At 54.1% G+C, this 57,671-nt stretch carries 50 protein-coding genes and 6 pseudogenes (2 of these 56 cut by a window edge); 30 read left to right on the top strand and 26 right to left on the bottom strand.

What is annotated here, in order from left to right:
- Positions 1–532, bottom strand: a protein-coding gene (locus Electrica_RS26175) for an IS1 family transposase (protein ID WP_223429336.1) whose coding sequence is annotated in 2 segments (ribosomal slippage) — positions 1–283 and positions 283–532 — 699 coding nt in all (it extends 166 nt beyond the left edge of the window). Because the reading frame shifts where the segments join, the coding sequence is not laid out codon by codon here.
- Positions 533–588: 56 nt separating this feature from the next.
- On the opposite strand from Electrica_RS26175, the pseudogene Electrica_RS26170 reads away from it, so the two are divergent.
- From Electrica_RS26170 to Electrica_RS26160, 3 pseudogenes are all read left to right on the top strand, one after another.
- A pseudogene (locus Electrica_RS26170) lies at positions 589–1,491 on the top strand (L-serine ammonia-lyase, iron-sulfur-dependent, subunit alpha); the annotation flags it as partial.
- 81 nt (positions 1,492–1,572) lie between these two features.
- A pseudogene (locus Electrica_RS26165) lies at positions 1,573–2,091 on the top strand (PLP-dependent transferase); the annotation flags it as partial.
- Positions 2,092–2,147: 56 nt separating this feature from the next.
- Positions 2,148–2,758, top strand: a pseudogene (locus Electrica_RS26160) (IS1 family transposase); the annotation flags it as partial.
- A gap of 45 nt (positions 2,759–2,803) precedes the next feature.
- On the opposite strand, the gene Electrica_RS26150 reads toward Electrica_RS26160, so the two are convergent.
- The gene (locus tag Electrica_RS26150; RefSeq protein ID WP_001067855.1) at positions 2,804–3,508 is read right to left on the bottom strand and encodes an IS6-like element IS26 family transposase; all 705 of its coding nucleotides are present in this window, start codon (positions 3,506–3,508) and stop codon (positions 2,804–2,806) included.
- A 24-nt stretch (positions 3,509–3,532) separates the two neighbouring features.
- Between Electrica_RS26150 and Electrica_RS26145 the strand changes: the two genes are divergently transcribed.
- The 7 genes from Electrica_RS26145 to Electrica_RS26110 all read left to right on the top strand — a co-directional run bounded on the left by Electrica_RS26145 (position 3,533) and on the right by Electrica_RS26110 (position 12,265).
- Positions 3,533–6,511, top strand: coding sequence for a Tn3 family transposase (locus tag Electrica_RS26145; protein ID WP_065366010.1), 2,979 nt, complete (start codon positions 3,533–3,535; stop codon positions 6,509–6,511).
- Positions 6,512–6,695: 184 nt separating this feature from the next.
- Positions 6,696–7,718, top strand: coding sequence for an IS110 family RNA-guided transposase (locus Electrica_RS26140; protein WP_001572362.1), 1,023 nt, complete (start codon positions 6,696–6,698; stop codon positions 7,716–7,718).
- A 1,046-nt stretch (positions 7,719–8,764) separates the two neighbouring features.
- Positions 8,765–9,094 carry a type II toxin-antitoxin system RelE/ParE family toxin gene (locus Electrica_RS26130; protein ID WP_000493286.1) on the top strand — a complete coding sequence of 110 codons (330 nt, stop codon included), beginning with the start codon at positions 8,765–8,767 and terminating at the stop codon, positions 9,092–9,094.
- A complete protein-coding gene (locus Electrica_RS26125) occupies positions 9,075–9,356 on the top strand; it encodes a helix-turn-helix domain-containing protein (protein WP_000780222.1) in 282 nt (93 codons plus the stop codon). Before Electrica_RS26130 ends, Electrica_RS26125 begins: the two co-directional genes overlap by 20 nt.
- 277 nt (positions 9,357–9,633) lie before the next feature.
- The gene (locus Electrica_RS26120) at positions 9,634–10,614 is read left to right on the top strand and encodes an IS5-like element ISKpn26 family transposase (protein WP_016947617.1); all 981 of its coding nucleotides are present in this window, start codon (positions 9,634–9,636) and stop codon (positions 10,612–10,614) included.
- Between the two features lie 119 nt (positions 10,615–10,733).
- The gene (locus Electrica_RS26115; protein ID WP_004118358.1) at positions 10,734–11,438 is read left to right on the top strand and encodes an IS6-like element IS26 family transposase; all 705 of its coding nucleotides are present in this window, start codon (positions 10,734–10,736) and stop codon (positions 11,436–11,438) included.
- A 326-nt stretch (positions 11,439–11,764) separates the two neighbouring features.
- Positions 11,765–12,265 (top strand): non-heme ferritin-like protein, encoded by a 501-nt coding sequence (locus Electrica_RS26110; protein WP_001752509.1) that lies wholly within the window; start codon positions 11,765–11,767, stop codon positions 12,263–12,265.
- A 320-nt stretch (positions 12,266–12,585) separates the two neighbouring features.
- Here Electrica_RS26110 and Electrica_RS26105 read toward each other — a convergent pair whose 3' ends face one another.
- The 9 genes and pseudogenes from Electrica_RS26105 to merT form a co-directional block, all read right to left on the bottom strand.
- The gene (locus tag Electrica_RS26105) at positions 12,586–13,290 is read right to left on the bottom strand and encodes an IS6-like element IS26 family transposase (RefSeq protein WP_001067855.1); all 705 of its coding nucleotides are present in this window, start codon (positions 13,288–13,290) and stop codon (positions 12,586–12,588) included.
- Between the two features lie 84 nt (positions 13,291–13,374).
- Positions 13,375–13,932, bottom strand: a complete 558-nt coding sequence (locus Electrica_RS26100; protein ID WP_001162010.1) for a recombinase family protein — start codon at positions 13,930–13,932, stop codon at positions 13,375–13,377.
- Between the two features lie 129 nt (positions 13,933–14,061).
- Positions 14,062–14,289: pseudogene (locus Electrica_RS26095) on the bottom strand (DUF3330 domain-containing protein); the annotation flags it as partial.
- A 50-nt stretch (positions 14,290–14,339) separates the two neighbouring features.
- The gene (gene merE, locus Electrica_RS26085) at positions 14,340–14,576 is read right to left on the bottom strand and encodes a broad-spectrum mercury transporter MerE (protein ID WP_001087807.1); all 237 of its coding nucleotides are present in this window, start codon (positions 14,574–14,576) and stop codon (positions 14,340–14,342) included.
- Positions 14,573–14,938, bottom strand: coding sequence for a mercury resistance co-regulator MerD (gene merD, locus Electrica_RS26080; RefSeq protein WP_001277466.1), 366 nt, complete (start codon positions 14,936–14,938; stop codon positions 14,573–14,575). Before merD ends, merE begins: the two co-directional genes overlap by 4 nt.
- 17 nt (positions 14,939–14,955) lie before the next feature.
- Positions 14,956–16,641: a mercury(II) reductase gene (gene merA / locus Electrica_RS26075; RefSeq protein ID WP_000209296.1), complete on the bottom strand. Its 1,686-nt coding sequence runs from the start codon at positions 16,639–16,641 to the stop codon at positions 14,956–14,958.
- Positions 16,642–16,679: 38 nt separating this feature from the next.
- A complete protein-coding gene (merC, locus tag Electrica_RS26070; RefSeq protein WP_000522996.1) occupies positions 16,680–17,105 on the bottom strand; it encodes an organomercurial transporter MerC in 426 nt (141 codons plus the stop codon).
- A 27-nt stretch (positions 17,106–17,132) separates the two neighbouring features.
- Positions 17,133–17,408, bottom strand: a complete 276-nt coding sequence (gene merP, locus Electrica_RS26065; RefSeq protein WP_000732275.1) for a mercury resistance system periplasmic binding protein MerP — start codon at positions 17,406–17,408, stop codon at positions 17,133–17,135.
- Positions 17,409–17,423: 15 nt separating this feature from the next.
- Positions 17,424–17,819, bottom strand: coding sequence for a mercuric ion transporter MerT (gene merT, locus Electrica_RS26060; RefSeq protein WP_001294653.1), 396 nt, complete (start codon positions 17,817–17,819; stop codon positions 17,424–17,426).
- 71 nt (positions 17,820–17,890) lie between these two features.
- Between merT and merR the strand changes: the two genes are divergently transcribed.
- Positions 17,891–18,346, top strand: coding sequence for an Hg(II)-responsive transcriptional regulator (gene merR, locus Electrica_RS26055; RefSeq protein ID WP_001166628.1), 456 nt, complete (start codon positions 17,891–17,893; stop codon positions 18,344–18,346).
- Positions 18,347–18,394: 48 nt separating this feature from the next.
- Entirely contained in the window at positions 18,395–18,970 is a 576-nt protein-coding gene (gene pagP, locus Electrica_RS26050; RefSeq protein WP_045270086.1) for a lipid IV(A) palmitoyltransferase PagP, read from the top strand.
- A 7-nt stretch (positions 18,971–18,977) separates the two neighbouring features.
- On the opposite strand, the gene Electrica_RS26045 is transcribed toward pagP, so the two are convergent.
- The 3 genes from Electrica_RS26045 to Electrica_RS26035 form a co-directional block, all read right to left on the bottom strand.
- A complete protein-coding gene (locus Electrica_RS26045; protein WP_024196075.1) occupies positions 18,978–19,901 on the bottom strand; it encodes an acyltransferase in 924 nt (307 codons plus the stop codon).
- 192 nt (positions 19,902–20,093) lie between these two features.
- Complete coding sequence (locus Electrica_RS26040) at positions 20,094–23,150, bottom strand: efflux RND transporter permease subunit (RefSeq protein ID WP_045270087.1); 3,057 nt, start codon at positions 23,148–23,150, stop codon at positions 20,094–20,096.
- Positions 23,150–24,235 carry an efflux RND transporter periplasmic adaptor subunit gene (locus tag Electrica_RS26035; RefSeq protein ID WP_016241530.1) on the bottom strand — a complete coding sequence of 362 codons (1,086 nt, stop codon included), beginning with the start codon at positions 24,233–24,235 and terminating at the stop codon, positions 23,150–23,152. The genes Electrica_RS26040 and Electrica_RS26035 overlap by 1 nt, the downstream gene beginning before the upstream one ends.
- Before the next feature lie 524 nt (positions 24,236–24,759).
- Between Electrica_RS26035 and Electrica_RS26030 the strand changes: the two genes are divergently transcribed.
- Positions 24,760–25,191, top strand: a complete 432-nt coding sequence (locus Electrica_RS26030; RefSeq protein ID WP_016241528.1) for a universal stress protein — start codon at positions 24,760–24,762, stop codon at positions 25,189–25,191.
- A 50-nt stretch (positions 25,192–25,241) separates the two neighbouring features.
- Entirely contained in the window at positions 25,242–27,929 is a 2,688-nt protein-coding gene (locus Electrica_RS26025; protein WP_016241527.1) for a cation-transporting P-type ATPase, read from the top strand.
- Positions 27,930–28,096: 167 nt separating this feature from the next.
- On the opposite strand, the gene Electrica_RS26020 is transcribed toward Electrica_RS26025, so the two are convergent.
- Positions 28,097–28,246, bottom strand: a complete 150-nt coding sequence (locus Electrica_RS26020; protein ID WP_176564481.1) for a hypothetical protein — start codon at positions 28,244–28,246, stop codon at positions 28,097–28,099.
- Between the two features lie 72 nt (positions 28,247–28,318).
- Positions 28,319–28,924 (bottom strand): recombinase family protein, encoded by a 606-nt coding sequence (locus Electrica_RS26015; RefSeq protein WP_000509966.1) that lies wholly within the window; start codon positions 28,922–28,924, stop codon positions 28,319–28,321.
- 94 nt (positions 28,925–29,018) lie between these two features.
- Between Electrica_RS26015 and Electrica_RS26010 the strand changes: the two genes are divergently transcribed.
- The gene (locus Electrica_RS26010) at positions 29,019–31,916 is read left to right on the top strand and encodes a Tn3-like element Tn5403 family transposase (RefSeq protein WP_023307208.1); all 2,898 of its coding nucleotides are present in this window, start codon (positions 29,019–29,021) and stop codon (positions 31,914–31,916) included.
- Between the two features lie 529 nt (positions 31,917–32,445).
- On the opposite strand, the gene Electrica_RS26005 is transcribed toward Electrica_RS26010, so the two are convergent.
- A complete protein-coding gene (locus tag Electrica_RS26005) occupies positions 32,446–32,646 on the bottom strand; it encodes a hypothetical protein (RefSeq protein ID WP_022631502.1) in 201 nt (66 codons plus the stop codon).
- Positions 32,647–32,946: 300 nt separating this feature from the next.
- Positions 32,947–33,915, bottom strand: a complete 969-nt coding sequence (locus tag Electrica_RS26000) for an IS5-like element IS903B family transposase (protein ID WP_004099053.1) — start codon at positions 33,913–33,915, stop codon at positions 32,947–32,949.
- A 26-nt stretch (positions 33,916–33,941) separates the two neighbouring features.
- On the opposite strand from Electrica_RS26000, the pseudogene Electrica_RS25995 reads away from it, so the two are divergent.
- From Electrica_RS25995 to Electrica_RS25970, 6 genes and pseudogenes are all read left to right on the top strand, one after another.
- Positions 33,942–34,253 (top strand): annotated as a pseudogene (locus Electrica_RS25995) (GlgC family sugar phosphate nucleotidyltransferase); the annotation flags it as partial.
- Positions 34,254–34,342: 89 nt separating this feature from the next.
- Complete coding sequence (glgA, locus tag Electrica_RS25990) at positions 34,343–35,776, top strand: glycogen synthase GlgA (protein WP_004197677.1); 1,434 nt, start codon at positions 34,343–34,345, stop codon at positions 35,774–35,776.
- Between the two features lie 18 nt (positions 35,777–35,794).
- On the top strand, positions 35,795–38,242 hold the full coding sequence (gene glgP, locus Electrica_RS25985) for a glycogen phosphorylase (protein WP_094543334.1): 2,448 nt from the start codon (positions 35,795–35,797) through the stop codon (positions 38,240–38,242).
- Positions 38,243–38,355: 113 nt separating this feature from the next.
- Entirely contained in the window at positions 38,356–39,999 is a 1,644-nt protein-coding gene (pgm, locus tag Electrica_RS25980; protein WP_004197675.1) for a phosphoglucomutase (alpha-D-glucose-1,6-bisphosphate-dependent), read from the top strand.
- Positions 40,000–40,123: 124 nt separating this feature from the next.
- Positions 40,124–40,690 (top strand): LuxR C-terminal-related transcriptional regulator, encoded by a 567-nt coding sequence (locus tag Electrica_RS25975; protein ID WP_004197678.1) that lies wholly within the window; start codon positions 40,124–40,126, stop codon positions 40,688–40,690.
- Between the two features lie 334 nt (positions 40,691–41,024).
- Positions 41,025–41,303, top strand: a complete 279-nt coding sequence (locus Electrica_RS25970) for a hypothetical protein (protein ID WP_004197671.1) — start codon at positions 41,025–41,027, stop codon at positions 41,301–41,303.
- A gap of 239 nt (positions 41,304–41,542) precedes the next feature.
- On the opposite strand, the pseudogene Electrica_RS25960 reads toward Electrica_RS25970, so the two are convergent.
- Positions 41,543–42,604, bottom strand: a pseudogene (locus Electrica_RS25960) (ISNCY family transposase); the annotation flags it as partial.
- 397 nt (positions 42,605–43,001) lie between these two features.
- Between Electrica_RS25960 and arsR the strand changes: the two are divergent.
- The 5 genes from arsR to arsC are packed head-to-tail and all read left to right on the top strand — an operon-like array spanning position 43,002 to position 47,310.
- Positions 43,002–43,355, top strand: coding sequence for an As(III)-sensing metalloregulatory transcriptional repressor ArsR (gene arsR, locus Electrica_RS25955; RefSeq protein WP_001114073.1), 354 nt, complete (start codon positions 43,002–43,004; stop codon positions 43,353–43,355).
- Positions 43,356–43,402: 47 nt separating this feature from the next.
- On the top strand, positions 43,403–43,765 hold the full coding sequence (gene arsD / locus Electrica_RS25950; protein WP_000783215.1) for an arsenite efflux transporter metallochaperone ArsD: 363 nt from the start codon (positions 43,403–43,405) through the stop codon (positions 43,763–43,765).
- Between the two features lie 17 nt (positions 43,766–43,782).
- Positions 43,783–45,534, top strand: coding sequence for an arsenite efflux transporter ATPase subunit ArsA (gene arsA, locus Electrica_RS25945; RefSeq protein ID WP_001556710.1), 1,752 nt, complete (start codon positions 43,783–43,785; stop codon positions 45,532–45,534).
- Positions 45,535–45,582: 48 nt separating this feature from the next.
- Positions 45,583–46,872: an arsenite efflux transporter membrane subunit ArsB gene (gene arsB, locus Electrica_RS25940; protein WP_000922630.1), complete on the top strand. Its 1,290-nt coding sequence runs from the start codon at positions 45,583–45,585 to the stop codon at positions 46,870–46,872.
- A 12-nt stretch (positions 46,873–46,884) separates the two neighbouring features.
- On the top strand, positions 46,885–47,310 hold the full coding sequence (arsC, locus tag Electrica_RS25935; RefSeq protein WP_000065758.1) for a glutaredoxin-dependent arsenate reductase: 426 nt from the start codon (positions 46,885–46,887) through the stop codon (positions 47,308–47,310).
- Positions 47,311–47,340: 30 nt separating this feature from the next.
- Here arsC and Electrica_RS25930 read toward each other — a convergent pair whose 3' ends face one another.
- Entirely contained in the window at positions 47,341–47,715 is a 375-nt protein-coding gene (locus Electrica_RS25930; RefSeq protein ID WP_000110555.1) for an ArsA-related P-loop ATPase, read from the bottom strand.
- A gap of 38 nt (positions 47,716–47,753) precedes the next feature.
- Positions 47,754–48,326: a recombinase family protein gene (locus tag Electrica_RS25925; protein WP_001556711.1), complete on the bottom strand. Its 573-nt coding sequence runs from the start codon at positions 48,324–48,326 to the stop codon at positions 47,754–47,756.
- A gap of 163 nt (positions 48,327–48,489) precedes the next feature.
- Here Electrica_RS25925 and Electrica_RS25920 point away from each other — a divergent pair, with 163 nt between their 5' ends.
- Entirely contained in the window at positions 48,490–51,498 is a 3,009-nt protein-coding gene (locus Electrica_RS25920) for a Tn3 family transposase (protein ID WP_012817690.1), read from the top strand.
- Positions 51,499–51,561: 63 nt separating this feature from the next.
- Here the strand turns inward: Electrica_RS25920 and Electrica_RS25915 are convergent, their stop codons facing one another.
- From Electrica_RS25915 to Electrica_RS25895, 5 genes are all read right to left on the bottom strand, one after another.
- On the bottom strand, positions 51,562–52,530 hold the full coding sequence (locus tag Electrica_RS25915; RefSeq protein ID WP_045269763.1) for a magnesium and cobalt transport protein CorA: 969 nt from the start codon (positions 52,528–52,530) through the stop codon (positions 51,562–51,564).
- A complete protein-coding gene (locus Electrica_RS25910; RefSeq protein ID WP_004099038.1) occupies positions 52,527–53,231 on the bottom strand; it encodes a glutathione S-transferase N-terminal domain-containing protein in 705 nt (234 codons plus the stop codon). Before Electrica_RS25910 ends, Electrica_RS25915 begins: the two co-directional genes overlap by 4 nt.
- A gap of 132 nt (positions 53,232–53,363) precedes the next feature.
- Positions 53,364–53,903 (bottom strand): peptide-methionine (S)-S-oxide reductase MsrA, encoded by a 540-nt coding sequence (gene msrA, locus Electrica_RS25905; protein ID WP_004099036.1) that lies wholly within the window; start codon positions 53,901–53,903, stop codon positions 53,364–53,366.
- A gap of 1 nt (position 53,904) precedes the next feature.
- On the bottom strand, positions 53,905–54,348 hold the full coding sequence (gene msrB, locus Electrica_RS25900) for a peptide-methionine (R)-S-oxide reductase MsrB (RefSeq protein WP_004099035.1): 444 nt from the start codon (positions 54,346–54,348) through the stop codon (positions 53,905–53,907).
- Positions 54,349–54,493: 145 nt separating this feature from the next.
- A complete protein-coding gene (locus tag Electrica_RS25895; RefSeq protein WP_011191349.1) occupies positions 54,494–55,369 on the bottom strand; it encodes a LysR family transcriptional regulator in 876 nt (291 codons plus the stop codon).
- A 228-nt stretch (positions 55,370–55,597) separates the two neighbouring features.
- Between Electrica_RS25895 and Electrica_RS25890 the strand changes: the two genes are divergently transcribed.
- The 3 genes from Electrica_RS25890 to Electrica_RS25880 form a co-directional block, all read left to right on the top strand.
- Entirely contained in the window at positions 55,598–56,830 is a 1,233-nt protein-coding gene (locus Electrica_RS25890; protein WP_045269764.1) for a bifunctional alpha/beta hydrolase/OsmC family protein, read from the top strand.
- 107 nt (positions 56,831–56,937) lie between these two features.
- Positions 56,938–57,426: a peptide-methionine (S)-S-oxide reductase MsrA gene (gene msrA / locus Electrica_RS25885; protein ID WP_045269765.1), complete on the top strand. Its 489-nt coding sequence runs from the start codon at positions 56,938–56,940 to the stop codon at positions 57,424–57,426.
- A protein-coding gene (locus Electrica_RS25880; RefSeq protein ID WP_004357654.1) for a zinc-binding alcohol dehydrogenase family protein crosses the window boundary here: on the top strand, positions 57,426–57,671 show its 5' end (the start). The gene runs 780 nt beyond the window's last position; only the first 246 of its 1,026 coding nucleotides appear in the window; its start codon is at positions 57,426–57,428; its stop codon lies off the right edge, out of view. The genes msrA (Electrica_RS25885) and Electrica_RS25880 overlap by 1 nt, the downstream gene beginning before the upstream one ends.

Genomic DNA, 57,671 nt, shown 5'->3' with positions numbered 1-57,671 from the left:
TTTCCCTTCAGGCGGGATTCATACAGCGGCCAGCCATCCGTCATCCATACCACGACCTCAAAGGCCGACAGCAGGCTCAGAAGACGCTCCAGTGTGGCCAGAGTGCGTTCACCGAAGACGTGCGCCACAACCGTCCTCCGTATCCTGTCATACGCGTAAAACAGCCAGCGCTGACGTGATTTAGCACCGACGTAGCCCCACTGTTCGTCCATTTCCGCGCAGACGATGACGTCACTGCCCGGCTGTATGCGCGAGGTTACCGACTGCGGCCTGAGTTTTTTAAGTGACGTAAAATCGTGTTGAGGCCAACGCCCATAATGCGGGCGGTTGCCCGGCATCCAACGCCATTCATGGCCATATCAATGATTTTCTGGTGCGTACCGGGTTGAGAAGCGGTGTAAGTGAACTGCAGTTGCCATGTTTTACGGCAGTGAGAGCAGAGATAGCGCTGATGTCCGGCAGTGCTTTTGCCGTTACGCACCACCCCGTCAGTAGCTGAACAGGAGGGACAGCTGATAGAAACAGAAGCCACTGGAGCACCTCAAAAACACCATCATACACTAAATCAGTAAGTTGGCAGCATCACCCGATATTACGCTATATAGTCTTAGTGATCAGTGCCGGGTAGTGATTCAAGGTAGCCATACTAATGTCACTGAAGTTTATATTAATAATATAAAGCAAATATTAGTCCGAGACCTAATTGCCGCCAATGATAGTGGGGTACTACCCGAATTTTCCCTTAACGACGCATTTAAATTTGTAACCGATGTCGCCGCTAAAGACATCATGTTTATGCTGAAAAGTGCTGAGATTAATACCGCGCTTTCTGACGAGGGGCAAAGGAAGAACTATGGTTTGAACGTGAGTGGCGCGTTGTCGCAAGCCAGAAAAAATGGCTTTATCAGCACTGACTTACTGAGTCAAATGTTGATCAACACCACTGCGGCATCAGATGCCCGTATGGGCGGCGCACCCTTACCCGCGATGTCAAATTATGGCTCTGGTAATCAGGGGATTACCGTGACAATGCCGGTAGTGACACTTGCCCGACATCTTAATACAGATGATGAAACACTGGCCCGGGCATTAGCGTTGGCCCATCTAGCCGCAATCTCAATTCATATGCGTTATACCCGATTGTCTGCATTGTGTGCGGCGTCAACGGCAGCAATGGGGGCGGCGGCAGGTATGAGTTGGTTATTGACCCAAGATTTTCAAACTATCTCCTACGCGGTCAGTAATATGATCAGTGATATTAGTGGCATTATTTGCGATGGTGCATCAAATAGTTGTGCCATGAAAGTGTCTACCGCTACCGCCTGTGCATTTAAGTCGGTGTTGATGGCGCAACAAAATAGTGTTGCAGGGGAGCGTGATGGCATTGTTTCCTGCGATGTTGAAGGTTCTATCAATAATTTATGTAAATTAGTGTTATCGCCAATGAGGCAAACAGATAAAGAAATTATCAGTATAATGACACGTAAATAAATATTACGGTTTAACCGCGTGGCCTAACGTCATTATTAATAATGATCGGCGGGCTATCGTTAAAATTTAAAGGGACAAATAATGAGCAAATCAAAATCGATCGCGACTCTGGTTATCCATGCCGGAGATCAAGTTGACCGGGGCAATAATGCTATTTTTCCACCGATTACTACCGCCAGTTCCTTCATTCAGCCAAATTTAGGCGAAGAAGGGGAGTTTTGTTATTCCCGTTGCAGTAACCCGACAAGATATGCATATGAAACCGCCTTGGCTGAGTTGGAAGGAGGTATCTATGCTACGGCAACCGCTTCCGGTATGGCAGCAACTGCACTTATATTGGAATTGCTACCTAAGGATTCCCATGTATTAGTAATGAAAGGGGTCTATGGCGGTACTTATCGGTTGTTTGAACGTCTGCGTAAACAAACTTCAGGTACGACATTCAGTTATGTCGATCTTAATGATCTGGCGTCAGTAGAGCGCCATATTCAAGAGAATACAGGTCTAATCTGGATCGAAACGCCCACTAACCCACTGTTGGAATTAGTTGATATTGAAGCAGTATGCCAGGTTGCCAAAAGCAGGGGCATAATGAGCTGCGGGTGATGCTGCCAACTTACTGATTTAGTGTATGATGGTGTTTTTGAGGTGCTCCAGTGGCTTCTGTTTCTATCAGCTGTCCCTCCTGTTCAGCTACTGACGGGGTGGTGCGTAACGGCAAAAGCACCGCCGGACATCAGCGCTATCTCTGCTCTCACTGCCGTAAAACATGGCAACTGCAGTTCACTTACACCGCTTCTCAACCCGGTACGCACCAGAAAATCATTGATATGGCCATGAATGGCGTTGGATGCCGGGCAACCGCCCGCATTATGGGCGTTGGCCTCAACACGATTTTCCGCCATTTAAAAAACTCAGGCCGCAGTCGGTAACCTCGCGCATACAGCCGGGCAGTGACGTCATCGTCTGCGCGGAAATGGACGAACAGTGGGGATACGTCGGGGCTAAATCGCGCCAGCGCTGGCTGTTTTACGCGTATGACAGGCTCCGGAAGACGGTTGTGGCGCACGTATTCGGTGAACGCACTCTGGCCACACTGGAGCGTCTTCTGAGCCTGCTGTCGGCCTTTGAGGTCGTGGTATGGATGACGGATGGCTGGCCGCTGTATGAATCCCGCCTGAAGGGAAAGCTGCACGTTATCAGCAAGCGTTACACTCAGCGCATTGAGCGACATAACCTGAATCTGAGACAACATCTGGCGGCACTGTTGCAAAGTTAGCGATGAGGCAGCCTTTTGTCTTATTCAAAGGCCTTACATTTCAAAAACTCTGCTTACCAGGCGCATTTCGCCCAGGGGATCACCATAATAAAATGCTGAGGCCTGGCCTTTGCGTAGTGCACGCATCACCTCAATACCTTTGATGGTGGCGTAAGCCGTCTTCATGGATTTAAATCCCAGCGTGGCGCCGATTATCCGTTTCAGTTTGCCATGATCGCATTCAATCACGTTGTTCCGGTACTTAATCTGTCGGTGTTCAACGTCAGACGGGCACCGGCCTTCGCGTTTGAGCAGAGCAAGCGCGCGACCATAGGCGGGCGCTTTATCCGTGTTGATGAATCGCGGGATCTGCCACTTCTTCACGTTGTTGAGGATTTTACCCAGAAACCGGTATGCAGCTTTGCTGTTACGACGGGAGGAGAGATAAAAATCGACAGTGCGGCCCCGGCTGTCGACGGCCCGGTACAGATACGCCCAGCGGCCATTGACCTTCACGTAGGTTTCATCCATGTGCCACGGGCAAAGATCGGAAGGGTTACGCCAGTACCAGCGCAGCCGTTTTTCCATTTCAGGCGCATAACGCTGAACCCAGCGGTAAATCGTGGAGTGATCGACATTCACTCCGCGTTCAGCCAGCATCTCCTGCAGCTCACGGTAACTGATGCCGTATTTGCAGTACCAGCGTACGGCCCACAGAATGATGTCACGCTGAAAATGCCGGCCTTTGAATGGGTTCATGTGCAGCTCCATCAGCAAAAGGGGATGATAAGTTTATCACCACCGACTATTTGCAACAGTGCCGTTCAGCTGGCTCGGTATTTTCATCTGGATGAGCGTGACCTTGCTTTTATTAATCAGCGACGGGGAAAACATAACCGGCTGGGGATTGCACTTCAGCTGACTACGGCGCGCTTTCTGGGAACGTTTCTTCCTGATCCCCTTCAAATTCCCTCATTCATCCGTTTTTACATTGCGGCACAGTTGAACATCAGCCGACCAGAGATCCTTTCCCGGTATGCTGAAAGAGAAAATACCCGCTGGGAGCATCAGGGGCTTATCAAGCTCTATTATGATTATCATGATTTTGGTGATTTCCCCTGGACATTCAGACTGAAGCGTTTGCTCTATACTCGCGCCTGGCTCAGCAATGAGCGTCCAGGTCTGCTGTTTGATTTTGCTACCGCATGGTTGCTGCAAAATAAGATCCTGCTACCCGCAGCCTCGACTCTGACAAGGCTGATTGGCGAAGTACGCGAACGGGCAAGTCGACGATTATGGCGAAGGCTGGCTTTGTTGCCTGACAGCTGGCAGAAAACACAACTGGACGGTTTACTTGAAATACCTGAAGGGCAGCGTATATCGGTGCTGGAGGAGATGCGAAAAGGTCCTGTCACTATCAGTGGGCCGTCATTTACAGACGCCCTGGAGCGATATACCCGACTGCGTAGCATGGAGTTTTCCCGGTTGAATTTCTCCGGTCTGCCTGCCATCCAGCTGCGGAATTTGGCCCGTTATGCCGGAATGGCTTCGGTGAAATACATTTCAAGAATGCCTGACGAACGGCGACTGGCCGTGCTTACTGCGTTTGTGAAAGCACAGGAAATTTCGGCGCTTGACGAGGCCGTGGATGTGCTGGATATGCTTATTCTGGATATCACGCGTTCTGCAAAAAATATCGGGCAGAAAAAGCGGCTCAGGACCCTGAAAGATCTTGATCGTGCCCCGCTATTACTGGCACGGGCATGCACGTTATTACTTGATGAGAACACCGATGAAGCAGCTCTGCGGCAGGCTATTTTTCGCCGCATACCAAAGGACAAACTGGCTGAATCCGTCGGCAAGGTAAATGAGCTGGCGCGCCCGCAAGATACTCAGTTTCAGGATGAAATGGTGGAACAATATGGACGGGTGAAGCGTTTCCTGTCCGCGATGTTGCGTGACTTACACTTTCAGGCCGCCCCGGCCGGGGAGCTCACGTTGTCAGCAATCCATTATCTGGCCGAACTGAGTGGCTCAAAAAAGCGAATTCTCGACGATGCACCAGAGCAAATCATTTCCGGCCCATGGAAACGTCTGGTCTACGACAGAGATGGTAGGATTCTACGAGCGGGTTACTCGCTGTGTCTTCTCGAGCGCCTTCAAGATTCTTTGCGCCGTCGTGATCTCTGGCTGGAGAACAGTGATCGGTGGGGGGACCCGCGTCAAAAATTGCTTCAGGGAGCTGAATGGCAGGCACAACGCATCCCGGTATGTCGGGCGCTGGGTCATCCATCAGACGGAACTAAAGCAGCAGAACAACTGGCTACGCGGCTTGATGACACATGGAAATCAGTGGCTTCACGTTTTGCCTGCAACGCAGCGGTCAGCATAAGCAATGAAGGTAAGCATCCCTCACTGACGATTAGCAGTCTGGATAAACTGGATGAGCCACCGGCACTGATACAATTGAATCGTCGGGTAAGAGAATTGATCCCTCCGGTTGATCTGACGGAGCTGTTGCTTGAAATAGATGCCCGAACCGGTTTTACCCGCGAATTCAGCCACGTCAGTGAATCAGGTGCTCGGGCGCAGGATCTCCAGGTCAGTCTGTGCGCAACACTGCTGGCAGAAGCCTGCAATATAGGGCATGAACCCCTGATAAAGCATAATATTCCCGCGCTTACTCGCCATCGTCTGAGCTGGGTTAAACAAAATTATCTCAGGGCAGAAACGCTGGTCACCGCTAATGCACGGCTGGTTGATTTTCAGTCCACGCTGCCGCTCGCGGGGTACTGGGGAGGTGGTGAGGTTGCCTCCGCAGATGGTATGCGTTTTGTCACACCGGTTAAAACGGTTAATTCCGGACCAAATCGTAAATACTTTGGTTCAGGACGCGGTATCACCTGGTACAACTTCGTCTCCGATCAATACTCCGGTTTCCATGGCATTGTAGTTCCCGGGACGCTTCGTGATTCCATCTTTGTACTGGAAGGGCTTCTGGAGCAGCAGACCGGGCTGAATCCGGTAGAAATTATGACGGACACGGCAGGATCCAGCGATATCATTTTTGGCCTGTTCTGGTTACTGGGCTACCAGTTTTCCCCTCGTCTGGCCGATGCAGGCGGGGCGATATTCTGGCGGGCAGATAAAACGGCACATTATGGTGCCCTGAATGAGCTGGCCCGGGGATGTGTTGAACTGTCAAAAATAGAATCCCAATGGGATGAAATGATGCGAATGGCGGGCTCACTGAAGCTTGGGACCATCCATGCATCAGAGCTTATTCGTTCACTGTTGAGAAGTAGCCGACCATCTGGTCTGGCTCAGGCGATTATGGAAGTGGGCCGGGTCAACAAGACGTTGTATCTTCTCAACTATATCGATGATGAGGATTACCGGCGTCGGATCCTCACTCAGCTCAACCGGGGAGAAGGACGCCATGCAGTGGCTCGAGCCATTTGCTACGGACAACGTGGTGAGATTAGAAAACGCTACCGTGAAGGGCAGGAAGATCAACTCGGTGCTCTGGGTCTGGTGACCAATGCGGTTGTGCTGTGGAATACACTTTACATGCAGGAGGCGTTGTCACATCTTCGCAAATCGGGGGAAACACCTGAAGAGGAGCATCTGGCAAGATTATCGCCGCTGATACATGGCCATATAAATATGCTGGGACATTATACGTTTTCGTTACCGGAAGATATTCTGAAGGGCGAGTTAAGACCATTAAATTTGAATACAAACAATGAATTAACCTCTTAGCGTGGTTTTTTACATCATTGGACCTCGAACCCCACTACCGCCTTAGCTGGCGGGGATTCTGCACGTCTGCAATAAACCTCAGTACAAAAAACAGCCTTAACGAATGGAAGGGACTTCCCCTGGATATGCGCCTGATTAACTCTTGTGCAATCATGGGGTAAACATAGCCCCGGAGGGATTCGTTATGACCATCACGACTGTCGGTATCGATCTTGCTAAAAATGTGTTCGCTGTTCACTGCGTTGACCAACACGGTAAAACTGTTCTGGTTAAACCCAAAGTATCGCGTGCTGCCCTTCCTGAGCTGATTGCCAGTTTACCTCCCTGTGTTATCGGGATGGAGGCATGCTCCGGGGCTCACTACTGGGCAAGGTTGTTTCGGCAATATGGTCATGAACCACGGCTGATGGCTGCTAAATTTGTATCTCCTTACCGCATGGCCGGTAAATCAGGCAAAAATGATGCAGCTGATGCTCAGGCTATCTGTGAAGCAGTTCGTCGCCCGCATATGCGGTTTGTACCAGTGAAGGATGAGAGCCAGCAGGCGATGCAATGCCTACACCGTATCAGACAGGGTTTTATCGAAGAGAAAACAGCAACATATAACCGATTGAGAGGTTTGATATCGGAATTCGGTGTCATCGCCCCACAAAGTACAGATGCCCTGCGTCACATGGTTTCTGAGCAGAAGAGTTCTTTGCCACTTCAGGTTCAACAATGTGTTAATGACCTGCTGGAACACATTGATCGTATTGAAGATAATATTACTGAATATGACCGGATTTTGTCCCGCATGGCAAAAACAGATCACCGCAGCCAGCGATTGATGGAACTGAAAGGGATTGGTCCCACAACGGCCTGTGCGCTGGTCGCCAGTATCGGTAATGCACACGATTTTAAAAATGGGCGACAACTGGCAGCCTGGCTGGGACTAACGCCATCGCAGTACAGCAGTGGTGGGAAATCAAAGCTTGGCAGGATAACTAAAGCTGGCGATTCGTATCTGCGAACGCTACTGGTTCAGGGGGCTCGTTCGGTTCTGATTGGTGCCGAGAAAAGGACTGATTTATTCAGTCGTTGGGTCTGTTCACTGGTCGATCGCAGAGGATACTGGCGTGCCGTTGTAGCCATCGCCGCCAAAAACGCAAGGCTGTGCTGGGCATCATTGCATTACGGTGATGATTTCAGGCTGTACTCAGCCAGCTAAAGCACGAAACAAAATAACCATCTGACCTGCAATTCGTTGATGATAAAGGGTTAGACCCCGTGAGGCCTATCTGGCTATTGTACAGGATATACGTATCCGCTTAACGAACAAGAACCTCACGCGCGTCTTTCATCAGGGTCCGAATCGATGACGATTCATCATGGCCGTTTATAGTACCGCAGTCTCTCCCCTTTATTTTTACTGAAGAGCAGACAGAAACCATAAACACCGGCGTTGACACGCCGGGGAAGCCCTTATAGTACAATAATTTTCGAAATCCAACCCATCCCGCCTACAGGAATGACGGATTTTTCGGCGGTTCCGGCGTAGACCCACCACAACTGCTGTATAGCTTGTGGGTAAGTGATAATGAAGTGCAAACGAGATGGCGCAAATACTCTTTTGGTTTATCTTTTAATTACTTACGTATTAAAAGATAAACCAAAAAATAAAAGACATTGCTGTTATCCCCTTTAAAAAGTGGATAACCGAACAGCATCGGCGCGAGCGCCTCAAAAGTAGCTCCCCACGCTAAAGCGCGGGGCATTCAGAACGGAATCCCTCGATGGCTAACAGCTCGCCTGTTAGCCATCGAGGGATTGGACAAATCCGGCCACGCCGGATACGTCAGCAAATATCGCTGAAGAATTAGATTACACGCTCGTAAGCGGCTCTTACGACCCGCTAACGCGGAGATACGCCCCAACTGCGGCTTCGGCCTTGTTGTGACCACTCCGACCGCGCACAAAAGCCTCTGAGCCGCTTTTAGCGGAATATGGCTTTGCAGGGTGAAGGGATGGATAGGCGATCCCTTTCGATCCCTCACTGGTATCGGCGGCTAACCCTCGGTGCTACCTGTCATTTCATCCTGCCGCCTTACATGCGCTAACGCGCATAAATCCCCGTTCCTCAGTGGAACGAAAACTCACGCTAACAGGGTAGTGACCGGGTAGCCACGATAACTGCCAACAAAATTAGCTTATAGGTTAATTCTACCTTGTCTGAAATTAGCCTATAGGTTAATATTAATAGAAATGGGAGGTCACATGTTTAGCGTTGTTTATCACCCGGAAGCCAGGGAAGAAGCCACAGCATTACCCGTAAAAATCAGGGTGAAGTTTGACCGTCTCATCGGCAAACTGGAGTATGACGCCCGATTACTGCGGGAGCCGGACACGAAGCCCCTGGGCGATGGACTTTTTGAGATCCGCACGATGGGGACGGACATAGCCAGGGGAATCTGGGTATACCACAAAGGCAATACCATCATCATGCTCCGTGTTTTCATCAAGAAGTCACAGAAAACGCCAGCGAAAGAAATCGATCTCGCCAAAAAGCGGTTAGCGGAGGTACTTAATGAAACTGGTAAGCCATAAAGAACTGCATAACGAGTGGATGCAGGACGATGAATATCGCGCTGCATGGCAGGAAGAAGAACGTAAGGAAAAGCTCAGGGAGCTGCTTGCTGAATGGCGCAAGCATGACAACCTGACAAAAGCGCAGGTTGCTGAACGCATGGGGGTTACACCTCCGGTTATTTCTCGCCTGGAAAACAACATCACCAAAGCCAGCATCGACACACTGACCCGCTACGCTCACGCCTGCGGCATCAAGAAACCTGTCATTGCCCTGTACTGAATAGCCAGCCCTCCGGGGCTGGCCTTTTTGTTTCGGTCAGTCCCAAAATTTTGTTAAAGCAAGTTTAAAATGTCACCTGTTTCTCCAAAGTTGAAATGTCACTTCTAAGCCAATCTATTTATACATAATCTTTACATCTTTCCCCGGTGACAAAGTGCTAATTGGTCTGTAATGTTCAATGTGTGGCAGGCAAGCCGCCGGTGACTTAGGGAAGGTGCGAACAAGTTCCTGATATGAGATCATCATATTCATCCGGAGCGCATCCCAGAGGGACATCATGAGCCATCAACTCACCTTCGCCGATAGTGAATTCAGCACTAAGCGCCGTCAGACCCGAAAAGAGATTTTCCTCTCCCGCATGGAGCAGATTCTGCCATGGCAGAATATGACCGCTGTCATCGAGCCGTTTTATCCCAAGGCGGGCAATGGCCGACGGCCCTATCCGCTGGAGACCATGCTGCGTATTCACTGCATGCAGCATTGGTACAACCTGAGCGACGGTGCCATGGAAGATGCCCTGTACGAAATCGCCTCCATGCGCCTGTTTGCCCGATTATCCCTGGATAGCGCCCTGCCGGATCGCACCACCATCATGAATTTCCGCCACCTGCTCGAGCAGCATCAACTGGCCCGTCAATTGTTCAAGACCATCAATCGCTGGCTGGCCGAAGCAGGCGTCATGATGACCCAAGGCACTTTGGTGGATGCCACCATCATTGAGGCACCCAGCTCGACCAAGAACAATGAGCAGCAACGCGATCCGGAGATGCATCAGACCAAGAAAGGCAATCAGTGGCACTTTGGCATGAAGGCCCACATTGGTGTCGATGCCAAGAGTGGCCTGACCCACAGCCTGGTCACCACCGCGGCCAACGAGCATGACCTCAATCAGCTGGGTAATCTGCTTCATGGAGAGGAGCAATTTGTCTCAGCCGATGCCGGCTACCAAGGAGCGCCACAGCGCGAGGAGCTGGCCGAGGTGGATGTGGACTGGCTGATCGCCGAGCGTCCCGGCAGGGTAAAAACCTTGAAGCAGCATCCGCGCAAGAACAAAACGGCCATCAACATCGAATACATGAAAGCCAGCATCCGTGCCAGGGTGGAGCACCCGTTTCGCATCATCAAGCGGCAGTTCGGCTTCGTGAAAGCCAGATACAAGGGGCTGCTGAAAAACGATAACCAACTGGCGATGTTATTCACCCTGGCCAACCTGTTTCGGGTGGACCAAATGATACGTCAGTGGGAGAGATCTCAGTAAAAACCGGAAATAACGCCAGAAATGGTGGAAAAAATAGCCTAAATAGGCTGATTCGAGGCACTGTTGCAAATAGTCGGTGGTGATAAACTTATCATCCCCTTTTGCTGATGGAGCTGCACATGAACCCATTCAAAGGCCGGCATTTTCAGCGTGACATCATTCTGTGGGCCGTACGCTGGTACTGCAAATACGGCATCAGTTACCGTGAGCTGCAGGAGATGCTGGCTGAACGCGGAGTGAATGTCGATCACTCCACGATTTACCGCTGGGTTCAGCGTTATGCGCCTGAAATGGAAAAACGGCTGCGCTGGTACTGGCGTAACCCTTCCGATCTTTGCCCGTGGCACATGGATGAAACCTACGTGAAGGTCAATGGCCGCTGGGCGTATCTGTACCGGGCCGTCGACAGCCGGGGCCGCACTGTCGATTTTTATCTCTCCTCCCGTCGTAACAGCAAAGCTGCATACCGGTTTCTGGGTAAAATCCTCAACAACGTGAAGAAGTGGCAGATCCCGCGATTCATCAACACGGATAAAGCGCCCGCCTATGGTCGCGCGCTTGCTCTGCTCAAACGCGAAGGCCGGTGCCTGTCTGACGTTGAACACCGACAGATTAAGTACCGGAACAACGTGATTGAATGCGATCATGGCAAACTGAAACGGATAATCGGCGCCACGCTGGGATTTAAATCCATGAAGACGGCTTACGCCACCATCAAAGGTATTGAGGTGATGCGTGCACTACGCAAAGGCCAGGCCTCAGCATTTTATTATGGTGATCCCCTGGGCGAAATGCGCCTGGTAAGCAGAGTTTTTGAAATGTAAGGCCTTTGAATAAGACAAAAGGCTGCCTCATCGCTAACTTTGCAACAGTGCCCCTAATCGTGTTCAGCAGAATAGCCGGAGGAAGTTTCCTACTGTCGATAAGAAAGGATTGGCACAGGGAGTGTGAATATCGAAACACCATCACAGAATAATGCCAGATAGAAATGCGATAGTAGGGTTGGATATTTAAATAAGGAGCATCCCGACTTAAAATGAATATGACTGCGTAACCAGGCGCAATAAAAAAAGCGAAAGAATCGCTTTTATTCTGGTTGTTTTTTCGAAGAGTGACCGTTTTCTGAGATGACAAGAAATAAGGAAGTCCTATGATCGCTAGCGGAATAGTTCAAAAACTGAATGCGCAAATGAATCAGGAGTTTTATACCTCAAATTTGTATCTTCAGCTCAGCCAGAGGTGCAGCGAGAATAGCCTTAATGGCACCGCACTATTTTTGCGTCATCAGGCGCAAAATACGGTGACGCAAATGATGCGCATGTACGAATACATCAAACAGAGCGGCGCCACGCCGGTGTTACAGGAGCAACACGCCCGGTGCGGTGAATTTTCCACGCTGGAAGATCTGTTTGAGCAGACGGTAAGCGATTACCAGAAGCGCATTAATGCGCTGACCTCTTTGACGGAAGACGCCCAGGCAGCAAACGATAAGTCAGCGATTAACTTCCTGAAGCGATACAGAAAAGAGGAAATCGTGGACGGGACGCTGTTGCAAATCATTCTGGATGAAGTCCGCAGCGCTAAAAAAGCGGGCATCAACATGCAGCAAACCGACCACTATCTGGTTGGCGTGATCGATCGCTATCACTAAATCAATTTCGCAGTACGAGGAGGTTTTACGCCTCCTCAGAAAATCTGTTTTACATCAGAAACAGAGGTTTATGCCAGTGAACATTTGATACCCAACACGTCATAGTGATTTTTTAACTTAGCGTTTTTATATCGTGCCAAAAATGTCTCTGCTTGTGTCTTTATATTAAGGAAGGTGCGAATAAGCAGGTCATTTCTTCCCAAGCTGACTCGCTGATTAAAATTTCGCGGATCTGGGCCGATTTTTTTCCCGCAAACACATCGAATCAGGCACTGTTGCAAAGTTAGCGATGAGGCAGCCTTTTGTCTTATTCAAAGGCCTTACATTTCAAAAACTCTGCTTACCAGGCGCATTTCGCCCAGGGGATCACCATAATAAAATGCTGAGGCCTGGCCTTTGCGTAGTGCACGCATCACCTCAATACCTTTGATGGTGGCGTAAGCCGTCTTCATGGATTTAAATCCCAGCGTGGCGCCGATTATCCGTTTCAGTTTGCCATGATCGCATTCAATCACGTTGTTCCGGTACTTAATCTGTCGGTGTTCAACGTCAGACGGGCACCGGCCTTCGCGTTTGAGCAGAGCAAGCGCGCGACCATAGGCGGGCGCTTTATCCGTGTTGATGAATCGCGGGATCTGCCACTTCTTCACGTTGTTGAGGATTTTACCCAGAAACCGGTATGCAGCTTTGCTGTTACGACGGGAGGAGAGATAAAAATCGACAGTGCGGCCCCGGCTGTCGACGGCCCGGTACAGATACGCCCAGCGGCCATTGACCTTCACGTAGGTTTCATCCATGTGCCACGGGCAAAGATCGGAAGGGTTACGCCAGTACCAGCGCAGCCGTTTTTCCATTTCAGGCGCATAACGCTGAACCCAGCGGTAAATCGTGGAGTGATCGACATTCACTCCGCGTTCAGCCAGCATCTCCTGCAGCTCACGGTAACTGATGCCGTATTTGCAGTACCAGCGTACGGCCCACAGAATGATGTCACGCTGAAAATGCCGGCCTTTGAATGGGTTCATGTGCAGCTCCATCAGCAAAAGGGGATGATAAGTTTATCACCACCGACTATTTGCAACAGTGCCGGATTGAGCGGCGTGGCATGGTCAGTCTTCCCGCAGGTACTGGTACAAGGTTTCGCGGCTGATGCCGAAGTCACGGGCCACCAAGGTTTTCTGGTCGCCTGCCGCAACTCGCCGTTTCAACTCGGCAATTTGTTCGCTGTTCAGCGATTTCTTTCGTCCCCGGTAGGCCCCGCGCTGCTTAGCCAGCACGATTCCCTCGCGCTGACGTTCGCGGATCAGAGCGCGCTCGAACTCAGCAAAGGCTCCCATGACCGACAGCATCAGATTGGCCATCGGTGAGTCCTCGCCGGTGAACGTTAGCCCTTCTTTGACGAACTCCATGCGCACGCCCCGTTGTGTCAGCCCTTGGACGATGCGGCGCAGGTCATCAAGGTTGCGTGCCAACCTGTCCATGCTATGCACCACCACGGTGTCGCCCTCGCGGACGAAGGCCAGCAGCCTTTCAAGTTCGGGACGTTGTGTGTCCTTGCCTGAAGCCTTATCGGTGAATACCTTGCCGACTTCTATTTGTTCCAGTTGTCGATCAGGATTCTGGTCGAAGCTGCTGACGCGAACGTAGCCGATACGTTGACCTTGCAAGATGCCTCCAAAGGTAAAAATGTCAGGATGAAATCTATTACCCTTGGCTGAATGTGTCAATAAATATAAATTAATACCCTACTCTGACGTTGTTTGTGCTCAACATCTGACATCAGGTTAGGGTATGCCTCAATCTGACGGCTGCGAACCGCCAGGGACAGGTGCAATGTCAGATTCTGTCGCGGCCTTGGCGCGTGCCTGGAAGCGTTCATAGCAATCCAGCCCGCAGAAATGTTCGACGTATTCCGCGCCTTCCGGGGTGAAGGCGGCATCGAGCGGAATTTCTTTGCAGCATACGCAGCAGGTGGTGCAACTGGCAGTGTTCGGGGCGTTTGCGTTCATGGTGGTACTCCTCCAGATTGGTAGCGAAGCTCAAAGCTGCCCACTCTCGGCTGGCTGGGAAGCGGTCATGATCTTCCCTTGAAGGCCCGCAGCAGCCGCGTCACAGACAGGACAAACAAGCCGGTCAGCGTGAGGGCTGCAATACCCCAGTGCTCCCCGATGAACGCGCCGGCCGTCGTGCCGGCTAGCACAATGGCGAGAATCGGCAAATGGCAGGGACAGGTGAGCACGGCCAGCGCGCCCCACAAGTAGCCGGTGATCGGTTTGTGCGTCTCAGACGGCAAGTGCTCTGGGCTGTTCATGGCAGACTCTCCGCGTGCTGTGCCGGTTCGGTTGGCATGGCGGCCAGTTGCATTTCGAGGCTGGCCAGGGCCTCGCGCCGACGCTCGACGAGTTGCCGCAACACGGCAAGCTGCGCAGATGCACCGTCACCGTCCGCAGCATCCAGCGCCCGGCACAGCCGCGCCAGTGCGTCCAGGCCGATACCCGCTTCGAAGGCAGCCCGTACAAAGCGCAGCCGTTGCAACGCGGTGTCATCGAACAAGCCGTAGCCGCCCGTGGTGTACGCGACCGGCCGTAGCAATCCGCGCAGCAGGTAGTCGCGCACGATATGCACGCTCACCCCGGCATCAAGGGCCAGCCGGGACACTGTGTAGGCGCTCATTGAACACCTCCTTTTCCTCATCCGGCGCAGCACGAAAGCTGCTTCACGTCCTTGCTGAAGGTCTGCGCCGCGAGCTTCAGCCCTTCGACCATGGTCAGGTAGGGGAACAATTGGTCGGCCAGTTCCTGCACGGTCATACGGTTGCGAATGGCGAGCACCGCCGTCTGGATCAGTTCACCCGCTTCCGGGGCCACCGCTTGCACGCCGATGAGCCGTCCGCTACCTTCCTCGATGACCAGCTTGATGAAGCCGCGTGTGTCGAAGTTGGCAAGCGCACGCGGCACGTTATCCAGTGTTAGCAGGCGACTGTCGGTCTCGATCCCGTCGTGATGTGCTTCCGCCTCGCTGTAGCCCACGGTGGCGACCTGCGGGTCGGTGAACACCACGGCCGGCATTGCGGTCAGGTCCAGGGCCGCATCGCCGCCAGTCATGTTGATCGCCGCACGAGTGCCGGCCGCTGCCGCCACATAGACGAACTGCGGCTGGTCGGTGCAGTCGCCGGCCGCGTAGATGTTCGGGCTACTGGTGCGCATGCCCTTGTCGATGACGATGGCCCCCTGCGCATTGACGGCTACCCCCGCCGCTTCCAATGCCAGGCTGCGCGTGTTCGGTGTCCGGCCGGTGGCGACCAGCAGCTTGTCGGCGCGCAATTCACCGTGCGTGGTGGTCAGCACGAATTCACCGTCCATATGGGCGACCTGGCTGGCTTGCGTGTGCTCCAGCACCTCGATGCCCTCGGCACGGAAAGCGGCTGTCACCGCCTCGCCGATGGCCGGGTCTTCACGGAAGAACAAGGTATTGCGCGCCAGGGCCGTGACCTTGCTGCCCAGCCGGGCAAAGGCTTGCGCCAGCTCCAGCGCCACCACCGACGAGCCGATTACGGCAAGGCGTTCGGGAATGGTGTCGCTCGCCAGGGCCTCGGTGGAAGTCCAGTAGGGTGACTCTTTCAAGCCCGGAATCGGCGGGACCGCCGGGCTGGCACCCGTGGCGACCAGGCAGCGGTCGAACATCACGACGCGCTCGCCACCCTCGTTCAAACTAACGATAAGGCTCTGGTCGTCCTTGAAACGCGCTTCACCGTGCAGAACGGTGATGGCTGAATTGCCGTCCAGGATGCCTTCGTACTTGGCATGACGGAGTTCTTCGACACGGGCCTGCTGCTGGGCCAGCAGCCGCTCGCGCAAGATCGTCGGCGGTGTGGGTGGCATGCCGCCGTCGAATGGGCTTTCCCGGCGCAGATGGGCGATGTGGGCGGCGCGGATCATGATCTTGGACGGCACACAACCGACGTTGACGCAGGTGCCGCCGATGGTGCCGCGCTCAATCAGCGTGACCTGCGCGCCTTGCTCGACGGCCTTCAGTGCTGCCGCCATCGCGGCTCCACCGCTACCAATGACGACGACCTGCAACGGGCGTTCGTTGCCACTGGGCTTATCAGCGGCCCCTATCCAGCCGCGCATCTTGTCGAGCAGGCCGGCGCGGTTGTCCGTCGGTGGCGCATCGGCAAGCGTTGCCTCGTAGCCCAGTCCGGCCACGGCGGTAGTCAGCGCATCCGATGACGTGCCCGCCTCAATGGCGAGTTGCGCTGTGCCCTTCGGATAGGACACCAGCGCCGATTGCACGCCGGGCACTTTCTCCAAGGCTTCCTTGACGTGAGCCGCGCACGAGTCGCAGGTCATCCCGGTGATTTTCAGGGTGGTCATGTATTTTTCCTTTTCTGTGGTGGCTACGGCTGTTGCCGTCAGCCACGTTGTTCTGGCAATTCACAGCTGTCCGGCCCGCAGCGGCGATGTGCTGGCGAGATGAAATCCCAGACCGACACCCCAACCATCAAGGCCAGGCCGACATAGAGCAGTCCACCGCTCTGCCAGCCGTAAGCCCGCATTAAAAACACCGCTGCCAGCACCAAGATCGGGCCTATCGTGCCGAGCGCCGTGCGTCGCCACTGTCGATGATTGAGCCAAGCGATAGCATTGGCGAGTAACGCGATGCCGGCGAACATCGGCAGCAGGATGCCAATGAATAGCCCCTCGTACTGGCTCAAGAAGCCCAGTCCGATGGCCGCGCCAAAGCTGGCGATGGCAGGAAAACAGGCGGCGCAGCCCATCGCGGAAACGACGCTGCCGAGCGCGCCGGTTTTGCCAGCGATGCGCGTGATGAGTCCCATGTGTCGCTCCCGAGTTCGGTTAACGGATCAGCGTTTGAGGCTGGACGGATAGCCCGCGTCCTCGGTCGCCTTGGTCAACTTCTGGACGTTGGTCTTGGCATCGTCGAAGGTGACGACGGCCTGGCGCTTGTCGAAACTTACGTCGGTCTTGCTCACGCCCTCAACCTTGGAAAGCGCGTGCTTGACAGTGATCGGGCAAGAGGCGCAGGTCATGCCAGGCACGGACAGCGTGACGGTCTGGGTGGCGGCCCACACGGGGGCAACAACGGCAGCGAGGGCGAGGGCGGCAAACAGTTTTTTCATGATGAACTCCTGTGATTAATAGAAAAATGGCATGACGTAGGGAAATCCGAGCGAGACCAGGACCAGCGCGGCCACGATCCAGAAAATGAGCTTGTAAGTAGCTCGCACTTGGGGAATCGCGCAGACCTCACCCGGTTTGCAGGCTTGCGCCGGGCGGTAGATGCGCCGCCAGGCGAAAAACAGCGCGACCAGCGCTGCGCCGATGAAGATCGGGCGATAGGGTTCCAGCACCGTCAGGTTGCCGATCCATGCCCCGCTGAACCCCAAGGCGATCAAAACCAGCGGCCCCAGGCAGCAGGCCGACGCAAGAATGGCGGCCAGCCCACCGGCGAAGAGCGCGCCGCGCCCGTTTTGTGGTTCAGACTTTTGTGGTTCAGACTTTTGTGGTTCAGACTTTTGTGGTTCAGACATACGCTTGTCCTTTCAAATTTGGTTTGGATAGCTTAAGCTTACTTCCGTAGTTATGTACGGAGTCAAGCGATATGCAAATTAATTTTGAGAATCTGACCATTGGCGTTTTTGCCAAGGCGGCCGGGGTCAATGTGGAGACCATCCGGTTCTACCAGCGCAAGGGCCTGCTGCCGGAGCCAGACAAGCCCTATGGCAGCATTCGCCGCTATGGCGAGGCGGATGTAACACGAGTGCGGTTCGTGAAATCGGCCCAGCGGCTGGGCTTTAGCCTGGACGAAATCGCCGAGCTACTGCGGCTGGAGGATGGCACCCATTGCGAGGAAGCCAGCGGCCTGGCCGAGCACAAGCTCAAGGATGTGCGCGAGAAGATGGCCGACTTGGCACGCATGGAGGCCGTGCTGTCTGAACTGGTGTGCGCCTGCCATGCGCGGAAAGGGAACGTTTCCTGCCCGCTGATTGCGTCACTGCAAGACGGAACGAAGCTCGCTGCATCGGCGCGGGGGAGTCACGGGGTGACTACGCCTTAGCGTGCTTTATTTTCCGAATTCTGAGACGACCCCTTTAAGGATAAAACAATGCGACGTTGTCTGCGGATAGTGTGGGGAACTCTGTTTATTTTCGCCTTTGCGGTACAGGCGGAAACAAAGGTTTATGGCGAACAACGCGTCAGCGGCTGGTGGAACTGGCTAAAAGACGATGTCTCGCAAACCTGGAATCAGCCGCAAAACTACGACCTGTATCTGCCATTTCTCAGCTGGCACAACCGCTTTATGTACGATAAAGAGAAAACCGATAACTACAATGAGATGCCGTGGGGCGGGGGATTTGGTGTCTCAAGATATAACGAAGAAGGTAACTGGAGCTCACTCTACGCGATGATGTTTAAGGATTCGCACAACGAGTGGCAGCCGATTATCGGCTACGGCTGGGAGAAGGGCTGGTATCTGGACAGTAGTCGCGATTTTCGCCTGGGGCTTGGGGTGACCGCCGGGATCACCGCCCGAGAAGACTTCGCCAACTACGTACCGCTACCGATTATTTTGCCGCTCTTTTCCGCCAGCTATCGCCGCCTGAGCGTGCAGTTCACCTATATTCCCGGCACCTACAATAACGGCAACGTGCTGTTTGCGTGGCTGCGCTACGGTTTTTAAGAGGGCATCAAATCGTAATCACCTTTTTCACCAGCGAATTGGACAGCGCTAGCATTGAAATTAACACCGAGGCGATGAACGTCAGGACAATCAGCATTAACTTGGTTCCCAGCGAGCTAATTGGGATAAGCGCGGTCAGCAGATGAAAAACGGAGTAGTGAAGAATATAGACGCCGGTCATCGTTTTGCTGATAGTCGCCAGAATGGTCTCTTTAAACTCGCTGTTTTTACGAAACCGCACGCCGTTGGCGGCAATCACCAGCGCCACCACCAAAATATAAATTTGTGATCCGGTAAGAATGAACGCATTTCTGTCAGCCTTAAACAGGGCGAAGAAGAAATGGCGCTCGTAAAACCAGGTGAAGAGATAAATAAACGGAATGGCGATCATCGCGCCTTTCACCACTCTCTCGCGGGTCAGCCAACTGGCGACCAGCGGATCGCTGAACAGCTGGCCGGTCAGGTAAAACAGCAGCCAGGTCCACAAACGGTACTGCGGGGCCAGGCTCAGCGCATGAACATCAGGATACAGCGCGGACAGCAGATCGTAGCCATATGAGAGCAACAGCAGCGCAAATACCACGCCGAAAAATAGCTTGCGTCGCTGGCTGAGCCACTCGATAAGCGGATGAAAGGTGTAAATCACAATAAAGGCAAAAACAAACCACGGCTGGATAAGATAACCGCGCTGGTAGGGTTCCCAGAGATAGTACACTGTCATCCAGAACAGGAAGACGATAACTACGCTTTTGATTTTACCCATTTGCCACTGCGCATCGTGCCGTGACTGCGAATCCAGATAGCCCGCCACCACAAAAAACAGCGGCGTGGCTATGGTCGAAATAAACGTCAGAAAACCGAGGATCCAGTGATAGTCGTAATCATAGTGATCCCGGGTGTTATAAATGGTGAAGAAGGTCACCGCCGTCATGCATCCCAGCGTTTTAATAATATTTAATCCGGTACTGTTCATTATTGTGGCTTCATATCCTTAGAGCCTATCCCATTAGGCTATTTTATTTGCCATTTTGGTCCTGGGCAGTGCTCACAAGCCTCACGTACTGCGTGTACGCTTCGGTTGTTGCGCGCTGTCCGTGCCCAAACTGGCTGCAACAATATACGCCTACTGGGATAGGCTCTTATTATGGAAACAGGCGTAAATCACTGGCAGAACCAGCAGCGTCAGAATAGTAGCAAAACCCAGACCAAACATAATAACTACCGCCATACTCTGGAAGAAGACATCCAATAATAAAGGGGCCAGACCGAGAACGGTGGTGAAGGCGGTCAGCAGAATAGGGCGCAGACGCGAGGTGGCGGCATAAATAATGGCTTCCTGCTGCGCTTTTTCCTGCTTCTGCTGCTCAATTTCCTCAACCAGCACGATGCCGTTACGAATCAACATCCCGCTCAGGCTAAGCAAGCCTATCAATGCCATAAAGCCAAAAGGAATACCGGTAATCAAAAAGCCTGGCGTTACGCCAATCAGCGCCAGCGGCACCGTCAGCCAGATAGCGATCGCGTTTTTCAGCGAGCTGAACATCAGCACAGTGATAACAAACATCACCAGGTAACCCAGCGGCAGGGTGGTGAACAACCCCTGCTGCGCTTCGCGGGAATTCTCCGCGTCGCCGCCCCACTCAATACTGTAGCCGTGCGGTAGGGCGAGGGCATCGATTTGCGGCTTCACGCGCGCCAGAATATCGCCTGAGGTTTGATTGCTCAGCGGATCGGGGTCGGTCTGCACGGTCAGTACGCGGCTGCGGTCGCGGCGCAGGATCAAAGGATCTTCCCACTCGAGATTAAAGCCGCTGACCACGTTACTGAGCGGGATATACTGCTGGCGGTTTTGGCTCCAGACCAGCACATTATTCAGGTGGTTAGCATCCTGGCGCTCGGCGGCTGGTGGGCGAACCACCACCGGCAGCAGGTCAGCCCCTTCGCGATAGAGTCCCGCACGGCTACCAGAGAAATTCATCTCCAGCGCGTTATCGATATCCTGTTTATCTACTCCCAGTTCGCGGCCTAAGCTGGCGGAATATTGTGGGCGGATAACCTTGCTGCGGTTCTGCCAGTCGTTGCGCACGCCGTCGGTGGCCGGGTCTGCGGAGAGAATATCGCCCACCTGGCTGGCGAGCAGGCGCAGGCGGTCGGGATCCGGGCCTTTGATGCGCACTTCAATGGCGCTATCGCCGGAAGGGCCGAACATCACGCGTTTGCTGCTGGCATTAACCTGCGGATAGTTGCGCGCAATATAGCTGTCAACATGCTGCGTCAGAGCGTTAATACTGCGCTGGTCGTCCATGCGTACCATGATCTGCGCGTAGTTGCTGTATTGCCGTTGCCCGCTGTAGGTGAGGATAAAACGCATACTGCCCTGACCAACGGTGGCGATGGTGGTGACAACGCCCGGCTGGCCGTTAATCGAGGTTTCAATATCGCTGGCCATCTTTTCGGTTGTCGCAATATCAGTGCCATAGGGAAGCCAGAGGTCAACAAAGAAGATAGGCGTGTTCGATGAGGGGAAAAAGTTCTGCCGCACCGAGCCGAATCCCCATATTGAAGCTGCCAGCAGCGCCGCCATGACGGTCAGGGTGATCGCTTTGCGCATCAGTAGGGTGTGCAGAATCTGCTGATAAATGCGATAAAAGCGCCCGCTGTAGGGGTCGGTATCCGAGGTTTCAGCAGGCGGCTGTTGCCCTTTGAACAGCCACCATTTAATCAGTACTGGCGTGATGGTTAACGCTGAGAACCAGCTCAGCATGAGTGAAATCAGCAGCACCTGGAGCAGTGATTTGCAGTATTCTCCGGTGGAGTCCTGCGACAGGCCAATCGGCGCAAAGGCGAGAATAGCAATCACCGTCGCCCCCAGCAGCGGCAGCGCCGAGCGGCGAATCACATAATTAATCGCCGTGAGCAGCGTCGACCCCTGCTGGCGGGCAATGAGTACCCCTTCGACGATGACGATGGCATTATCGACCAGCATACTCAGGGCGATAATCAGCGCCCCCAGCGAGATACGCTGTAGCTCGATGCCCCACAGATACATAATCAGCAGCGTACCGAGCACGTTAAGCGCTAACGACAGGGCAATAATGATACCGCTGCGCACGCCCATAAAGATCAGCAGCACGCCGACGACAATGGCCAGTGCCATCAGGAAGTTAGTGATAAAGCCGTTCACCGAGTGAGCCACTTCTGCAGCCTGGTCGTAGAACAGGTCAATTTTGATCCCTGCCGGTTTTTCCGCCGACATCTGATCCAGTTTGCTTTCCAGCGCGCGACCAACGTCAATGACGTTGACGCCGGGAATAAACGACACCCCCATAGTGACCGCCTGGCGGCCATTAGCGTGATAAATGCTGGAAGGAGATTCGCTGAGTCCGCGCGATAGCGTGGCAATATCGCGCAATCGCGTCGCTGAACCTGAGCCGTGCGGGCTGATTAACAAATCGCCCAGCTCGTCGAGATTTTCAAACTCCCCCGTTGGATGCAGGCGAATTGACTCGCTGCCGGATTTAATCTCACCGGCGTTAGACACTACGTTCAAGCGACTGAGGATTGCCGCCAGTTGGTTGAGCGTGATACCGCGGGCGGTCATTTTTGCCAGCGAGATATCGATATTGATTTGTTGTGGGATCGCACCGCCGATAGCGACTTTGCCAACGCCGGGAACCAGCACCAGTTCGCGCCTGAGCTGCTCGGCGTAGCGGACCAGCTCAGGGTTGGTAAAGCTCTCGCCGGAGATAGCAAAGAAGAAGCCAAAGACATCGCCAAAATCGTCGTTCACAAAGGGGGAGGCCACGCCGGGCGGGAACATCCGGGCGGCGTCTCCTACCCGACGGCGCAGCTCATCCCAGATTTGCGGCAGCTCGCTGGAGTGATAATTCGAGGCGATATTGACGGTGATTTGCGACAGACCATTGGAGGAAATTGAGCTGACGTTGTCCAGATAGGGCAGCTGTTGCAGCGCGTTCTCCAGCGGCAGGGTGACTTCTTCCTCAACCTGCTGCGCCGAGGCTCCCGGATAGTGGGTGATGACCACGGCGGTCTTGATGGTAAACGCCGGGTCTTCCAGGCGACCGATATTCAGCAGGGCGAAAATACCCCCGATGCCCAGCAGTAAAATAGTCAGCCAGACGCGAATCGGGTTGTTAATAAACTGACGAGAGATATCCATTACAAACCTCGTTCACGCGTCCAGATTCGAACCGGTTGCTGCGCATGCAGTTCACTGACGCCTGCCGCCACGACGCGCTCGCCGACGCTAAGCCCTTCGGTAATGACCACTCCCTGAGAGGTGACCTGGCCGACGCCAACTTTTCTGTCCTCAAGCTGTAGCTGTTCGCCTTCGCCTTTAACTACCCAGACGTGGGGCTCATTGCGCTGGCGATTATCCGGATTAAATACCGCTTCAACCGGCACCACGACGGCTTTATCGCCCGCGCTGGCGGGCAGGTTTGCCAGATTGACCGTCACGGTCCCACTCACGCCGCCCACTGACGGAAAATCGGCCGGGCGCGGCATGGTTAAAATGATCTGCCAGGTCAGAGTGTTGCTGTCGCTGCTACCGGTATGTTCTTTATATTCGGCGGTGAACTGACGGTCCGGCATAGAGTTGATTTTCACCACCGGACGATACTGCGCATTGCGGATATCAATAGTCGTAAAAAGATTCTCCGGAATGCTGAACACCACGTCGAGCAGATCGGTTCGCGTCAGGGTGACGATCGGCTGTCCGGCGGCGACAACCTGGTGATTACGGATCGGGACGCTGGCGGCAATACCGCTAAACGGCGCGGTGAGCGTCATTTGACTTAGCTCTTCGCGGGCGATTTTTAGCGCAGCGTTGGCGGAATCACGGTTGGCCCGCTGGATATCCATTTCCGCTTTTGAAATGGCCTGGCGACCGGCCAGCGTCTGGAAGCGGTCGAACTGCCGCTGAGCGAGGGTTGCTGCGGTCTGCCGTTCGTTGACGCGTTGCTGCGCTTCCCGGGCGTTGAGCCGGGCGAGCGCTTGCCCCTGAGAGATACTGGCTCCCTGACGCACATCAAGGGATTCAATCTGTCCGCCGCGTTTGAACGACAGATCGGTAGAATCCCCGGATTCAATACGGGCAGGAAAAATGCGCTGCTGTGAATCACCAATGGCGACGACATCCGCAACTTTTACCATCCGCGGCAGCGGGGTAACTTGCGGTGCTTTCTGATCGCAAGCCGTTGTTATTAAAATAACAACGGGAATGAGAGAAAAATAACGGTTCACTGTATTCCCCTCGGTGCTAAAGGTTTTATTTTACATATTTTTCACAAATGCCGGCTTTATTCAGCCAGCGCTGAGACCACTAAATAGGTAAATAACCCGGAAGCCGTACAGGCGATTATTGCCAGGGCAATAAACAGGCTCAGGCGAAACAGGCTGTAGCCGAACATTGCTCCTCCTCTGGTATCAACCTTGTGCTAAGTAGATTCTTATCTACATAATTGTTGAATGGTTTTTAGAGGCGCGCAGGCCTCTGATAATGAGCATAGTCGTTGAAAAAAGGAAATGTTAAAAAGAGTAAAATTTGCGGTAATGTTGACGATTTTGCTGGGTTTTCAGTTGAATTGTCTGAGGTCGACTGAGTCTGTGATATTTTTCAATATATTAATTGGCATCTTAATAATGTTAATCGCCGTGTGCTACGTTTAATTATACCCATCATACTTCGAATCGAGATTTCTTCCTCAGCGCCATTGTCTGCGCTGTTTTCACCACCTTTTTTTATAGGTAATAAAAGGATTGTCTCTATGTATAAAAATATCCTCGTCCCGGTTGATGTGTTTGAAACCGGCCTTGCGGACAAGGCTTTGTCCCATGCTCAATTCCTCGCGCAAAGCTCCTCCGGGCAGATTCATTTACTCAACGTCATCCCGACATTTTCTCCTGCACTGACGCGCGGATTTATTTCCGATGCGCGAAAAATGGAAGACTATCTGGTTAATAATTCAAAAGAAAAACTCGCTGAACTCATCAATAAACTCTCTCTGAAGGAAAGCGATGTCCAGATTCATATTCGCAGCGGCAACGTCCGCGATGAAGTGACGAAACTGGCAGATGAACTGAAGGCGGATGTGGTGATCATTGGCTCACGCAATCCCAATATTCAAACCCATCTGTTGGGTTCAGAGGCGGCAAGTATCGTGCGTTATGCCCATGTGCCGGTTTTTGTGGTGCGCTAAGGGCAGCCTGAGGCTGTCCTGATTTCCGTTACAGGAGTGAGGAGATAACTATGAATACAGAAAAACCGGGCGGCCCGTTTTATCAGCTCTCCGTGGATGAAACCCTGACCAGCACCAACAGCACTCCCGATGGCATCAGCAGCGCTGAAGCGACGGCGCGCTTACAGCAGTACGGTGAAAATGCGCTACCGCAAAAAGCGGGTAAACCGGCATGGCTGCGTTTTCTGGCGCATTTTAATGATGTGCTGATTTACGTCTTGCTGGCGGCGGCGCTATTGACGGCGGTGATGGGCCACTGGGTCGATACTCTGGTGATCCTCGGCGTGGCGGTGATCAACGCCCTGATTGGTCATATTCAGGAGAGTAACGCCGAAAAATCGCTCCAGAGCATTCGCAATATGCTCTCCAGCGAAGCGGTGGTGGTTCGTCAGGGGAATCATGAAACCATTCCGACCACGGCGCTGGTTCCCGGCGATATCGTGGTGATCCGCGCCGGCGACCGCATTCCAGCAGACCTGCGGGTTATCGAAGCGCATAACCTACGGGTGGAAGAGGCGATTCTGACCGGTGAATCAACGGTGGTGGAGAAAAGTACCGAAGCGCTTAGCGGCGAACTGCCGTTGGGTGACCGGACGAACCTGTTGTTCTCAGGCACCACGGTAAGCTCCGGCGGTGGCAAAGGCCTGGTGGTGGCAACCGGTGGCGATACCGAGCTGGGCCACATTAACCAGATGATGGCGGATATCGAGAAACACCGTACTCCGCTGTTGGTGCAGATGGATAAGCTCGGCAAAGCCATCTTTATCATCATTCTGGTGATGATGGCTGCGCTATTCGTCTTTAGCCTGCTGTTCCGCGATATGCCGGTTTCTGAACTGATGCTGTCGCTGATTAGCCTGGCGGTGGCGTCGGTACCGGAAGGGCTGCCGGCGATTATCTCGATTATCCTCTCGCTTGGCGTGCAAACCATGGCCCGGCAGAAGGCGATTATCCGCAAGCTGCCGACGGTCGAAACGCTAGGGGCGATGACGGTTATTTGCTCGGATAAAACCGGGACGCTGACCATGAACGAGATGACGGTTAAGGCCGTTATCACCGCCGATAAAGTCTATCGGGTGGAAGGGGACAGCTACGAGCCGGTGGGGAATATTCACCCGATCGATGAGCCGGACCCGATAACCGTCGCGCCGGGCACGCTGCTGGAGCGCTATCTGCGCACCATCGACCTGTGTAACGACAGCCAGCTAATCAAAGATGAAAGCGGGTTGTGGAAAATCACTGGCGGCCCTACGGAAGGGGCGCTGAAGGTGCTGGCGGCGAAAGTGACGCTTTCGCCGGCGAGCACCGAACTGCGCAGTAAGATCCCCTTTGATTCGCAATACAAATATATGTCAACGCTGTACCGCATCGGCAATGAGGAGACGATTTTAATTACCGGTGCGCCAGATGTGCTGTTCCGCCTGTGTCAGCATCAGCAAACCGACCATGGGCTGGAGCCGCTGGACCAGCCGTATTGGGAAGCGAAAATTGAAGAGTACGCGCGGGAAGGGCTGCGCATGGTGGCGGCAGCGTGGAAACCGGCGGCTGACGGGCAAACCGAACTCACCCATCAGGATTTGCAGCATGGCGTCATTCTGTTAGGGATCGCCGGGATGATGGACCCGCCGCGACCAGAGGCCATTACCGCTATCGGCGACTGCCTGCAGGCGGGGATCCGCGTGAAGATGATCACCGGGGACCACCCGCAAACGGCGATGAGTATCGGCAAGATGCTGGGGATCGGCAACGCCGGGAACGCCATTACCGGGCGCGAGCTGGAGGTGATGGACGATACCCAACTGAGTGAAGCGGCGCAGAAATTCGATATTTTTGCCCGTACCAGTCCGGAAGATAAGTTCCGTCTGGTTCAGGCGCTGCAAAGCAGGAAAGAGGTGGTCGGGATGACCGGTGATGGGGTGAACGACGCCCCGGCGCTGAAGCAGGCCGATGTTGGTATCGCGATGGGCATCAAGGGCACCGAAGTGACCAAAGAGGCCGCTGATATGGTGCTGACCGATGATAACTTCGCCACCATCGCCAGTGCAGTCAGGGAAGGGCGGCGGGTTTACGATAACCTGAAGAAAACGATCTTGTTCATTATGCCAACCAACCTGGCGCAGGGGTTGTTAATCATTATCGCGCTGCTGGCGGGGAATTTGATTCCGCTGACGCCGGTGTTGATTTTGTGGATGAACATGGCGACGTCGGCCACGCTGTCGTTTGGTCTGGCGTTCGAAGCCGGTGAAAAGAACATCATGCGCCGTCCGCCGCGCGATCCTAAGCTGCATGCGATGGACGGCTTTGCCATCTGGCGGGTAATTTTTGTCGGTTCGATGATCGCCGTGAGCGCCTTTGTGCTGGAGGCCTGGCTACAGCCGCGAGGCTACTCACCTGAGTTTATCCGCACCGTACTGTTGCAGACGCTGGTCACCGCACAGTGGTTTTATATGCTCAACTGCCGGGTGGCGGATGGTTTCTCACTGAGCAAAGGGCTGCTGGCGAACCGGGGTATCTGGATTGTCAGCGGCGTGTTGCTGGTGCTGCAACTGCTGATTATCTACGCGCCGTTTATGCAGATGCTGTTCGGTACCGAAGCGCTGCCGTTCCGCTACTGGGTGATCACCTTTATTATCGGTTTTGTGATGTTCCTGATTGTGGAAATTGAGAAGCCGCTGACGCGCAAGTGGCGCACGGCCTGAGTCATTCCCGGAGGCGGTGCTGCGCACCTGTCCGGGCTACCAGACAGCCGCATAATCGGTAGCCCGGACAGACGCAGCGCGCCGCCACCGTGGAAAACCAAAAAACAAAAGCCGACGCATAACGCGTCGGCTTTTCCGTTTCAGACAAAGAACACGATCTTAATCGATCAATCTTTGAGTTTAACCGGGTTATTACGATAGGCCGCCAGCTTCGCGCGCATCCAGCTGCTGCTGTTGTTATTGACCGCGCTCACCACGCCAGTGGTGGCACCGCCGCCGACCTGCACATGGAAAATACCGCGTGACGGGAAATCCACATATTTTGGTTCAGTGAAATCCCACTCATGACGCTTGAAGGGGTCGGTTCCGGCTGAGGGCGAAATGACACCCTAAGCGTTAGCTCTGTGTCGTTGCACGATGTCAGCGACGGTATTCTTGCTGATACCGAGCTCGCGTGCGATCCAGCGATAGCTGCGTCCCTCGGCCCTCATCGCAACCACCTTAGGCAAAAGTCGGTCTGATTTTGGTCGCACTCCGGCCTGACGACCAAGCCTCTTACCACGTGCCTTCGCAACAGCAAGGCCTGACTTGACCCGCTCGCTGATGAGATCCCGCTCAAACTCCGCAATGCCGGAAAGAAACGTCGCCAGCATTCGTCCATACGGCGACGAAAGATCGAACGCCATTCCATTCATGGCTATCACGGAAACCTTCCAGTTCTCCAGTTCACGTAGCGTATTGAGCAGATCGAGCGTCGAGCGCCCCCACCGGGAAAGCTCAGTGACCAGGATTGCATCAATTTGTCTGGACTGGGCAAGCGCCAGGACTTTCTTTCGCTCGGCCCGGTCGAGTTTAGTTCCTGAACCTGTTTCCTTAAATATTCCCACCACGTCGTAGCCGGCACGGCCGGCGAAGGCTCGCAGATCAAATTCCTGGCGTTCACAAGACTGATCCGCTGTTGAAACCCGGCAGTAAATGGCGGCACGATGTCCCAATTGAACCCTCCTGGATTTTTGTATCGGAACGCCCTGATTTATATGGGCTGGCTGTTGTCCAAAACAGACTATACTTCAAAAGGGACGAATTTGTATGTCACGACGCCATATTTTCACCGAACGGCAGCGAGCAGCGCTGTTCGATCTGCCCACGGACGAACTGTCGCTACTGAAGTTCTACACGCTGGGCGATGATGACCTGGAAAACATTAGGCAGCGCCGCAGACCGGAAAACAGGATTGGCTTTGCCCTGCAACTTTGTGCCTTACGATATCCGGGCCGTGCACTGGCTCCTGGTGAGATGATCCCGCGTGAAGTCCTTTCCTTCGTCGGTGCTCAGCTTGGAGTTCCGGCTGATGCGCTTCTCACTTATGCCACACGGCGCCAAACCCGTCAGCAGCACATGGACACGCTGCGCGAAATTTACGGCTACAAGACCTTCACGGGCCGTGGTGCCCGTGATCTGCGGGAGTGGACTTTCGGCCAGGCCGAAGATGCCAGATCAAACGAGGATCTTGCTCATCGTTTTATTGTGCGGTGTCGGGAAACTTCCACCATTCTGCCCGCAGTATCGACAATCGAGCGCTTGTGCGCGGATGCTCTGGTCGCCGCTGAGCGGCGGATTGAAACGCGGATTGCGGAAAATTTAACAGCGGATGTTCGCGATCACCTGGACAAACTTCTGAGTGAAATGCTCGCCGGCAATATCAGTCGTTTCATCTGGCTTCGCAACTTCGAGGTTGGTAACAACTCGGCTGCTGCTAACCGTTTGCTCGACAGGCTCGAATTTCTGCGTACCCTGAATATCAATCATAGTGCTTTGGCCAGCATACCTGCCCATCGCATTGCCCGGCTGCGTCGGCAGGGTGAACGCTACTTCACCGACGGTTTGCGTGACATCACTTCGGACCGCCGCTGGGCGATCCTTGCCGTCTGTGTTGTGGAGTGGGAAGCGGCGATTGCTGATGCCATAGTCGAAACCCATGACAGGATCGTAGGAAAAACCTGGCGGGAAGCGAAGCGCCAGCATGACGAAACAATTTCCGGCTCTAAAGCCACACTCACGGATACGATCCGTACCTTCACCGCGCTGGGAGCTTCGTTGCTTGAGGCCCGCAGTGACGGAACCCCGCTGGAGATGGCTGTCGCCAGTTCGGTTGCATGGGACCGGCTCGCTCAACTGGTAGCGACAGGGACTCAACTCAGCAACACGCTAGCCGATGAGCCTCTTGCATATGTCGGGCAGGGATACCATCGCTTTCGTCGTTATGCGCCCCGCATGTTGCGCTGTCTGAAGCTCGAAGCCGCGCCGGTCGCCGGACCATTGGTAGCAGCAGCTTTGTCGATCGGAGAGATGAAAGGTGTTGCATCGCCAGAAAGGCGTTTCCTGCGGCCCAGCTCCAAATGGAACCGTCATTTACGAGCTCAGGAAAAAGGAGATACCCGTCTTTGGGAAGTGGCGGTACTCTTTCACCTCCGGGATGCTTTTCGTTCCGGAGATGTCTGGCTCGCTCATTCGCGCCGCTATGGTGACCTCAAGCAGGTACTGGTGCCGATGATCGCGGCGCAGGAAAATGCAAAACTGGCCGTGCCTTCCAACCCACAGGATTGGCTGGCAGACAGAAAGGCGCGACTCACGATCGCTCTTAAGCGGCTGGCCCGGGCTGCCCGTAACGGCACTATTCCGCACGGTAGCATAGAAGATGGAACGTTGCGGATCGACAGGTTGACAGCAGACGTGCCGGATGGTGCCGAGGCACTCATACTGGATCTGTATCGCCGAATGCCGTCCGTTCGGATTACCGACATGCTGCTTGAAGTTGATGCAGCCCTTGGTTTCACAGATGCGTTTACCCATCTGAGAACCGGGGCTCCATGTCGCGACCGGATCGGTCTGCTCAACGTCCTGCTCGCTGAAGGGCTCAATCTGGGCCTGCGTAAGATGGCGGAAGCTACAAACACGCATGATTACTGGCAGCTCTCACGCCTTGCCCGCTGGCATGTTGAAAGCGAAGCCATGAACCAGGCATTGGCAATTGTGGTGGCCGCGCAGGGTAAACTGCCGATGTCACGCGTCTGGGGGATGGGCACGTCAGCATCGAGCGATGGTCAGTTTTTCCCGACAGCGCGGCATGGCGAAGTCATGAACATGGTCAATGCCAAATATGGTTCTGTTCCCGGCCTCAAAGCGTATACTCACGTAAGCGACCAGTTCGCGCCATTCGCTTGTCAGTCGATCCCGGCGACCGTGAGCGAGGCACCGTATATTCTCGATGGACTACTGATGAACGAGGTCGGTCGCCATGTTCGCGAACAGTATGCCGATACAGCAGGATTCACCGACCATTTGTTCGGAGCCAGTAGCCTGCTCGGCTACAATCTCGTTCTGCGAATCAGGGATCTGCCATCGAAGCGGTTGTACGTATTTAATCCCGATACGACCCCCAGGGAGTTACGCAAGTTGGTAGGTGGAAAAGCCCGGGAGGATCTTATCGTTGCGAACTGGCCTGATATTTTCCGTTGTGCCGCGACGATGACCGCTGGCAAAATCAGGCCCAGCCAACTCCTGCGCAAGCTCGCTTCTTACCCACGACAAAACAACCTTGCAGTTGCGCTTCGTGAAGTTGGTCGTATTGAACGGACCCTTTTCATTATTGAGTGGATCCTGGATACGGACATGCAGCGGCGTGCTCAGATCGGTCTTAACAAGGGAGAGGCCCACCATGCGCTCAAAAATGCGCTCCGTATCGGGAGGCAGGGGGAAATTCGCGATCGCACGACAGAGGGGCAGCACTACCGAATCGCTGGGCTCAATTTATTGACTGCGGTGATCATTTACTGGAATACCGTCCATCTTGGTCATGCCGTCACGGAGCGGCGGAACGAAGGGTTGGATGTTCCCCCTGAATTTCTTCCCCACATATCCCCATTGGGCTGGGCGCACATTCTACTGACTGGCGAATATCTTTGGCCCAAGGAACCGAAAGCTTAGGGTGTCATTTCGCCCTCAGCCGGAACCGACCCCAGGAAGTCAGGATTACGTAATTGTGAGTTATGCACATTAATGTTAAAATTCATGATTTTTTATGTTGATTTTGTGTTAAATCATGAGGGATTGATGGGGGAAGACAAAATAAAATGTTAATTAATGGTGGTTTTAAATCATATTATTTAACCATTTGATAACATTTCAGGGGTTTTAGGTGATGCCCGAATACAGCGAATTTAAGTCATAAAATTAATTTTTTATTTCGCATGTCTCATTAGTAATTTTTATCACCATAGATAAGTCTGCTGACCGGGGAACCAGCATGCGGAAAAAAGATATGTGATTTGCAGGGGTATACACCGATACGTGCATCAGCGACTGACAACGTCTCTTACTGGTAATGAGGAGCAGGGTGGAAAAATACTTTTTCTGCAAAGTCGTGAACCCCATCTGGGGGTGTTATCTGCCTTCACAGAGATGTTGCCGGAACACAATAATGAACAGGCCGGATTATGCTATCCGGCCTGTTGTGTCAACTTGGTGATTTTTCGACAAATAGATTGAGATGGTAGCGGTAGCTGTCGAGGAACCGGGATTTACATGCATCATTCATACTGCCGGTGACCTGTTCAACGTCCACTTTCCGCCCTTGTGAGTTCATCTGGGCCAGACTTAATGCAATAAAATCAAAATCTTTTGGATGAAACTTTTCTACGTGGTGTATTGCCTGCATATTCCTCCCTTTTAATCGCCATGAAGAGTAAGGTTTATGCTCTGCTATTTTCAGTATGGCCCAGCCTCTCGATATTCTCCTGCAGAGTCGCGAAAACTGTGAGGCCAGCCGCAGATTTTGTACTTTAGGGCGTTTCCTGCCGCCGCAATCCGCCTGTCAGGCCGTCTGGTGGAGGTAAATGCTGCCATGAAGTTGCAACCCAGAATGATTGAGCTGTCATCAGGCGTATGTTTTATTTTTTTATGGCTTTGTTGAATAAATCAGATTTCGGGTAAGTCTCCCCCGTAGCGGGTTGTGTTTTCAGGCAATACGCACGCTTTCAGGCATACCTGCTTTCGTCATTTTGTTCAGCGCTCGTACCAGGGCCATAGCCTCCGCAACCTGACCATCGTAGTCACGCAGCGTCAGTGAACCCCCGAACAGCTGTTTTACCCGGTACATCGCCGTTTCCGCTATCGAGCGACGGTTGTAATCTGTTGTCCATTTCCACCGCGCATTACTCCCGGTCATTCGCTGATTAGCCACTGCACGGTTACGGTCTGCATATTCACCGGGCCAGTAACCCGCACCTTTTCGGGGAGGGATAAGCGCGCTGATTTTCTTACGCCGCAGTTCATCGTGACAGAGCCGGGTGTCGTAAGCGCCGTCTGCCGATGCTGCCCTGATTTTTCTGTGAGTCTGCCGGATAAGACCCGGGAAGGCTTCTGAGTCCGTCACATTGTTCAGCGACAGGTCAGCGCAGATGATTTCATGTGTTTTACTGTCAACGGCGAGATGCAGCTTACGCCAGATACGGCGGCGTTCCTGGCCATGCTTTTTGACTTTCCACTCGCCTTCACCGAAGACCTTCAGCCCGGTGGAATCAATTACCAGGTGTGCGATTTCACCCCGGGTGGGCGTTTTGAAACTGACATTAACCGACTTTGCCCGCCTGCTGACACAGCTGTAATCCGGGCAGCGTAGCGGAACGTTCATCAGAGAAAAAATGGAATCAATAAAGCCCTGCGCAGCGCGCAGGGTCAGCCTGAATACGCGTTTAATGACCAGCACAGTCGTGATGGCAAGGTCAGAATAGCGCTGAGGTCTGCCTCGTGAAGAAGGTGTTGCTGACTCATACCAGGCCTGAATAGCTTCATCATCCAGCCAGAAAGTTATGGAGCCACGGTTGATGAGGGCTTTATTGTAGGTGGGCCAGTTGGTGATTTTGAACTTTTGCTTTGCCACGGAACGGTCTGCGTTGTCGGGAAGATGCGTGATCTGATCCTTCAACTCAGCAAAAGTTCGATTTATTCAACAAAGCCGGCATGACCATGAATTCTCTGGTCTCCGGCGGCTGTATTATTTCTGGCTCGGTGGTGGTGCAGTCGGTTCTATTTTCCAGAGTTCGGATTAACTCGTTCTGTAATATTGATTCGTCGGTTTTATTACCGGGCGTCTGGGTCGGTCGCTCCTGCAGGATAAGACGCTGCGTGATCGACCGGGGATGCGTTATTCCGGAGGGGACGGTGATTGGCGAAAATGCCGTTGAGGATGCGCGACGCTTTTATCGTTCGGAAGAAGGCATCGTTCTGGTTACCAAAGAAATGCTGAACCGACTTGAACTATGAAGCCGTTGGCGGAAATAAAAGCTGCCGCAGCTGTGATTGCCGTCATTGGCATCGCGTCGCCTTCATGCCTGAATAATTAAGGAGCATCCATGCGAGTTTTACATGTAGGAGCGGAGATGTTCCCTCTGTTGAAAACGGGGGGGCTGGCTGATGTGACCGGTGCTCTCCCGGCGGCGCAAATAGCCGAGGGCGTGGATACCCGCGTGCTGCTGCCGGGGTTTCCCGCGATCCGCGACGGAGTAGGGGAACCGCAGGTGGTGGCCAGCAGGGAGACCTTCGCCGGGCCGATGACGCTGTTGTTTGGCGACTTTAACGGCGTGGGCATCTATCTGATTGATGCCCCGCATCTCTATGACCGACCGGGTAATCCTTATCATGACCCGCAGATGCAGGATTATCCCGATAACGTCCTGCGTTTCGCGCTGTTGAGTTGGGTCGCGGCTGAGCTTGCTGGCGGTCTGGATCCGTTCTGGCGGCCTGAAATCGTCCACGCCCATGACTGGCATGCGGGCCTCACGCCGGCTTATCTGGCCGCCCGCGGCAACCCCGCCAGGTCAGTGTTTACGGTGCACAACATTGCCTATCAGGGCTTGTTCCTCGCCCGGCATATGGCGGAGATCGCTTTACCGTGGTCATTCTTCCAGATGCATGGGGTGGAGTTTAAAGGACAGATCTCCTTCCTTAAGGCGGGCCTCTATTTCGCTGACCATATCACCACCGTCAGCCCGACGTATGCCCGTGAAATTACCGAACCGCAGTACGCGTTCGGTCTGGAAGAGTTGCTGCGGCAACGTCAGCGGGAAGGGCGACTGTCGGGGATCCTTAACGGCGTCGACGAAAGCATCTGGGATCCGCGCCGCGATCCGCTGCTGGCTGCGCCTTACGACCGGAACTCGCTGGCTGAGAAAGCGAAGAACAAGCAGCAGCTGCAGACGACGCTGGGGCTGAAGGAGGACGGCCGGGCGCTGTTGTTCACCGTCGTGAGCCGGCTCACCAGCCAGAAGGGGCTGGATCTGCTCCTTGGCGCACTGCCGGGAATCATTGCGCAGGGAGGGCAGCTGGCGCTACTGGGATCCGGCGACCCGGATTTGCAGGCCCGTTTTCTTGCCGCTGCGGCGCAATACTCCGGGCAGGTGAGTATCCGGATCGGTTACGACGAGGCGCTGTCGCATCAGATGATTGGCGGCGCCGACGTCATCCTGGTGCCCAGCCGTTTTGAACCCTGCGGTCTGACCCAGCTCTATGGCCTTCGCTACGGCACATTGCCGCTGGTTCGTCGCACCGGCGGACTGGCGGATACCGTCGCCGACTGTTCGCTCGAAAACCTTGCTGACGGGATCGCGAGCGGATTTGTGTTTACCGACAGCGAGACTGAATCACTATTACATGCCATCCACCGGGCCTTTGTCCTGTGGTCCCGTCCATCGCTGTGGCGGTACGTGCAACGTCAGGCAATGAGCATGGATTTTAGCTGGCAAATTGCCGCTAAGTCTTTCCACCAGTTGTATCAGCGTATTATTTAATTGCTACGGATAAGAAAAATGGAACCACGCTTAAGTTATATTTCACCCAGTCTGAATGAAGAAGCGCTACAGCATGCTATCGCTTATAAGCTCATGTTTATTCTTGGTAAAGATCCCTCACTTGCCAATAAACATGAATGGCTCAACGCCACGCTGTTCGCCGTTCGCGATCGGCTGGTAGAACGTTGGCTGCGGGCGCATCGGGCGCGGATCTCGCAGCAGGCCCGGCAGGTTTATTATCTGTCGATGGAGTTTCTCATCGGCCGAACCCTCTCTAATGCCTTACTGTCGCTGGGCATCTATGAGGATGTGAAAACGGCTCTGGCAGGGATGGGGCTGGATCTGGAAGAGCTGATTGATGAGGAGAACGATCCGGGGCTGGGCAACGGCGGTCTCGGTCGTCTGGCGGCCTGTTTTCTCGATTCCCTGGCCACACTGGGGCTGCCAGGCCGCGGCTATGGTATCCGCTACGACTACGGTATGTTCAAGCAAAACATCATCGACGGCCGGCAGATGGAGTCACCGGACTACTGGCTGGAGTACGGTAACCCGTGGGAATTCGAGCGCCATAAAACCCGCTATACCGTGCGCTTTGGCGGACGTGTTCAACATGAGGGCAAAAACTCACGCTGGCTGGAAACCGAAGAAATTATTGCCGTGGCCTACGATCAGATTATCCCGGGTTATGACACCGATGCCACCAACACCCTGCGTTTGTGGAGTGCCCAGGCCAGCAGTGAAATTAATCTCGGTAAATTTAACCAGGGGGACTATTTCGCCGCCGTGGAGGATAAGAACCACTCTGAGAACGTTTCCCGCGTGCTTTACCCGGACGACTCGACCTATTCCGGGCGTGAACTGCGCCTGCGTCAGGAGTATTTCCTTGTTTCGGCGACGGTACAGGACATCCTCACCCGTCATTACCAGCTGTATCAAACCTATGACAACCTGGCGGATAAAATTGCTATCCACCTCAATGACACCCATCCGGTGCTGTCGATCCCGGAGCTGATGCGTCTGCTGATTGACGAACACCGCTTCAGCTGGGATGACGCGTTTGAGGTGACCTGTCGGGTCTTCTCCTACACCAACCATACCCTGATGAGCGAAGCGCTGGAGACCTGGCCTGTCGATATGCTGGGGAAAATCCTGCCGCGCCATTTGCAGATTATCTTCGAGATTAATGACTATTTTCTGAAAACGATGCAGGAGCACTATCCCGATGATATGGCGTTGCTGAGCCGGACCTCGATTATTGATGAGTCCAATGGTCGCCGCGTGCGGATGGCCTGGCTGGCGGTAGTGGTCAGTCACAAGGTTAACGGCGTGTCGGAACTGCACTCCCGGCTGATGGTGGAGTCGCTATTTGCCGATTTCGCCAGAATCTTTCCGCGCCGCTTCACCAACGTGACTAACGGCGTCACGCCGCGCCGCTGGCTGGCTGCCGCTAACCCGTCCCTTGCCGCGGTTCTGGACCGCCATATCGGCCAGACCTGGCGAACGGATTTAAGCCAGCTGAGCGAAATGGGGGAATATCAGGATTATCCGCTGGTTAACCAGGCCGTCAGCGCCGCCAAACTGGCGAATAAACAGCGTCTGGCCGATTATATCGCCCGTCAGCTGGGCGTGGTGGTGAACCCGAACGCGCTGTTTGATGTGCAAATTAAACGGATCCACGAATATAAACGCCAGCTGATGAATGTGCTGCATGTGATCACCCGCTACAACCGTATCAAGGCGGACCCGCAGGCCGAATGGGTGCCGCGAGTGGTGATTTTCGCCGGCAAAGCCGCGTCCGCTTACCACACGGCAAAACAGATCATCCATCTGATAAACGACGTCGCCAAAGTCATCAACAGCGATCCGCAGATTGGCGACAGACTAAAGGTGGTGTTCATTCCCAACTACAGCGTCAGTCTGGCGCAGATGATCATTCCGGCCGCGGACCTTTCTGAGCAGATTTCGCTGGCAGGGACTGAAGCCTCCGGGACCAGTAATATGAAGTTCGCCCTCAACGGTGCGCTGACCATTGGCACGCTGGACGGCGCCAACGTTGAGATGTTGGAGCACGTGGGTGAGGACAATATCTTTATCTTCGGTAATACCGCTGCAGAGGTCGAGGCGCTGCGCAGCAACGGCTACCAGCCGCATGATTACTACGACCAGGATCAAGAGCTGCGCCAGGCGCTGACCCAGATGGGGACCGGGGTGTTCAGCCCACAGGAGCCGGGCCGCTATCGCGGTCTGCTGGATTCGCTGATCAACTTTGGCGACCACTATCAGGTGCTGGCCGATTACCGCAGCTATGTTGACTGTCAGGACAAGGTGGATGCGCTCTACCGAACCCCGGAAGAGTGGACCGCCAAAGCGATGCTCAACATAACCCACATGGGCTATTTTTCATCGGACCGTACGGTGCGGGAGTATGCGCAAAAGATCTGGTATATCGACAAAACGCAACTCTGAGCGCGTACTGACAACCAGGAAACGCCGGGGCGGGTGGCAGGAGACCGGCCCCGTCGATGAGCGACCCGGCAGCAACACATAAATAAGCCTGACGGATATGACAGGAGAGAAAAATGACGGACAGTAAACGCGCAGGGGAGCCTGCACAACAGAGTGATTTGATTAACGTCGCTCAGCTGACCGCGCAGTACTACGTACTGAGGCCGGAAGCGGGCAACGCGGAGCATGCGGTGAAGTTTGGTACCTCTGGCCATCGTGGCAGTGCAGGGCGCCATAACTTCAATGAGCAGCATATTCTGGCGATCGCGCAGGCGATTGCGGAAGACCGCGCCAGGAACGGGATTACCGGTCCCTGCTACGTGGGTAAAGATACCCACGCGCTCTCCGAACCGGCCTTTATTTCCGTACTGGAAGTGCTGGCGGCCAACGGCGTTGATGTTATCGTGCAGGAACACAACGGTTTCACCCCGACGCCGGCCATTTCCAATGCCATCCTGGTGCACAACAAAAAAGGTGGTCCGCTGGCAGACGGCATCGTGATCACGCCGTCTCATAACCCGCCGGAAGATGGCGGTATTAAGTACAACCCGCCGAACGGCGGCCCGGCGGATACCAACGTCACCAAAGTGGTAGAGAATCGCGCTAACGAACTGCTGGCCTCGGGTCTGCAGGGCGTCAGGCGCATCTCCCTCGATGCGGCACTGGCATCCGGTCATGTTAAAAAGCAGGATCTGGTACAGCCGTTTATCGAAGGGCTGGCGGATATCGTCGACATGGCGGCAATTCAGAAAGCCGGCCTCAAGCTCGGGATCGATCCGCTGGGCGGGTCCGGTATCGAATACTGGAAACGTATTGCCGGGCACTACAAGCTCGACCTGACTATCGTCAACGATCACGTCGATCAAACCTTCCGCTTTATGCATCTGGATAAAGACGGCGCCATTCGCATGGACTGCTCATCTGAGTGCGCAATGGCGGGCCTGCTGGCGCTGCGCGATAAGTTTGACCTGGCTTTTGCTAACGATCCAGATTATGACCGTCACGGCATCGTCACGCCGGCAGGGCTGATGAACCCGAACCACTATCTGGCGGTGGCGATTAACTACCTGTTCCAGCATCGCCCGCAGTGGGGCCAGGATGTGGCGGTGGGCAAGACGCTGGTCTCTTCCGCGATGATCGACCGTGTGGTGAACGACCTCGGCCGCAGGCTGGTTGAAGTGCCGGTGGGCTTTAAATGGTTTGTTGACGGCCTGTTCGACGGCAGCTTCGGCTTCGGCGGAGAAGAGAGCGCGGGCGCCTCGTTCCTGCGTTTTGACGGAACGCCGTGGTCGACCGACAAAGACGGGATCATCATGTGCCTGCTGGCGGCGGAAATCACCGCCGTCACCGGTAAAAACCCGCAGGAGCACTACGACGAACTGGCCGCCCGCTTCGGCGCGCCGAGCTATAACCGGCTGCAGGCTTCGGCCACTTCCGCACAGAAAGCGGTGCTGTCGAAGCTGTCGCCGGAAATGGTCAGGGCCAGTCAGCTGGCGGGTGACCCGATCACTGCGCGTCTGACCGCCGCGCCGGGCAACGGCGCATCGATTGGTGGCCTGAAAGTGATGACCGACAACGGCTGGTTCGCCGCCCGACCGTCAGGTACGGAAGACGCTTACAAGATCTACTGCGAGAGCTTCCTCGGGGAAGCACATCGCAAGCAGATCGAGAAAGAAGCGGTGGAAATCGTGAATAGCGTGCTAGCGGCGCACCAGTAGAGCAGTTGACGTACTCCGCTGAGCCGGAGTACGTCATAGTTACCCGGCGACACCAATACAGGCACCACTTTGTCAGAACATAAGGAACGGGACGCTTCGCAAAAGGTATTGCTGCGGGGACTATATGAATATCTATGTTATTACCAATAATAATTTCATGCTTGTAGGTCTGAAATGTATGTTCAGCGACAACAGCCTCTCCGTCAACAGGGTTGTGTTTTCACGGGTCAGCGATATTGCCTTCAGCAACAGCGATGTGGTGATTGTGGAGTCAGAGCTGAACACCGGCGATGCCGAACGTCTCAAGTACCTACACATTTCACCGGTCAATCTTATCTTTTTATTAAAACCGGCGTCAGGAATGAGCGGGACAGGGCGTGAAGCGGTATGCATTGACACTGAATTAAGCGGTAATGAATATCTCATGATGAGGCAGGCGTTTAAAAAAATGGGGATCAATCTGAAGAGGGACAAGTTGTCATTTACCAAAAGAGAAACACATGTTATCAATATGATTTTAAATGGTTATTCGATAGATGAAATTTCCCGTAGCCTGCTGATCTCCAAAAAAACGGTTCAGTCTTTTGTCGGTATTGTTTTGCATAAACTGAATACCACCAAAATAAGTGGAATATACCGCAAAAAAAATCTCATCATCGACAGTTTTGCCAGGAGGAGCCTGCATCGTTAGGATGCCCTATAAACTAATGATCTGCTTATGGAAAGTCACTATTTCATATATTAAGTTTCAACTAAATTTGTTATAAATTATTTTATGTTGTTATGTTGAACGGGGTTTGATTATTGGTATGCTTCAGAAAAAATAAACATACATCATGGGTGCTAACATGATGAAAATATATGAAACTATAGTCATCAAATGATTTAAGCATACAATAAATAATATAGGATTATATCCTCTATCTGTGAATGGTGGGCGGCAGAGGAAAAACGGGATATATATTTATGCATTTCATCTTTTTATTATAAAAAACTGTTATGTAAATTCTGTAGCGGGAGGGGGTATGTTTAGTGAAGACGCACACTATGAATTTCTAAAAAGATATTACAGAGCGGAGTTTTTTGAAGGAAGAAATGGTTCCATTTGGGGAATAAATTATTCTTACAATTTGGCAAGGGTGGGTATGAATATGCTTGAAAGATATGGCTATGGGATAATATTAAAGCATGAATCTATCACTGGTGAAACCATTTACTATGATCGTAGTCTGACGATACTATTTGGTGACAGAATTACACAGGCCCTGGGAGGTCAGTATTGCAACAGAGAAATGAGAGAATAATGATTTAATATATTTTTTAATCGCTCGTTAAACATTGGAACTTTTCTCAGAACGTGACTGCAATGTCTTCAACGCATCTAACATGTCGTCGCCGTTCAGTGAGCGCTGCGATTATTTCTCTGTTGGTTTTCTGCGCCGCCGCAAAGAGCCATCACCGGCAGGGATCGCCTGTGAACGGTTGTTATCGCGTTTATCCTGAACATCAATCTAAATTGAAATGTCCGCATGTAGGTTATGTTTCAGCCTTTGCCGAAGATGTCTTTACTCCGGGTCTGAAGTTGCTGCAGGGCTTCCAGCATGTCGTTATGGTCCAGACTTCGTTGTGATTTCTTGCCGGGTTGTTTCTTTCTGCGTGAGGTCTGGCCGTCCAGTGATGGCAGGGCCTGTGAGCGGGTGTTGTCCCGTTTGTCCTGAACCAGCTTTATCATTTCCAGGGCACGTCCCAGACGCTTGTTGTCGATGATGGCGCCCTGGTCCAGTTCTCCCAGTCGGTCGTAAGTGGTAAAGGGCAGGGAAGTGCCGCTGGCCCGGAGCTCAATGTCACCATCCGGGTATTGCCATACCTCGATGTACTTCCCCTGAAAACGCCGGTTTTCTTCATTATCTTCAAGCAGATAAAGCTTTTTATCATACTGTAATGTCAGGTTTTTCGAGACCTTACGCTGCTCGCGCCAGGTGAATGTCGCCTGCAGGTTTTCGCCATTATCCAGCTGGCGATGTACGTCAAAATCGTGACGTGGCGGCTTTGCAAACCGACGGTTGTAATCTTCCATGAACTCATCAGCAAAGGCGTTTGCAGCCTCAGGTGTGCTGATACCGCGGAGCCGCAGTTCCTTGACCAGGCGGTCCTGTAATGTCAGATGAGCCCGTTCAACACGCCCCTTGGCTGAACTGGTGTTGGCACAGATACCAGTGATATTCAGCTCGTTCATGGCACGACCAAACTGAGTCTGGCCATCTCCGCCGGTGGCCTGCTTGTTGTTGATCCTGAAGACGCTGGCTTTGTCGCTGTAGAATGCCAGAGGCTTACCGTAGCGCTCCAGATATCCCCGGGTGGCTTCAAAATAGGTGAACGTGGACTCCGAACTGACGAACAGAAGCTGCATCAACCGACTTGTTGCATCATCAACGTAAACGAGCAGCGTGCAGGCCGGACCACGGTCCTCGAACCAGCGATGTTCACTGCCATCAATCTGGATGAGTTCGCCGGTGCAGGCCCGACGTGGGCGTGGCTGATGCACACGAGGTGGCCGTAACTTACGAGGGATCCATAAACCATCCCGGGTCATAAGCTTACGTAGGGGTTTGACGGTCAATGATGTAAAAAACCACGCCAAGACGATAACTTTCTGTTTTTAATGAATTAACATAAGCCTCTGTGTTAGTGAGGTTTTTCCCGATGATACCCTTGATAAACTAAGTCGGGGTCTGAGGGCCAATGGAACGAAAACGTACGCTAAGGAAATAACCAATTGTTATAATTGATATTATTCATTCTTCTCTATGAACTGAAAGCCCGCACTAAGCAATGTTTTAGCCTCAAATGACTTTTTTACCTACCCAACTAACGTAACGATCGCACATCAGGTCGTTTTTCAACCGCATAGTGACACCTGCACTCACATGCGAGAAAACACATATGATTTTGACTTCTTGTTTTGGTGGAGAGACAATACCCATTCATAGCAGGAGTACATAATGCCAGAAATTGCATCCCTACAACTTTTCAAAATACTATCTGATGAAACCCGCCTGGGTATCGTGCTACTGCTCAGGGAGATGGGGGAGCTGTGCGTATGCGATCTCTGCACAGCGCTGGAACAATCACAACCCAAGACCTCCCGCCATCTGGCGATGCTTCGGGAAAGTGGCCTGTTGCTGGATCGCAAGCAGGGGAAATGGGTTCATTATCGCTTATCCCCGCATATTCCTTCCTGGGCTGCCCTGGTGATTGAGCAGGCCTGGTTAAGTCAACAGGACGACGTACAGGCCATCGCCCGTAAGCTGGCATCGGCCAACTGCTCTGGCAGCGGTAAGGCTGTTTGTATCTAAAAATTTTGCCTGTACATATATGTTTTTACGAATATGAGGTGTTAAAGATGAAAATGTTAACGGTGTTTGATCCGGCGATGTGCTGCAGTACCGGCGTTTGTGGTTCAGATGTCGATCAGGTTTTGGTCAATTTTTCTGCTGATGTGCAATGGCTGAAAGGGCGTGGGGTTCAGATCGAACGTTATAACCTGGCGCAGCAGCCTATGAGCTTCGTTGAGAACGAAAAAGCGAAAGCATTCCTTGAGGCTTCTGGAGCTGAAGGGCTTCCGCTGCTGTTGCTTGATGGTGAAACGGTGATGGCCGGGCGATACCCAAAACGCGCTGAACTGGCTCGCTGGTTTGGTATACCGCTGGAAAAGGTGGGTTTAGCTTCCACCAGTTGCTGTGGTGGTAAAACTTCCTGTTGTTGAGTATGTCAGGAGGACATATGAAATTCTTAGAGAATATCCCGTCTTACCTGTTTTTCACCGGTAAGGGAGGTGTAGGCAAAACTTCGATTTCCTGCGCAACGGCTATACGTCTGGCTGAACTGGGAAAGCGTGTTCTGCTTGTCAGTACCGACCCGGCTTCCAATGTCGGTCAGGTATTCGATCAGACTATCGGTAACACTATCCAGCCCGTGACTGCTGTGTCTGGTCTTTCGGCTCTGGAGATTGACCCGCAGGACGCCGCCCAGCAATACCGCGCCAGAATCGTTGACCCTATTAAAGGTCTTTTGCCTGATGACGTTGTTAACAGCATCAGTGAACAGCTTTCAGGAGCTTGTACGACAGAGATCGCTGCATTCGACGAGTTTACTGGCTTACTGACTGACGCTTCTCTGCTGACCCGCTTTGATCACATCATTTTTGATACTGCCCCAACTGGCCACACTATTCGCCTTCTTCAGCTTCCCGGAGCCTGGAGCAGCTTCATCGAAAGTAACCCGGATGGTGCTTCCTGTCTTGGTCCAATGGCTGGGCTGGAAAAACAACGCGAGCAATATGCTCATGCGGTTGAGGCATTATCCGATCCTGAACGAACTCGCCTTGTGCTGGTCGCGCGATTGCAAAAATCAACACTGCAGGAAGTCGCTCGTACTCATGACGAATTATCAGCTATTGGCCTTAAAAATCAGTATTTAGTCATTAACGGTGTCCTGCCTGCGAGCGAAGCAGAACGTGATGCACTGGCCGCTGCAATATGGCAACGGGAGCAAGAGGCGCTGGCAAATCTTCCTGCCGGGTTATCTGATTTGCCGACAGACAACTTATACCTGCAGCCGCTGAACATGGTTGGTGTATCCGCATTGAAAGGCCTGCTCAACGAACACGCTGAGATAACATCGCTTCCTGAACAAAGCCCACAGAACAAGCCAGAGAATATGTCGTTGTCTGTCCTGGTTGATGATATCGCCCGCAGTGAACACGGTTTGATTATGCTGATGGGCAAAGGTGGTGTGGGCAAAACCACAATGGCTGCGGCTATCGCCGTCAGTCTGGCGGATAAGGGTTTTGATGTGCATCTCACCACCTCAGATCCTGCTGCACATCTCAGTACAACGCTCAATGGCAGCCTCAAAAATCTGCAGGTCAGCCGAATCAACCCTCACGATGAAACTGAACGCTATCGTCAGCATGTTCTTGAGACGAAAGGCAGGGATCTGGATGAGGCTGGGAAACGGCTGCTCGAAGAGGATTTACGTTCTCCTTGCACAGAAGAGATTGCGGTGTTCCAGGCGTTTTCACGCGTAATTCGTGAAGCTGGCAAACGGTTTGTGGTCATGGATACGGCACCTACCGGGCATACGCTATTACTGCTTGATGCTACCGGGGCTTATCACCGTGAGATTGCCAGGAAGATGGGGGATAAAGGTCATTTTACCACTCCGATGATGCAGCTTCAGGACCAGGAACGTACCAAAGTTTTGCTGGTCACTCTGCCTGAAACCACACCTGTACTGGAAGCGGCAAACCTGCAGTCCGATCTTGAACGTGCGGGGATTCATCCCTGGGGCTGGATTATCAATAACAGCCTTTCGATTGCACAGACGCAATCGCCGCTGCTTTGCCAGCGCGCCCTACAAGAGCGTCCTCAAATCGAGGTTGTGAAAAACCAGCATGCAAGCCGCATAGCGTTAGTACCGGTAATGGCTGCAGAGCCCACTGGCATCGAGAAACTCAGAGAGCTGGTTGTTTAATTTTTTTTGTATATACAGGGCGGCAAAGCCGTCCTGTCTGGAGGATTTATGTTACTGGCAGGCGCTATTTTTGTCCTGACCATCGTTTTGGTTATCTGGCAACCGAAGGGATTAGGGATCGGCTGGAGTGCGACGCTGGGCGCGGTACTGGCGCTGATCTCTGGCGTAGTCCATTTTGGTGATATCCCTGTAGTGTGGAATATTGTCTGGAATGCGACGGCGACCTTTATTGCCGTGATTATTATCAGCCTTCTGCTCGATGAATCGGGCTTTTTCGAATGGGCGGCGCTGCACGTTTCACGTTGGGGTAACGGTCGCGGGCGTTTGCTGTTTACCTATATCGTTTTGCTCGGCGCAGCGGTGGCGGCACTGTTTGCCAACGATGGTGCGGCATTGATTCTGACGCCAATTGTTATCGCCATGCTGCTTGCATTAGGTTTCAGCAAAGGCACTACGCTGGCATTTGTCATGGCCGCCGGGTTTATTGCCGATACGGCCAGTCTGCCGCTTATCGTGTCCAACCTGGTTAACATCGTTTCTGCAGACTTCTTTGGGCTGGGTTTCACTGAGTATGCGTCGGTAATGGTGCCGGTGGATATCGCAGCCATTATCGCCACGCTGGTGATGCTGCATCTGTTCTTCCGCAAAGATATTCCGCCAACTTACGACCTGGCTCTCCTGAAAGCACCGGCAAAAGCGATTAAAGATCTGGCAACCTTCAGAACCGGCTGGATAGTGTTGATCCTTCTTCTGGTTGGCTTTTTCGTCCTTGAGCCGTTGGGTATCCCGGTCAGTGCGATTGCTGCTGTAGGGGCTGTCATTCTGTTTGCGGTGGCGAAGCGAGGCCATGCCATTAACACTGGCAAAGTGCTTCGCGGTGCGCCATGGCAGATCGTCATATTCTCTCTGGGAATGTATCTGGTGGTCTATGGTCTGCGTAATGCCGGACTAACAGAATACCTCTCCGGTGTGTTGAACGTGCTGGCAGATAAAGGACTTTGGGCCGCGACGTTTGGTACTGGCTTCCTGACGGCTTTCCTCTCTTCCATCATGAACAATATGCCTACCGTGCTGGTTGGTGCTCTCTCTATTGATGGCAGCACTGCAACAGGCGTTATCAAAGAGGCGATGATTTTTGCCAACGTGATTGGCTGCGATCTTGGACCGAAAATTACACCTATTGGTAGCCTGGCAACGTTGCTCTGGCTGCATGTCCTTTCACAGAAGAACATGACCATCACATGGGGATACTATTTCCGCACCGGGATCGTCATGACTCTGCCTGTGCTGTTTGTAACGCTGGCCGCGCTGGCGCTACGTCTCTCTTTCACTTTGTAATGAGATACTGATATGAGCAACATCACCATTTATCACAACCCAGCCTGCGGCACGTCGCGTAATACGCTGGAGATGATCCGCAACAGCGGTATCGAGCCGACCGTTATTCTTTACCTTGAGACTCCACCTTCACGCGATGAGCTGCTCAAACTCATTGCGGATATGGGCATTTCCGTCCGGGCTTTGCTGCGTAAGAACGTCGAGCCGTATGAGGAACTGGGTCTTGCAGAAGATAAATTTACTGACGACCAGCTCATCGACTTTATGCTACAGCATCCGATTCTGATCAACCGTCCGATCGTAGTGACGCCACTGGGAACTAAACTTTGCCGTCCTTCAGAGGTTGTTCTCGATATCCTTCCAGATGCCCAGAAAGCGGCTTTCACCAAGGAAGACGGTGAAAAAGTCGTTGATGATTCAGGTAAAAGACTGAAATAAAGACGAAGGGGGCATTTGCCCCCTTCATTATTACTTCGCCATTTCTTCCAGCAGGTCAATACCAACCGGCTCTTCGCTCTGTAGCGCTGTTAATGCAATACGCTTTGCATACTGCTCTTCCACATCAGAGATGAGAGGCAGCTCGCGGTTCGCCCTGATCTTCAGGAAAGGCGAAGACGGTTGAGCAGCTGCCAGGCTGTTATTAACGACCCATGCCCACGGCTCGATGCCAGCTCGGCGTAGATCCTGCTGCAGGTTAGCGGCTTCCAGTACAGGTGTCGTTTCGGCAAGCGTCACGATAATCACCTTCGTCTTCTCCGGGTCTGCTGCTTTTTCGCTATCACCTGTCTTCGATGTCAGAAAGCGAGAGAATTCGGCTTCATGCTGTCGCCAGAACACACTCATGCAATTGTTGAATGCCTTTACATCACTCATGTTCGTCCTCAAATTTTGCTCAGATTAACCCGGCTCTCATCTTCCAGAATTTTATAAACAGTGGAACGGGCAATACTGAGCCGGCGGGCAATATCTGTTGCACCAGTTCCCTGCTGATGAAGTGCCAGTACACTATTTCTGTCGATGATGCGCTTTCGGCCAAACCGGATACCTTTCAGCCTGGCCTCCTGCCGTCCTTCGTTCGTACGCTCCAGAATCCTCCTGCGTTCGGCCTGGGCTACAGCTGAAAGAATGGTCACAACCATTTTCCCCATTTCACCGTCGGTGCTGATCCCGTCGTCTATGAATCGGACCGCGACTCCCTGAGCGTCGAATTCTTTTATCAGTTGGATCATATCGGCAGTGTCGCGGCCAAGCCGGTCGAGTTTCTTCACCAGGATGACGTCACCTTCCTCCACCTTCATTCGCAGCAGATCCAGTCCTTTCCTGTCGGTAGAACTGCCGGATGCTTTGTCGGTAAATATGCGACTGGCTTTCACCCCCGCCTCTTTAAGCCCCTTGATCTGAATATCGAGGGACTGCTGGCTTGTTGATACCCGTGCGTAACCAAAAAGTCGCATAAAAATGTATCCTAAATCAAATATCGGACAGTGGGTGTCTGTTATAACAAAAAATCGATTTAATAGACACCTAGACAACACCATTTTAGTGTGTCCGAGAATTTATAATATTTCGGACGGTTGCGAAATTGTTAATTCATGACCATCAGGCAGGGAGGCCGGTATGCCCGTCGATTTTCTGACCACTGAGCAGGAACTGAATTATGGTCGCTATGTTGCAGAACCCAATGACGTGCAGCTGGCGCGCTATTTTCATCTTGATGAGCGGGATCTTGCCTTCATTAACCAGCGGCGGGGAAGGCATAACCGGCTGGGAATTGCGCTTCAGCTCACCACCGCCCGTTTTCTGGGCACCTTTCTGACAGACTTAACCCGGGTTCTGCCAGGTGTTCAGCAATTTGTCGCGGTGCAGCTTAATATTCGCCGTCCAGAAGTCCTTACCCGCTACGCAGAACGGGTTACCACCCTCAGAGAGCATACTGCGCTGATTAAGGAATATTACGGTTACCATGAATTTGGCGATTTCCCCTGGTCTTTCCGCCTGAAGCGCCTGCTGTACACCCGCGCATGGCTCAGTAATGAGCGACCCGGCCTTATGTTTGATTTTGCCACCGCGTGGCTGCTTCAGAATAAGGTCCTGCTGCCCGGAGCAACCACACTTGTACGTCTCGTCAGTGAAATACGCGAACGGGCAAATCAGCGGCTGTGGAAGAAACTGGCCGCGTTGCCGGACAGCTGGCAGACCGCCCGCGTGACGGAGCTTCTGGACATTCCTGAGGGGCAGCGTACTTCACCGCTGGAGCAACTGAAAAAGGGACCGGTCACCGTCAGCGGCCCGGCATTTACCGAAGCGCTGGAGCGGTATATCCGGCTGCGAAACCTGGAATTTTCCCGACTGAATTTTACCGGTCTGCCTGCTATACAACTGCGTAATTTGGCCCGTTACGCAGGCATGGCGTCGGTAAAATATATCGCGCGAATGCCACAGCAGAGAAAACTGGCCGTACTCACAGCATTCGTTAAAGCGCAGGAGACTGCGGCGCTGGATGAGGCCGTTGATGTGCTCGATATGCTGATACTGGATATCACTCGTGCGGCGAAGAAAACGGGGCAGAAAAAACGGCTCAGGACGCTTAAAGATCTTGATCGTGCTGCGCTAATATTGGCGCGGGCATGTTCATTGTTGCTGGATGAACAGGCTGACGATGCTGAACTGAGGGAGACCATATTCAACAGCATACCGAAAAGCAGGCTGGCAGAATCCGTCTGCAAGGTAAATGAGCTGGCCCGGCCTCAGAACAACAATTTCCATGACGAAATGGTGGAGCAGTACGGGCGGGTAAAGCGCTTTCTTCCGGCGGTATTGCGCGACCTGCATTTCCAGGCAGCGCCAGCCGGAGAACATACGTTGTCCGCCATTCATTATCTGACCGAACTGAACTGCTCGAAAAAGCGCATCCTGGACAATGCGCCTGAACATATTATTACCGGCCCCTGGAAACGCCTGGTATACGATGCGGAGGGCCGGATACAGCGTGCCGGTTACTCGCTTTGTCTGCTGGAGCGCCTTCAGGATGCACTACGTCGAAGGGACATCTGGCTCGAAAACAGCGATCGCTGGGGAAATCCCCGCGAGAAGCTGTTGCAGGGGGAAGAATGGCAGGCTCAGCGGGTCCCCGTTTGCCGGGCGCTGGGACATCCCACTGATGGACATAAAGGCGTGCAACAGTTGGCGGTCCAGCTAGATGAAACCTGGAAAACCGTCGCATCCCGCTTTGAAGGAAATGCGGAGGTTCATATTTGCCATGACGGTAAACATCCTTCCCTGACTATCAGCAGCCTGGAGAAACTGGAGGAGCCAACATCGTTGCATCGTCTCAACAGTCGGGTAAGGCTGCTACTCCCGCCAGTAGATTTGACGGAACTGTTGCTTGAAATAGATGCCAGAACGGGATTTACACGTGAGTTTACGCATGTCAGTGAATCCGGGGCCCGGGCACAGGATCTGCACATCAGCCTGTGCGCGGTCCTGATGGCAGAGGCCTGCAATATCGGGCTGGAACCGCTGATAAAGCACAATATACCGGCGCTGACGCGCCACCGGCTTAGCTGGGTAAAACAGAATTACCTCCGGGCAGAAACGCTGGTCAGCGCCAATGCCCGCCTGGTTGATTTTCAGTCCACACTGGAGCTTGCTGGCCGCTGGGGTGGTGGCGAAGTGGCTTCAGCTGATGGCATGCGCTTTGTCACGCCGGTGAAAACCGTCAATTCAGGACCTAACAGAAAATATTTTGGTTCCGGACGTGGCATCACCTGGTACAACTTCGTCTCTGATCAGTACTCTGGATTCCACGGCATCGTTGTCCCCGGCACATTACGAGATTCCATTTTTGTGCTGGAAGGCCTTCTGGAGCAGCAGACAGGGCTGAATCCGGTTGAGATCATGACAGACACAGCCGGTACCAGCGACATTATTTTTGGCCTCTTCTGGCTGCTGGGATACCAGTTTTCCCCCCGGCTTGCCGATGCCGGTGAAGCGGTATTCTGGCGAGTGGATAAATCGGCAAATTACGGTGCACTGGACGAACTGGCACGTGGTTGTGCCGATCTGTCGAAAGCCGAGGATCAGTGGGATGAGATGATGCGAACCGCCGGTTCGCTGAAACTGGGCACCATTCATGCTTCAGAACTCATTCGCTCTTTGCTGAAAAGCTCGCGCCCATCAGGGCTGGCACAGGCGATCATGGAAGTGGGGCGCGTCAACAAGACGCTGTACCTTCTTAATTATATTGATGATGAGGATTATCGTCGGCGGATCCTGACGCAGCTAAACCGGGGGGAAGGCCGCCATGCTGTGGCGAGGGCGATCTGCTACGGGCAGCGCGGTGAGATCAGAAAGCGCTATCGTGAAGGTCAGGAAGATCAGCTGGGGGCACTGGGCCTGGTCACTAACGCAGTGGTACTGTGGAACACACTTTATATGCAGGAAGCCCTGAGCTGGATACGCAGTAATGGAGAAGAAATCGGGGTTGAAGATATCGCCCGGTTGTCCCCACTGATGCACGGGCATATCAATATGCTGGGGCATTATACGTTTACGCTACCGGAGGATATTTTGAAGGGGGAACTGAGAGAACTAAATTTCAATTTAAACAATGAATTAACTTCTTAGCGTACGTTTTCGTTCCATTGGCTCTCAAACCCCGCGGACGGAGAAGCTCGCGAAGTGCGTTACTCATAGCCACTTGGCCTTCTTGAAGCGCATGAACAGGAGAAGGCAGAACACCGCTATCACTCCGAGCACGACGAAGTAGCCATATGGCGTGTCCAGTTCCGGCATGTGCTTGAAGTTCATGCCATATATTCCGGCGATCGCCGTCGGGACCGTCAAGATCGCCGCCCAGGCCGCGAGCTGGCGAGTGACCACACCGATCCTTTGCGCTTCCAGAAGGCTGCTGGCCTCGAAGACCGTGGACAGGACAAGCAGGAGGCCGTCGACCATGGACTGCACGCGGTGGACATGGTCCGCGACGTCGTGGAAATATGGTGTCATTTCGGCGCTGATGCAGGGAAAGTGGCCGCGAACGAGCTTTCGCACCAGCTCGGCCATAGCCCCGAGCGTGCGCTGGAACCGCGTGAGTTCGGACCTTAGTTCGAAGATTCGCGCCACCTCTTCTGGCCCGAGGAAATCGTGCAGCGACCGTCGCTCCATCGCCAGGACGTCGTCCTCGATCATTTCGAAGATGGGCAGATACTGGTCGACCACTCGGTGCAAGATCGCGTGCAGCACATAGTCGACACCCTTGCCGAACTGCGTCGGCGATGCCTCGAGTTGCTCCCGAAGTTTGCCCAGCGCTCCGGCATTGCCGTGCCGCACGGTGATAAGGTGATTGTGACCGGTGAAGATCGCCATCTTGCCGTAGCTGATCCGGTCGCCGACCAGCTCGGCGGTCTGGGCGACGACGTACAACTCATTGTTGTAGACCTCGAGCTTGGGCGGGCACAGCGGGTGCATGGCGTTGTCGATCGCCAAAGGATGGAGGTTATACGTCGTCTGGATCGCGCTGAGTTCGTCTGCGGTGGGCTCGCTAAGCGCGATCCAGCAGAAGCCCGAGCGATTCTCGTTTAGTTCGACGTGCTCATCGAGCCTGATTTCACGGACTCGCTTACCTTCGTTGTAATAATATGCGGCGATAATGGTCATGCAGGCCTCGCAGGAATTCGCAGGCCACGCTGTACAGCCGGTCGCGCCAGCCCGCGTTCGAGCCATGCCTGCACGTTCGAATAGCTGCTTAGGCCGAGGATGTCGCCCGCTGCGTAGAATTCGACCAGCGCATTCACCCAGCCAAACGTCGCAATGTCCGCGATCGAGTAATCATCGACAATCCATTCGCGGCCCTCCAGCCGGTGATCCAGGACCCCGAGAAGACGCCTGGATTCATCAACAAAGCGCTGCCGAGGTCGCTTGTCCTCATAGTCCTTGCCGGCAAATCGCAGGAAAAAGCCTAGCTGTCCGAAGGTCGGCCCAACGCCCGACACCTGAAAGAACACCCAGGCCAGAGTCTCGTACCGCTGGGCGGGTGTTGTTGAGATGAGCTGCCCCGTCTTGTCGGCCAGATAGATGAGGATCGCACCGGTTTCCCATATGCCAATGGGCTGGCCGTCAGGGCCAGCCGGATCGATGATCGCGGGTATGCGGCCGTTGGGATTCAACGACACGAACGCTGGATCCTTCGACTCGTTGTTCGAGATGTCGACGAAGTGGGGCTCATACGGCAGGCCAGTCTCCTCCAGCATCATCGAGACCTTGACGCCGTTGGGCGTGGGGGCCGCGTATAGTTGCAAGCGATCCGGATAAGATGCTGGCCAGCGCTGCGTGATGGGAAAGGAGGAGAGGTCTGTCATATCTGGATCCTGGCACTGCGACGGCGGCTGAATGGAATGATCTGCTTCAAGGCCGGGTTCGACGACCGCGTCGATTGACGCGGTCGTCGGAGGTTGCGAACCGGATCGGCGCGGCACTAACGGCAGCGAAGCCTATTCCGCTGCAGCCCCGGCCGCAGGGCTCACATCGCCGGCCTCATGCCGCTTTGGAAGAACCCAGTCGGGACGGACGAAGTGGCAGGTGTAGCCGCCCGGCCGCTTCTCCAGATAATCCTGGTGATCGGGCTCGGCCTCCCAGAACTCGCCGACCGGCTGGACCTCGGTCACCACTTTGCCATCCCACAGCCCCGAGGCATCCACATCGGCGATCGTATCCTCGGCGACGCGCTTCTGCTCCTCGTCGACATAATAGATGCCCGACCGGTAGGAGAGCCCACGATCATTGCCCTGGCGGTTCAGCGTCGTCGGATCGTGGATCTGGAAGAAGAATTCCAGGATGTGCCGGTAGCTCGTCACTGTCGGGTCGAAGACAATCTCGATCCCCTCGGCATGCGTGCCGTGATTACGATACGTGGCGTTCGGAATATCGCCGCCCGTGTAACCCACACGGGTCGAGATGATGCCGGGCCGCTTGCGGATCAGATCCTGCATGCCCCAGAAACATCCTCCTGCGAGAACAGCGCGCTGATGCATGTTAAGCCTCCTCTACTTGATCGAGATATTCACCGTATCCCTCGGACTCCATCTCGTCGCGCGGGATGAAGCGAAGGGACGCAGAGTTGATGCAGTAGCGCAGACCGCCGCGGTCGGAAGGACCGTCCGGGAAAACGTGGCCCAGATGGCTGTCGGCGTGTACCGACCTGACCTCCGTCCGGACCATGCCGTGTGCACTGTCCCGCACCTCGTTCACGTTTGCCGGAACGATCGGCTTGGTGAAGCTGGGCCAGCCAGTACCCGAATCGAACTTGTCCGTTGAAGCGAACAGCGGCTCTCCCGACACTATGTCGACGTAGATGCCAGGCTCCTTGTTGTCGTTGTGCTCACCCGTGAAGGGCCTTTCGGTCCCCGAATCCTGGGTAATCCGGCGTTGCTCGGGGGTCAGGCGGTCAACTGCTGCCTGTGACTTCTCAAACTTCATGATAGTCTCCAATAATTAATCTAGAGAGCTCGACACACTGTCATTTATCTTTGCAGTCATTGCGCCGACTATAGCATGCGCCCCAGATTTATCCAATACGCTGCGCGTATAGTTTCCATAGCGCCGAAGCTCTTCACGTCGTGATTCAGTTCCACTCATACCGGGCTGCCAGCTGCGCGATGTTCCGTATCTCGACCGTTGCCGTGGAGCCGGATACTGTCGCGATCACGACTTCGCGCTCCAAGACAAATCCGTCGATCGGCCGAGTGACGAGGCCTTGCACGGTCGGCGATCGTTCCGGAAGAATGCATATGGCGTGGCCGTCAGCGACGACCCGTTGCACCCAGTCCTCGCGATCTGATCGAAAGCGAGGTCGCATGAGCAAGTCCCGTCGCGCGAAGTGATCGAGGATCCGATCGCGAAACTCGCATTTCAGGCGATCGACGAAAGGAAACTCGAGCAGGTCTTCGCCGCGCACGATCTCGTTGGCAGCCAAGGGATGGTTTGCAGAACAGCCGAGCACGAAGCGCTCCCGAAATAGAGGATGCACATCCAGCTTGCGTTCCGGTCTTGTTTCACGCGGCATGATGCACGCGTGGTATTTTCCTGAAAGCACCTCCGATGTGTCCTCGTTCGACTGGAGCGAGTGCAGCTTGATTTCGATGGATGGCATCTCCGCCAATGCGCTCTCGAAGAATGCCGTAAATTCCTTTGGTCCGACGGTGGGCGCGACGGCGACATCCAGCACGCGGTGCCCCCCCATCGCCCAGTGCTCCGAGTGATTGCGAACGCTCTTCATCGCGACCACCATGCGCCGGAATTCTGCCTCGACGTCATGGCCAAGGCCAGTCAGGCGGCTGTTCTTCCCGTCGCGATAGATCAGCGGCCCGCCAAGCTCATCTTCCAAGCGGCGGATCGCGCGGGTCAGACTTGGCTGTGACACACCGCTCAAGCGAGCGGCCGCTGTGAAATTCAGCGTCTCGGCCAAGTTGATGAAATAGCTGACTTGATTGAGTTCCATAGTCCTTTGGCCCACGCGCCTGACTGATACCTCTTCCGTGAGACCGCCTTTGGAACGCAGGTCGCAGAAGTATGCTTGGCGCATATAATCATGATATAGGGGCTTGTCTATATGCGCCAGACATATAAATGATAGCCTGAGATGACGATTACCGGTTGGCGGTGCGCTCCGCTCAGCTCCGTCGAAGGTTCTGAGAGCGCAACCGCCAAGCCGCGTGCTGGAGGTTTGATGGACATGGCAGGAAGATCATTTACGTTTGTCAGTGGGGCTGGCTCTCCGCTGTCCGGGCACCTCGAACCGCCGGAAGGGACGCCGCGGGGCTGGGCGATCTTCGCCCACTGCTTCACGTGCGGGAAAGACAGTCGCGCCGCTGTTCACATCTCGCGCGCGCTGTCGCGTGCGGGCATCGGGGTCTTGAGGTTCGATTTCGCCGGGACCGGGATCGGCGGTGGGACGGGAGAACCTGTGAACTTCGCGTCGGACGTCGAGGACCTTCGGGCCGCCGCAAATGCGATGGCGGCGGCGGGCATGTCACCGTCCCTCCTCGTCGGGCACAGCCTGGGTGGCACCGCTGCGATCGTAGCCGCCGCCGACATGCCTGATATTGCGGCGGTAGCGACGATTGGTGCGCCGGCCGACCTTCAGCATATCTTGCGCCTCTTCGGACCGAATGATCTGGACACCATCGCGAGCGAGGGCGAGGCCTCGGTGGAGATTGCCGGTAGGCCCTTCCTCATTCGCCGAGGGTTCCTTGAGGCGGTTGAGGGGATCGACGTCGAGAAGGCCATTGCCTCCCTGCGACGGCCGGTGCTGGTCATGCACTCTCCGCTGGATCAGGTGGTCGGCATCGACCACGCGTCGCGCATCTTCGTCGCGTCCAGGCACCCTAAAAGCTTCATCTCGCTCGACAACGCGGATCACCTTCTCACCGACGTCGCGGACGCGAACTACGCCGCGGCCATGGTGGCGGTTTGGGCGAGCCGCTTTCTCCCACCACTCAGCGCGGATCTTCCGCAGATCGAGGTTGCGGAGGGCGTCGTCGCCACCGAAACTCTTGCAGGGACGTTCCAGCTCAAGGTCCGCAGCGGCGAGCACACTCTGTTCGCCGACGAGCCAGCATCGGTCGGTGGCCTCGGGACCGGACTATCTCCCTACGAACTCGTATCTGCCGGCCTCGCAGCCTGCACGGTGATGACGATGCGTCTCTATGCGAACCGCAAGGGCTTTCCGCTCGAACGGGCGAGCACGACCGTGCAGCACGAGAAGGTGCCGGACATGATGCCACCCGACCGGTTCACCCGCACCATTGTCCTCGATGGGCCGCTGAGTGATGATCAGCGCGCTCGGATCCTCGCGATCGCTGATCGGTGTCCCGTCGATCTGAGTCTCATCCGGGGTTCGGACGTGCAGACCGAGCTCTTGAGCGCCAGTCAGGCTGCGGATCCCGCGAGGCTGGCTTGACCGTGGCGCACACGGAGGAGGGCGAACGGACTGTGAGCCAATCGCCTACCGGCAATAGGGCGGCCGCGACAGAGCGAGCAATTCTCGCAGGCGGCTGCTTCTGGGGCATGGAGGATTTGCTGCGCCGAGCCAGGGGAGTCATTTCGACGCGTGTCGGTTACACAGGCGGAGAAATGCCTGATCCGACCTACGCGAGACATTACGGCCATGCGGAAGCAGTGGAAGTGACCTTCGACCCTTCCGTTCTCGCCTATCGCTCGCTCTTGGAACTCTTCTTCCAGATACATGACCCCACGACCTACGAGCAACAAGGCAGCGATGTCGGTCCGAGCTATCGATCGGCGATTTTCTACACCACCGAAGTGCAGAAGGAAGTCGCCCTCACAACCATCGCGGAAATCGAGGCATCAGGAAGCTGGCCTGGCCCGGTCGTGTCGGAGATCAACCCAGAAGAACCCTTTTGGGAGGCGGAGCCAGAGCACCAAGAATACCTGGTGCGCTATCCTGGGGGCTATAGCTGCCACTTCGTGCGCCCGACCTGGCGGTTGGACCGCTCAGACGAACGCCCAGCTGTAATACTTGACAGAAAGAGTTGATGATGACCGAAACCGTGACTAATCAGGCCGCCTGGCAGAAAGCGCCGGGGCAGCCACTGAGGATCGGTGTCACCGCTCTGCCGCATCTGGCGGCGAACGAGATATTGATCCGCAACGCGGCCATCGCGATCAACCCACTCGACTGGATTCTGCAGGACGTCGCGCTTTTGCCATGGCTCGACTATCCCGCGATTCTCGGCAGCGACGTCTCCGGTGAGGTCGCGGCGGTCGGTGGCGCGGTCGAG

This window comes from Klebsiella electrica (genome assembly GCF_006711645.1).
Lineage (GTDB): Bacteria > Pseudomonadota > Gammaproteobacteria > Enterobacterales > Enterobacteriaceae > Klebsiella > Klebsiella electrica.
The sequence above is the reverse complement of the archived record's forward strand: the minus strand, read 5'-3'. Positions and strand labels throughout refer to the sequence as shown.

Bases quoted from the DNA above. Each gene is read 5' to 3' on its own strand.
- Electrica_RS26105 (WP_001067855.1), bottom strand. From the start codon at position 13,290: ATGAACCCATTCAAAGGCCGGCATTTTCAGCGTGACATCATTCTGTGG.
- merP (WP_000732275.1), bottom strand. From the start codon at position 17,408: ATGAAAAAACTGTTTGCCGCCCTCGCCCTCGCTGCCGTTGTTGCCCCC.
- Electrica_RS26125 (WP_000780222.1), top strand. From the start codon at position 9,075: ATGAAACTGGTAAGCCATAAAGAACTGCATAACGAGTGGATGCAGGAC.
- Electrica_RS25920 (WP_012817690.1), top strand. From the start codon at position 48,490: ATGCCCGTCGATTTTCTGACCACTGAGCAGGAACTGAATTATGGTCGC.
- pagP (WP_045270086.1), top strand. From the start codon at position 18,395: ATGCGACGTTGTCTGCGGATAGTGTGGGGAACTCTGTTTATTTTCGCC.
- glgP (WP_094543334.1), top strand. From the start codon at position 35,795: ATGGAACCACGCTTAAGTTATATTTCACCCAGTCTGAATGAAGAAGCG.
- merA (WP_000209296.1), bottom strand. From the start codon at position 16,641: ATGACCACCCTGAAAATCACCGGGATGACCTGCGACTCGTGCGCGGCT.
- Electrica_RS26110 (WP_001752509.1), top strand. From the start codon at position 11,765: ATGATCGCTAGCGGAATAGTTCAAAAACTGAATGCGCAAATGAATCAG.
- Electrica_RS26140 (WP_001572362.1), top strand. From the start codon at position 6,696: ATGACCATCACGACTGTCGGTATCGATCTTGCTAAAAATGTGTTCGCT.
- pgm (WP_004197675.1), top strand. From the start codon at position 38,356: ATGACGGACAGTAAACGCGCAGGGGAGCCTGCACAACAGAGTGATTTG.
- arsB (WP_000922630.1), top strand. From the start codon at position 45,583: ATGTTACTGGCAGGCGCTATTTTTGTCCTGACCATCGTTTTGGTTATC.
- Electrica_RS25910 (WP_004099038.1), bottom strand. From the start codon at position 53,231: ATGACAGACCTCTCCTCCTTTCCCATCACGCAGCGCTGGCCAGCATCT.
- merT (WP_001294653.1), bottom strand. From the start codon at position 17,819: ATGTCTGAACCACAAAAGTCTGAACCACAAAAGTCTGAACCACAAAAG.
- merR (WP_001166628.1), top strand. From the start codon at position 17,891: ATGCAAATTAATTTTGAGAATCTGACCATTGGCGTTTTTGCCAAGGCG.
- Electrica_RS26130 (WP_000493286.1), top strand. From the start codon at position 8,765: ATGTTTAGCGTTGTTTATCACCCGGAAGCCAGGGAAGAAGCCACAGCA.
- Electrica_RS25970 (WP_004197671.1), top strand. From the start codon at position 41,025: ATGTTTAGTGAAGACGCACACTATGAATTTCTAAAAAGATATTACAGA.
- msrB (WP_004099035.1), bottom strand. From the start codon at position 54,348: ATGAAGTTTGAGAAGTCACAGGCAGCAGTTGACCGCCTGACCCCCGAG.
- Electrica_RS26010 (WP_023307208.1), top strand. From the start codon at position 29,019: ATGTCACGACGCCATATTTTCACCGAACGGCAGCGAGCAGCGCTGTTC.
- glgA (WP_004197677.1), top strand. From the start codon at position 34,343: ATGCGAGTTTTACATGTAGGAGCGGAGATGTTCCCTCTGTTGAAAACG.
- arsA (WP_001556710.1), top strand. From the start codon at position 43,783: ATGAAATTCTTAGAGAATATCCCGTCTTACCTGTTTTTCACCGGTAAG.
- Electrica_RS25925 (WP_001556711.1), bottom strand. From the start codon at position 48,326: ATGCGACTTTTTGGTTACGCACGGGTATCAACAAGCCAGCAGTCCCTC.
- msrA (WP_004099036.1), bottom strand. From the start codon at position 53,903: ATGCATCAGCGCGCTGTTCTCGCAGGAGGATGTTTCTGGGGCATGCAG.
- merE (WP_001087807.1), bottom strand. From the start codon at position 14,576: ATGAACAGCCCAGAGCACTTGCCGTCTGAGACGCACAAACCGATCACC.
- Electrica_RS26025 (WP_016241527.1), top strand. From the start codon at position 25,242: ATGAATACAGAAAAACCGGGCGGCCCGTTTTATCAGCTCTCCGTGGAT.
- Electrica_RS26045 (WP_024196075.1), bottom strand. From the start codon at position 19,901: ATGACGGCGGTGACCTTCTTCACCATTTATAACACCCGGGATCACTAT.
- Electrica_RS25975 (WP_004197678.1), top strand. From the start codon at position 40,124: ATGAATATCTATGTTATTACCAATAATAATTTCATGCTTGTAGGTCTG.
- Electrica_RS26145 (WP_065366010.1), top strand. From the start codon at position 3,533: ATGATAAGTTTATCACCACCGACTATTTGCAACAGTGCCGTTCAGCTG.
- merC (WP_000522996.1), bottom strand. From the start codon at position 17,105: ATGGGACTCATCACGCGCATCGCTGGCAAAACCGGCGCGCTCGGCAGC.
- Electrica_RS25930 (WP_000110555.1), bottom strand. From the start codon at position 47,715: ATGAGTGTGTTCTGGCGACAGCATGAAGCCGAATTCTCTCGCTTTCTG.
- Electrica_RS26115 (WP_004118358.1), top strand. From the start codon at position 10,734: ATGAACCCATTCAAAGGCCGGCATTTTCAGCGTGACATCATTCTGTGG.
- merD (WP_001277466.1), bottom strand. From the start codon at position 14,938: ATGAGCGCCTACACAGTGTCCCGGCTGGCCCTTGATGCCGGGGTGAGC.
- arsC (WP_000065758.1), top strand. From the start codon at position 46,885: ATGAGCAACATCACCATTTATCACAACCCAGCCTGCGGCACGTCGCGT.
- Electrica_RS25895 (WP_011191349.1), bottom strand. From the start codon at position 55,369: ATGGAACTCAATCAAGTCAGCTATTTCATCAACTTGGCCGAGACGCTG.
- msrA (WP_045269765.1), top strand. From the start codon at position 56,938: ATGGAGGATTTGCTGCGCCGAGCCAGGGGAGTCATTTCGACGCGTGTC.
- arsD (WP_000783215.1), top strand. From the start codon at position 43,403: ATGAAAATGTTAACGGTGTTTGATCCGGCGATGTGCTGCAGTACCGGC.
- Electrica_RS25915 (WP_045269763.1), bottom strand. From the start codon at position 52,530: ATGACCATTATCGCCGCATATTATTACAACGAAGGTAAGCGAGTCCGT.
- Electrica_RS25890 (WP_045269764.1), top strand. From the start codon at position 55,598: ATGGACATGGCAGGAAGATCATTTACGTTTGTCAGTGGGGCTGGCTCT.
- Electrica_RS26030 (WP_016241528.1), top strand. From the start codon at position 24,760: ATGTATAAAAATATCCTCGTCCCGGTTGATGTGTTTGAAACCGGCCTT.
- Electrica_RS26005 (WP_022631502.1), bottom strand. From the start codon at position 32,646: ATGCAGGCAATACACCACGTAGAAAAGTTTCATCCAAAAGATTTTGAT.
- Electrica_RS26120 (WP_016947617.1), top strand. From the start codon at position 9,634: ATGAGCCATCAACTCACCTTCGCCGATAGTGAATTCAGCACTAAGCGC.
- Electrica_RS26150 (WP_001067855.1), bottom strand. From the start codon at position 3,508: ATGAACCCATTCAAAGGCCGGCATTTTCAGCGTGACATCATTCTGTGG.
- Electrica_RS26040 (WP_045270087.1), bottom strand. From the start codon at position 23,150: ATGGATATCTCTCGTCAGTTTATTAACAACCCGATTCGCGTCTGGCTG.
- arsR (WP_001114073.1), top strand. From the start codon at position 43,002: ATGCCAGAAATTGCATCCCTACAACTTTTCAAAATACTATCTGATGAA.